We start from the raw sequence: 42,978 nt of genomic DNA on the forward strand, positions 1-42,978 counted from the left end.
ACCGCCTGCTGCGGTTGCTCTTACTTCCCACCTGGCCACTACTTCCTCTGGAACCTCACGTCCCAGTCTCCAGGTGTCCAACATCGAGGGGAAGCTTCACTCTTCCGGAGGAGCCCGAGGACCGTTGGCCGCACAGCGATGGCCGCGGTGATCTCGAACCTCCCTTCTGACCGATACGCGCACGGCACACCTGCAGACCATGGCAGCAGGTAAGAGACACACCAACCCAAGGTCTCGCGTGCCACATCCGTGCCAGAACGAGCGGGGTCCCACGAGGAATAGAAGTGCGCCAGGGTGCGCGCTGCCGGACTCCACCCAGGACATGGAACCCCAGATCAGGACAAGGGCCGCCCCACCTCGCTCCATAAAGCGGGTGTCAGGGGCGCCGGCGCTATCCCAAGGGGGCGCCCCGTGCGCTCCGCCGTCAGAGCCTGGTGAGACCGGTCCGCGAGAGTGGAAGTGCACCGAGCAGCCCCAACCCGTTGACCCCGGTCTCGTGCATGGCACGATGCCTGATCACGGACGAGCACAAGGAGATCCCATGAACGATCAAGGCACCCCTGTTTCGGCAGGTGGGTTCAGGGTCGTCGCTGTTGATGCCGACTGGCCAGAGTCACGGCAGTTCATGGGTGGCGGCGACAGCCGAGTCACCGGAGATATTCATGTGTCCCTGTGGTTCGGCTCTGCGTCCTATGACCCCCAGGTCGAGCACGTCATGGTTTTCAGCGCCTCCTCCGGCAGTGCAAAGGCCAGCGAGGCCCTGGAGGACGCTTTGGAGGACTACTGCCACCCCGGTGAGGGACTTCCGGCCAGCCTGCCGGTCTCCGAACCCATCACCATCACCGCAGACGGGAAACCCGTGACGTTCGAACTCTGGCGGAACAGCAGCAACCCTTACTGGGTCGCCCGGGGCCGTGTCGAGTACACCGAAGTGGTCCTGTCCGGCTACGAGATAGAACCCAGCGAGTTGCGCCTGGCCCTCGTGAACGACCTGGCCGCGTACTCGGCCCCGACCGCGTTCCTCCCGGCCCGGGAAGCGATCTCCGTTGCCGTGGGAAGCGATCTCCGGGCGGCGGGGCCCAGCCGACATTTGCAGGTGGACGAGGCGGACGCCGCGCTGCGGGCCCTGCGCGACATCGCCGCCCGGGGTGCCGCTCTCGGGGGACCCAGCCGGGAATTGCACGGCGAGGAGGCGGACACGGTGATGCGCGCCCTGCGCCACCTCACCCAGGGTGCCGGCCGTGCGGGAGAATTGGGAGCAGAGAGCTGATCAACTCCCGCTGCCCTGGCCCACTCCTCGAAGGCCGTCGGGCTCTCGTGGCCTGCGCTCCGCTGACAGTGTCTTCCCTGCACGCCGCCATGTTCCTCGAAGGCGGTGGCCATGTCCCACAGTGGAGCCGGAGTGCTCACGGCTCTCTGTCGAATCCGTGTTGAAGTTCGGCAACGCCCAATGTGGGACAGGGCCTTGACGCAGGGCACGCCAGGGATGCGCAAGGATCATCCAAGCGCCTTCTAAGCGCTCTATCACTCGGAACGTGCCGCAGCCGTGCCACTTTGTGCAGTCCACCGTGGTCAGCGGTCGTTCACCGCAGAGGAGACGTGTGAGTGACCTGGGCTGCCGCCAAGGGTTGCCGTCGAATCGTCACGGCCACATCAGGAGCGATCGAGGGTGGCGGCTTCTTCGTAGGCCTCAACTACGCCTCGCGCCGGAGAACCAACGCCCCCTCCCAGGAGCCGTAACTGTGCCAGCGCGCTCCGTAGCACGCAGTGCTACTGCGAGGTTGTTGCGACTGTGCCGGGTGTCGGGGTGGTCGGAGCCGAGGACGCGCTCGCGGGTGGTGAGAACCTGGCGGTGGAGGTCAGCCGCTTCCTGGTGCCGGCCGAAGTGGTTGAGCGCGTCGGCAAGGTTGTTGCGGCTGCGCAAAGTTTCGGGGTGTTCAGGGCCGAGGCAGCGGGCCGTGATCGAGTACGCCGCCTGATTCAGTTGTAGCGCGCTGCCGTAGTCGCCCAATTTTGTGAGGATCTGACTCATCTGGTCAACAGCGTCGGCAAGTTGACTGTTGTGTTGATTGGCGGTGTGCGTTGCGGCGCTGAGGATGTGAGGGGCGAGGAGGCGGACCGTGTCCCAGCCAGCGGCCCTAGCACTGATCACTTCTTGGGCTGCTTGGGTCAGCCGGTTGGTGAGGGCCTGGTGGTAGCGGTTGAAGTCAGTGGTTTCAGTGGTGTGGGTGTGGGCGGTGATCTCGCGTACGAGGGGGTGCAGGATGACATGTCCGAGAACGGGTTGTCCGTCTTGGCGCGTGGGTGTGTCGATGAGTCCGTAGGTGTGCAGGCCGTTGAGCGCAGCCTCCACTTCGATCTCGCCAGTCTGCTGCTCGGTGGCCTCAGTGACCAGTTCCTGGGTAAGGAGGGAGACGGGGATGGGGGCTGGCGCCATGAGGGACAGGAGCCGCAGTACTGGCCGTGCCAGCGGGGTGCCGTCGGCAGCGAGTTGGTCCAGTGACAGCTCCCATGTGCGGCGTATCAGGGTCCGTGCGACGGTCGGATCGCTCGCCTGGGGTTGTGTGGCCCCGAGCAATGTACCCAGCTGCGTGTCGATGGCGGTGGTGTACGCAGTGAAGGCGCGGTGGCGGCTACCGGGTGCGGCCAGATATCGGCCGACGGCGTGGAGCGCGAGCGGCAGGCCGCCGAGCCGGACCGCGAGTGCCCGCGCTTCTGCGGCGGTTCCTGCATGAGGCGCCGCGTCGCAGAGGACTTGGCCGCCGGCTGCGGGTCCCAGCGGGGCGACGCGGCGGAGGACGGCACGCGTGCCCCACACTGCGGGGTCGGTATTGCGGCTAGTGACCAGCAGCAAGCCCCTCCTGCCCGGCCGTATCCACCCCCGGTAAGACGCCACGTCCTCCCCGTCGGGACCGACGGCCTGCGGGTTATCGACGTTGTCGAGGATCAGGAGCCACCGACCAGTCTGCTCCAGCTGCTCCCACACCACATCTGGCAGTCCGGCCCGACCCGCGCGGGCCTCCTCGAGCCGGGCTTCAGGAAGGCCGCATGCCAGAGCGGTGCGGGTCATCTGCTCGGCCAGCTCCTCGGGGTTGCGCCAGCGGATCCAGAACACGTTCCGCCCTTCTGTGCGGGCGACGTCAGCCAGCGCCGTGGCCAGGGTGGTCTTTCCGATTCCACCCACCCCGCACACCACCACGTACTTCCCTTGCGGCCGGGGCAGCAGCCGCCTCAACACGTCGAGTTCGATGTCCCGGCCGCGGACGGGGGCAGAGCCGTGGGGTGCGCGCAGGGAGGTCATGCCGCCCCCCAGGACCCGCCCCAGCGGCACTAACCTCACCGGTCCGCTGACCCCCACGGAATCGGTAGCGTCCAAACGGCGGCTAACGAGCCCCAACACCAGCGCGGCAACCGCCAGTGCACCGAAGACCGACCACACCACCCATGGGCTCGAGGCCCAGTTAGGCACGACGTTCGTAACGTAGTTCGTCACCAGACCCAAAGCGCACGTCGCCGCCGCTCCAGACCCGCTGACGAAGAAGCCCACCCGCGCGCGCATGCCACTGCCCACACCGACCCCCCGCCACACGACTCCGCTAGCCCAAGGATGCGCCACCTCGCATCGTCCCCGGAACCACCACGCGCCCTTCAATTGGCGACCCTGGTACTACCGTTGGCGCCGCCTTAGGAGCTCTAAGGGCAAAGAATTCGGCATGGTTGGCAGGCGCATCTCAGCATCAAGCCCAGCGCGAACAATGGAAAATGCAGGGACGCCGGGAGGCTTACCTGGCGGCCATCCCGCTGGTGTTCATGGGCGCCGAGGCCATGGCGGCCCTCGGAGCCTACGAGGGACTGACGGGGATGCTCGGGGCAGCGGTGCGCCACACTAGTCGGGCCCTTCCCCACCACGCTGCCGGGAGCGCCGGCCCGGTCGCGGCTGACATCACCAGATGACATCAACGACGAGGGACAGCCGCGGAACGCGGCAGCCGAAGTTGGACAGGGGCCGCCTGTCGCGGGGTCTCCTGGCAGGCTGACTGAGGCCTGGCCCGAACTTACAAGGCAGGTGTCGGCGGTGCGAACCGTCCCCTGCTCACCAGCCCCAGCGCACGGCGAAGGCCCAGATCATCGGGCATGACTCCGGAAACCTGGGCCTTGATGGAGTTCATGGGACTCGATGTACATGGGGCCGCGGTCGTCGCGCGGGTGGCAGCGTTCGTCCCCGCTGCTTGTCACGGCGTCGCTCGGCCGGGTTTCCCGTGAACAGGGCGGCGTACTCCGACGGGTGTCGGTGTACGCCGCCCTGGGTGCGTCACGTTGCGGGAGACGGCCCGCGTTGCCATGGCGGTTGCTTCGCGTCCTGGTGGGAAGCGACTACAGGCTGCGGGCGGTGATGTCGCCGTAGGAGGTGGTCGCGTGGATGTCCAGGTCGGCGGCGGCACCGTCGGTGTTCTTGAGGGTGTTGTGGATCCGGCCGTAGGCGGTGCCGGCGTCCAGGGAGGCGGAGGCTCCGCGGGCGGCGCCCACCGAGATCTGGCCGTGCTCGGTCCGCAGTGTGACGGTGCCGCGTACGGCTTCGGTGATGAGGAGGTCGCCCTTCTGGGTGCTGATCTCGGCGGGGCCGCCCAGGCGTCCGACGGCGATGTCGCCGGCGAGGACGGAGATGCGGGCGCTCTCGGCCTCGTCGAGCTTGACCGTGGCCTGCTGGCCCTCGAAGGCGACGTCGCCGAGCCGTCCCACGCCGCGGAGTTCGGCGGCGGCCGCCTTCGCCTCGATGCGCGAGCCCGTGGGCAGTTGGACCGTCACGTCGATGGACCCGGATGCGCCGAGGACCCGGTTCTTCGCCGCCGGGAGCTCGATCCGCAGCACGCCGTCGCGGTAGGCCACCTCGGCCTGCTCCGCCGCCTTCACGTCACGGCTCTTCGCGGCGTCCGCGGGCAGGACCTCGACGGTGGCGTCGGCCCGGTCGGCGGCGATGAACCGGATGCGTCCGGCCGGGACGTCGAGGACGGCCAGGATCGGGGCGGGGGTGTCGAACTTCTGCATCGTGCTCTCCTTCGTCTCCATCGGGCGCCGATGCGTCCCGGTGTTTCTGACAAAAGAAACGCTACGTTGCGTTTGCTGATGTGGCAACAGACTTGTTGCGCAACTAATCTGTTCTTGCAGGTCATTGCGGAGAATTCATTGCAATGGTTGTGGACGCAACGCAATGCCTCACTCTTGAGGCATTGCAATGGATGAAAGGTGAACGCTACAGAGAAGACCCCGCGGGCCACGAAGTAGGCCGCGATGGCCGGGAGGCCGACCCGCCGCCCGGGAGCGGGCGGCACCGACGCGCCAGGCCCAGATCCCCGACGGACGGCCGGCGTTGATGGTCACACGGCCCACCCGTCGCCACGGCCTCAGCCCGTTGCGGCCCGCCGCCAGACGGAGGCGAGGGCGATGCGCTGGAGTTGCCGCGTGGTCAGGACGGGTTCGGCCCGGGACGCAGGCAGTTGGTAAGCGGGCGCCTTGACCGCGGTGATCACCACGCGCAGGCCGTCGGTGCGCAGCGTGTCGACGGTCCATTCGACGGCGCCTGCTCCACCGTGTGACGACGGAGCCGTGTGGATGCCGACGCGCGTGCCGTCCGCGAGCGTGCGGGCGGAGTGGAACAGCTCGCCGAGGGCGGGGCTCCCGGGCTTCCACTACTGGACGTTGACGGCGATGAGACTCTCGCCCCGGCCGTCGTCGACTGTGAGGTGGCCGAAGCCGAGCGACCCGTCCTGCTGTGCGGTGCGCAGTGCCGGGGGCAGCAGGTCGGCGATGGTGTCCGTGATCTGACGGCCGGTCATCCTGGGGACGAGCGACGTTCCGGGGGGAGCGGTCCGCGGGACGGGCGCGGCGGACAGGACGGGCTTCCGGGCGGGGGAACCGGCGATGGCCGCGAGATCCTTCGCCGTCAGGGGAAGCGGGGACTCCCCGGCCGTCGGGCCCCCGGTGGCACCAGGGGCCTGTGAGACGAACACCTTGGCGCCGTCCTTGTGGGTGAGCAGCGTGGTCAGCACGTCCGCCCCCGACGGTCGCTTCTCGTCCACCGGGGACCGGTCCTGCGTGAGCAGGGCTCCGTCGGACAGCCGGGCCTGCGTGCAGTGGCTGTACGGGTGGTAGGCCGAGTCGGGGCACGTCGAGAACTGCTCGGGCACCGGAAGCGGGTACCGGTTCACGGTGACCGTGAGCCGTGCCGCCCGTCCGCCCCTGGTGAAGACCACCTGGGCGGAGGGCGGCCGGCCGGTCTTGCCGTCCGGTTCCTAACCGTACTGCTCCGAGAGGGTGCCCTCGGGCAGCACGGTTCTCAGGATGTCCAGCATCTGCCGGGCCGACCCCTGGGTGGGCGCGGAAGCGTCGGGCTGCTTTCCCGTGTGCGGGGAGCCGCACCCGGCGAGCGCGAGGACTGCCAGGCCGGCGGCGAGGAGCGTCCTCGCGGCCGGTCCGTGCGATCCCCTTGCCGGGGTGCCGGCCGCCGGCGGCAGGTCGTGCCTACGGGGCGGCGGCCCCTGGCCGTCCGAGTCGCCCTTTCGTGACGGCGAGCCGGACGGTCGCACGGTGGGACGTTCGCGCTTCATGGGGTCGGTCGGCATCGCTTCAGGTCAGATTCCGGGGTGGGAGATCGAGCTGATGGCGTCGCTGTACGGGTAGCTCAGGTTGCTCCACTGCGAGTTGGGGGCCCAGTAGCCGTAGGTGCCCTGGAAGTTGTAGTCGTTCCAGGTCTCCATGGCCTGCGTGCCCGTCCGTAGCGACTGGATGTTGTCGTTGAGGTCGATGCCGATGGTGGTGATCTTGGCCAGGCGGGGTACGTCCTTGTAGCCCCGGCTCGGGCCGTTGGTGCAGTTCACGAAGCCGGGGTCCCTGCACAGGCTCCAGTTGCCCTCGCCGGCGGCCGGCGCGGCGGCGGCGGAGCCGGCGGCGGCACCGAGGACGCCGACGGTACTTCGCGGGCAGCTCGCCGGTGCCGCACATCGGGCGAGCGAAGCGGCTCCTCAAGGCCCGCGTTCGTTGCCGCAGGCGGGGCCCGGCGACGTCGCCCCGCGTCGGTGCGTCCGGCTCAGATCTTTCCCGTGAGCACGCGGATGCGGTGACCCAACACCCGTCCGAGGGCGGCAGTGAAGCGAGGGTGGAGGGGCGGCCAGTCGTCGAACTGGAAGCCCAGGTAGGCGAAGGCGAAGTGGTCGCCGGTCCACTCCCAGTCGGGGAGCGGTGTGGGGTGGGCGCACGCCGGGCAGTCGAGGTCGGCGGCGCCCGTGGTGTACGAGGTGTCGACGGTCTCGACGGTCTCGACGGGCCAGGCGGACGTAGCGCACTGGCAGCGGGGGCAGACGGCCGAAGGGATTTCGTCCGGGCCGGCGACGAAGACCGTACGGCCCCTGACCACCTGGACCTCGCCTCCGGGCTCCTCCTCCAACTCCCTGATCCGGGCACGCCAGTCCCAGGGGACCAGGTCGACCGTCTCCCGCCAGCGTGGACCGGCCAGGTGTGCCACGCCGTCCCGCCACGGCACCGGGCGGATGAAGCCTTCGGCCTCGAGCCAGCCCCTGCCCCGCAGGCCCCACACGTCCGCCTCCTCCGCCGAGGCGTCCAGGTCCACGACGGTCTGCCGGTAGGTACCCACAGCCCCCTCCCCCCTCGCGCCCTGCAGCCGAGCTTACGGACGGCGAAGGTCAGGTGATCCGGCGGTCATGACCGCGCCTCGACGCCGAGTTCGGTGAGCAGCCCCATGATGCGCTGCTCGATCTCGTCGCGGATCGGGCGGACGGCGTCGACGCCCTGGCCTGCGGGGTCGTCCAGCTGCCAGTCGAGGTAGCGCTTGCCGGGGAAGTACGGGCAGGCGTCCCCGCAGCCCATGGTGATGACCACGTCGGAGGACCGCACCGCTTCGGTGGTGAGGACCTTGGGGACCTCGGCGGAGATGTCGATCCCGGCTTCCTCCATGGCCTCCACCACGGCGGGGTTGACCGCGTCGGCGGGGGCGGAGCCGGCCGAGCGGACCTCGACCCGGTCCCCGGCGAGGTGGGTGAGGAAGGCGGCGGCCATCTGGGAACGGCCGGCGTTGTGGACGCAGACGAACAGCACGGACGGGACGGCGGGAGTGCTCACGAGGTTCCTTGATCAGAGGCTGGTGGCGGCGAGTCCGGGCTCGGCGACGGGCGTCGCGGCTTGGGCTGTGCGTCCGAAGAGGACGGCGACCAAGGCCATGCCGAGGGCGGCGCCGACGAGCTGGGCGGCGACGAAGGGCCCCACGGAGGCGGGGGCGATGCCGGCGAAGGTGTCGGAGAAGGCGCGGCCGATCGTCACGGCGGGGTTGGCGAAGCTGGTGGACGAGGTGAACCAGTAGGCGGCGCCGATGTAGCAGGCGACCGCTGCCGGGGCGAGGCGCTGCTGCCCGGTACGACCAAGGCCGAGGACGAGCAGGATCAGGCCCGCGGTCGCGACGACCTCGCCCAGCCACAGGTGGCCGGCGGACCGGTCGTGCGCGGACCAGGCCACCAGGGGTTCGGCGAACATCGCGTCGGCCAGGACGGCCCCACCGACGGCGCCGGCGACCTGCACGAACACGTAGGCAGCGGCCTCACGCGGAGAGGGCCCGCTTCCGGTGGCGCGGCCCGTCCACCAGGCGGCGACGGTGACGACGGGGTTGAAGTGCGCGCCGGAGACGGGTCCGAGCAGGACGATGAGCACGCCCAGGCCGAACACCGTCGCGAGGGAGTTGGCGAGCAGTTGAACGCCGACGTCCCGGGAGAGCTGGGTGGCCTGGATGCCCGAACCCACCACGACCGCGACCAGGGCGGCCGTGCCGACGAACTCGGCCGCGACCCGCCGGCCGAGGGAAGCGGTCATCCGAGGACCCCGGCGGCAGCCGGTTCGGCCGGCGCCTGAAGGAGCGCGGAGAGCCGCGCCAGCGCGGGCGGCAGCACCCAGTAGTAGACCCAGGTGCCGCGCCGCTCGGAGCCGACCAGCCCGGCTTCGCGGAGCACCTTCAGGTGGTGCGAGATCGTCGGCTGCGACACGTCGAACGGCCCGGTCAGGTCGCACACGCAGGCCTCGCCGCCCTCGTAGGAGGCGATCAGCGACAGCAGCCGCAGTCGCACGGGGTCCGACAGCGCCTTGAACATGCGCGCGAGGTCGACCGCGTCCGCCTCACCGAGGGGTTCGCGGACCATCGGCGAGCAGCACGCGACGGCCTGGTCGTCCTGCCCGAGGATCCGCAGCTCTGATTTCGACATGTGTCTATGTTGACGGATGTCGATCCAGCTGGCAACCTCGGGCTGGTCGAGCTGTATCGATGATTGTCGATACAGAAGCAGATGGCAGATAGCAGATGAGGGAGACCGTCATGTCCCGTGTTCAGCTCGCCCTGCGCGTCGCCGACCTCGAGGCGTCCATCGCGTTCTACTCCAGGCTCTTCGGCGTCGAGCCCGCCAAACTCCGCCCCGGCTACGCGAACTTCGCCATCGTCGAGCCCCCGCTCAAGCTCGTCCTGATCGAGGGCGAGGACGGTCAGGACACCCGCCTGGACCACCTCGGCGTCGAGGTCGCCTCCACCGAGCAGGTCGCCGCCGCCACCGGGCGGCTCCAGGACGCCGGTCTGGCCACCTTCGAGGAGAACGACACCTCCTGCTGTTACGCCCTCCAGGACAAGGTCTGGGTCACCGGCCCCGGCAGGGAGCCGTGGGAGGTCTACGTGGTCAAGGCCGACGCCGACACCCTCGGCAAGAGCGCCGAGGGCGTCCCGGCCGCCGAAGGCGCCGGCTGCGCCTGCGGCCACGGCACCACCGCTCATCGCGATCGCCCGACGATGACCGGCTGCTGCTGAACGTCACCGCTCCGCACGGCTTTTGGCCACGTCGTGGCGTCATGTGCACGACCCACGACGGCCGTACGGGGGCAGACGATCGACCTTACGATTGCACTTACGTGCGGGCGCTGATGCGTCACCTCGCCAACGTGGGGATAGGGCCTGTCCCGGAGGGATGTGATGACGTCACTCGGATTCCCAAGGCTGCGGGAACGCGTAAGGGAGTTGTCGGACGAGCAGCGGTACGCGGACGCGTACCGCCTCGTCACCGACGAGGGGCCGCAGTTCACCGAGAACGAATCGGATGTCTACTACCTGCGGTCGTGCGCGGCCGCACGGATGGGTGATGCCGAGCTTGCCGTGGCGCTCTTGCGGGAAGCCCTGGCGCGGGGCCACTGGTACGGCGAAGTGCTACTGCGTCAGTCGCCGTCCTGGGAGTTCTTGCAGGGTACGGCCGACTTCGAGGAGGCGGCGCGTGAAAGCACGGCTCGCCTGCGGGCCGCCTGCGGCCCGACACGCTCCCTCGCCATGGGCCACGAAACCGGGGCGGAGCCGTACCGCGCGGTCGTCGCTCTGCATGGCAACGGCGGGAACGCCCACGAATCGATGAGCGGCTGGCGAGGGGTCGTGGGCGCAGGCCGACTGCTCGTGGCCTTCCAGTCCTCGCAGTGGATCGCACGGAATCGCGCTGTCTGGGACGACGAGGCCGTGGCCTTGCGGGACGTCCGCGAACAGTACGCGGCGCTGACGACGGATCACCGGTTGGACCCGGATCACCTGGTCGTCGCGGGCTTCTCCATGGGCGCCGAGACCGCCTTGCGCACGGCGCTCGAAGGGAGCGTCCCGGCCCGTGGCTTCGTCCTGCTGGGGATGGCCGGGCCGCGTACGGCCCATCCCGCGTCCTGGTTGCCGTTCATCGAGAAGCGGCACCGGAGCGGCCTTCCGTTGCGCGGCTCTTTCTTCGTGGGCGCGGACGACGATGGCGGCGTGCGGTACGAGAAGCTGTCCGCACTCGCCGGTTTCCTCACCTCGCAGGGAGTCCCCTGCGAGGTGGAAGTGCTGCCGGGACTCGGGCACGAGTATCCGGGCGACCTTCTCCCCCACATCAGGCGGGCACTCGCCTTCATCCACTCGGACGACCGGGGACACACCATCGCCGACGTTCCTTAGTCCGCTTCGTAGGGCGCAGCAGGCGCCCAGGGGCGCCCGGCGTCACGGCCGGCCGGGCGCGCTGTTCCCCCACACGGCGCGCCCGGCCTGCCCTTGCGGGCGTGCGCCCGCACTCAGCCTTCCGTGACCCGGATGATCGTCTTGCCGGGGGTGCGGCGCCCCTTGTGGGTGAAGGCTGCGGGTGCCTCGGACAGGGGCAGCACATCCCCGACGATCGGCTTGAGTCGTCCGTCCCGGACCCGCTGGACGAGGTCCGCGAGACGTGCCCGGTCGGCCTCGACGACGAAGAAGACGGCCCGCCCGTCGTCGGGCTGGACGGCTGGTGGCTCCACGATGGTGACGAGCGTGCCGCCGGCGCGGACCAGCGCCGTCGAGCGTTCGAGGATGTCGCCGCCGAACACATCGAGTACCAGGTCGACCTTGCCGACGTCTTCGAGCCGGTCGTTCTCCAGGTCCACGTACGCGTCCGCGCCCAGATCGAGCGCGGTGCTCCTGCCCGCGGCCCGGCCGGTGCCGATCACCCGGGCGCCCGCCTCGCGTGCCAGCTGCACGGCGATCGACCCGACCCCGCCCGTGGCACCGTGGATCAAGACGGTCCGGCCCGTGGTGAGCTGTCCGTGGTCGAAGAGGCCCTGCCATGCGGTCAGCCCGGAGATCGGCAGCGCGGCGGCCACCGTGTGGTCGACGTCCGCCGGGAGCGGAGCGAGATTGCGGGCCTCCACCGCGACGTACTCGGCCAGTGAGCCGTTCCTGGTCCAGTCGGCCAGACCGAACACCCGCTGGCCCACGGTCAGGCCCGTGGTTCCGTAGCCCAGTTCGGCCACGACGCCCGACAGTTCGTGCCCGGGTACGGTCGGCGTCCGGTCACGGCCGGCCCGGTCGGACCAGGTTCCCGGCCACTCGAGCTCCCCCGGTGTGAAGCCCGCGGCGTGCACCCGCACGATGACGTCGTTCTCGGCGGCGTGCGGGTGGGGCATGTCCGTGAGCGAGAGCCCATCGGCTCCGGCGTTCCGGTCCCGAGCGGTGACGGCTTGCATGACAAGTCCTCTCTTAAGGAAATTTACACATCAGAATTTCGCCGACACGGAAAGACCATTCGCTGTTCGGCGCGCACGAGAATCCATGACCACACCAAGATATCGACACCATCGCAGAAAATTGTTCTGTGCTTTGTCATGAATTCCCTCTGCCATCAACAAACACTCAGTGAGCGATCCCTTCGCCATGAGGTCGGCTCCGACTCCCGGTCCGCGGGTGCGCGCGTATCCGGCCCCCGAGAGGCCTGTGAGCACGTGACCGGCCGGCGTGGAGGGCGGCACCCATGGAGAGCACCCCGACGAACCCGACGTACAGGTAGCCCGTGGTCTCCAGCCCCCAGACGGGAGCCGCGAACCCCGCCGCGAGGGCGGGGAGGCTGAGCGCCGCGTAGCTGATCACGTAGACGGCGGAGAAGACCTCCGACCGCGACTTCGCGCTCGTGACCTCGCTGATCGCGCGGAGGGTGCCGTTGAAGGTCAGGCCGACCCCGAGCCCCGCGACGACCGCTCCGATCGCAAAGGCGACCGCTGACGCGAGAGCCATCGCGACCGCCAGTCCGGCCGCGCCCAGGGCCAGGGCCACCGCTCCCAGCAGGGTGGCGAGCCGAGCCGTGTGCCGCACGGACCACAAGCCGCCCACGCTGTTGGCCAGGAACAGCACTGCGATGCTCACTCCGCCCGCGGCGCCGGACCGCACGTGCAGGACGTTGCCCACCAGCGATGGGGTGAGCGCGAGGAACAACCCCGTGACGGACCACCCTGCGACGAGGGCGGGGACGGAGGCGAGAAACGCCGGCCGGGCTTCCCGGGGGACCCGGACCCTGGGGCGCAGCAACGCCAGTCCGCCGGCGCGCGGGGCGCGCGTCTCGGGCATCGCGGGGACGACCGCGACCAGCACCACGAAAGTGCAGGTGAGGACGGGAAAGACGTACGCGTCGGGACGCGAGGTGAACGGGATCAGCAACCCCACCGTCGCCGCGCCGGCGGCCATGCCGAAACTCGTGCCCACCGCCGTCATCGTCGGCCCCAGATGCGGACGTCCCGTGGGCGAGAGCTCGACCAGACCGGCGGCGAGACCACCCGTGGCCGCCCCGGTGGCGATGCCCTGCACCACCCGCGCGACCAGGAGGGACACGACGCCATCGGCCGTCCAGAAGATCGCCGTGCTGACCGCCGCCACCAAGAGGGCGGCGGCCAGCACCGGACGGCGGCCCACGTGGTCGCTCAGCGATCCGACCGTGAGCAGGGCACCGAGCAGACCCACGACGTACACCGCGAAGACCACCGTCAGCATCGTGACCGACAATCCCCAACGCGCCCGGTACAGGGGGTAGATCGGTGAGGGTGCGCTCGCCGTGGCCATCATCACCACGTTCGCGGAGACGAGAACGGTGAAGGCGGCGCCTCGTCCGAGACGGACGCCGGCGCGACACCGATTCACGTGTTTCATCACGTTGTCTACTACGGCTCTCTGCTCAGCTCGACCAGGGCGCGCCCATGATGCGCTCGACCGTGGTCGTACGACGGAAGCCGGGGATGAAGTGCTCCAGAACGTCCGCGTTCACGGTCCCGTTCGTGGTCTCCGGGCGGTGCTGGAGTCCGTCGACGAAGGCCTGCAGGAACTCGTTCTTGAAGTCGCCCCGCGGATGGAGGGCGATCACCTCTTCCACCTGGGCGCGGTCCAACTCGTCCAGGCCCAGGCCGAGCACGTCGGTCAGCACGCCGAGATTTGTGATGGCGATCTCCGGGCCCATCCGGTCGGGAATTCCCGGTGTCGTGTGCAGCGCGATGGCCGTCCAGACCACGTCGGCGGCCGTGGCCGGGAAACCGCGTTCCAGCATGAACTTGCGCGCGTGGTCGGCTCCGTCGACCTCGAAGCGCTGCTCCACGTCGGAAAAGGGCGTCATGAGGCCGGTGTCGTGGAACATGGAGGACAGGTAGAGCAGCTCCGGGTCGGGGTCAAGTCCGAGCCTGCGGGCATGAATGGCGCCGAAGACGAAAACGCGCCGGGAGTGATGGTAGATGAGGGGGCTGGTCGTCTCCTGAATGAGTCGGGTGGCTTCGGCGACCGCGGCTGTTTCGGGAATCTCTACGCCGGCGATGATCTCGGTCATGACCTCTGCGCTTTCTGATATCGGTGTGTTATGAAGGAACGGTGCCTCCGACTTCCACACTGCCGACCACCGGGCGTCCGGCGCCACCGCAGTCCCGCCACGAGTCACCCGAATCCGGACGGGCGGAGAATGGGGTTGTGAAGCCTGCCGCGCATCAGGTCGTGATCCTCGTCTACGACGGGGTCACGTTGCTGGACGTCGCCGGCCCCGCGGAGGTGTTCGCGGAAGCGAACCGGTTCGGGGCCGACTACCAGGTCGTGCTGGTCTCACCGACCGGGGACGACGTCGCCTCGTCCATCGGGGTCAGGATCGCCGTCTCCGGCGCCGCCACGGAACGTGCCCCCCATACGTTCCTGGTGGCCGGCTCGGACCTCTACCCGCGCAACGCCGTCGCCCGTGACCTGCTCGAAGCGGCGCAGACACTGGCCGTCAAGGCCGACCGAGTCGCGTCGATCTGCACCGGGGCATTCGTCCTCGGCGCCGCCGGTCTCCTGGACGGCAAGCGTGCGACGACGCACTGGAAGGTCACGGACCAACTCGCGGCCCGGCACCGGGCCAGCCGCGTCGAGCCCGACGCGATCTACGTCCGTGACGGCACCACGTACACCTCGGCGGGCGTGACCGCCGGCATCGACCTCGCGCTGGCACTCGTCGAGGAGGACTACGGCCCTGATCTGACCCGCGACGTCGCCCGTTCCCTGGTGGTGTATTTGCAGCGTTCGGGAGGCCAGTCCCAATTCTCGGCCCCGCTGCAAGGACCACCGCCCCGCTCCCCTGCCATCCGCAGGATCACCGACCTGGTGACGGCCGATCCCGCGGGCAATTACTCGGTCGGCGAGCTCGCCAAGCACCTCAATTTGAGTCCTCGGCACCTCACCCGGCTCTTTCGCGACGAACTTTCCACCACGCCGGCCCGGTACGTGGAGACGGTCCGGTTCGACATGGCGAAGGCCCTGCTCGACCAAGGGCACACCGCGACCCAGGTGGCATCCCTCGCCGGATTTCCGAGTTACGAGAGCATGCGAAGGGTTTTCGTGAGGAAAATGGCGATAAGCCCCGCCGCGTATCAGCGCCGCTTCAGGACCGCGCACCGCGCCGAAACAGGGCAGCAGTGAGAATTCCTCGCATTTGCTGAATCGATGTGTCGGATCCGCACAAGCGGCACGGCAGACTCCTCGCACGCCAGGATCCGCGCCATCAGCGCCGGTCGGGCTCCGCTTCGTCATCCTGGCCCGGCTCGCGGGTGGCGAGGGGAAGGAGGCCGCCGACGCGGACGGCCTCCTCCTCGCCGAGCATGGCGCTCAGGACGACGCCGTCGTGCGGTGTTCGGTCCCCCCTTCGATGCGGCTCGAGCGCCAAGATACGAGCAATCCATGGCAGGCTCATGTCGCATGATCGATGAATTCGCGAAGGACAACCTGCACGGGAGACTGCGGCGGGACCGCAAGGCGCTGCTCTGGAAACTCGACGGCTTGTCCGAATACGACGCCCGCCGGCCTTTGACAGCGACCGGGACCAACCTCCTTGGCCTGGTCAAACACGTGGCCACCGTCGAGGCCAGGTACTTCGGCGAGGTCTTCGACCGCCCTTCCCCGGAACCGCTGCCCCGGTGGCAGGACTCCGACGGCAGCGATCTGTGGGCGACCGAGGACAAGACCCGCGATCAGATCACCGGGTTCTACCGGCGCACGTGGGAACACTCGGACGCGACGATCAACGAGCTTCCCCTCGACGCCCCCGGCCACGTGCCGTGGTGGCCGGAGCCTTATGCCGACACGAACCTGTTCGCCATCATGGTCCATGTCCTCGGCGAGTCCATCCGGCACGCCGGGCACGCCGACATCCTGCGCGAGGGCCTCGACGGCCGGACCGGGTTGCGCGCCGAACACGAGCAGCAGATCGACGAGGAAGCCCGTGCAGCCCACTGCGCGAAGATCGAGCAGGCCGCCAGGTCGGCCGCACGAGTCAAGGCGTAGAGGTTGTCCCCCGTGAAGTGATGTTCGTGCGGCATGACGCCGGTCATGGGTGCTGAGCTACCCGATCCGGCTTTCGGACGCACGCGCAGGGACGGCCCCCACGTCCGCAACCACGACGGCGAGCAGTTGAAGGAGTCCGTATGACACAGGCTGAGCAGAACAACCGCCCGCCACGGCGCATCGACGAACTTCAGGACGTCTACGACTTTCTGGACGAGGTGCGCCTTCGCCCTGGCATGTTCGTCCGCGGGGGCTCCCTGCAGCACCTCGACTCGACGCTGTACGGGTATCGCCTGGCCATGGGCATCCACGGCATCGAGGAGGACTTCCCCTTCTGCGAACCGGGTGCGGAACCCCCCTTCAGCCGGTGGCTTTGCCAACGCAACGGCGAGGAAAGCTCGCTGGGCTGGTCGACGCAGATCGAGCGCGAGGCCGAGGCCACCGGAACACCGGCGATCGAGCTGTTCTTCAGCCTGCTCGACCAGTTCCGAGCCGAGCACGATCAATCGGCGCGGTAGCTCTCTCCAGGGATGGCGTCGCTCCGCCGGTCGCCGGCGCCCACGCGGGGTCAGTCTTCGGCTCCGGCCGCCGGCTTTTGCCATGGCCACCGCCCGGTGATCTCGAGCTCGAGGGAAAAGCTGAGGAAGGTCCGGATGCCCACGATCACGGCCAGCACTCCGACGCTTGCGTACGTCGGTGCGACGGCGACCGTGCGGATGATGTCGCCGGCTACGAGGAACTCCAGACCCAGCAGGATCGAACGCCCGACGCGACGGCGATAGTCGCGGTACACGCCCGCCTGTCGGCGACCGAGCCGGACAGCCGCGAGAACGGTCGCCAAGAGCGTTCCCACGACGATGACGGCCACGCCCGCGGCGTCAACGGCTCGACCGGCCAGCTCCACGATGTGTTGGAGCTCCACGGAATCCCCTCTCGCACCGACCCGAATCCGCTCGCCTATGGTCCGCAATCTCTATTGCTACCGCACTGCACTCCCCGCGCAGTGGACCGGCGACCGTCGACGGCGCACTGTTTCCCGGCTGCGAGTTCCTCAGCGCATTCCATCGAGCACTTCGTCAGTCGACAGCAACGCATGGGCGAAGAAGCGGTAGTTGATGATCGCCGCCTGATAGCCGTCGCCCCATTCCGGGTGCCGGGGTCCGGCTGTCGCATCCCTGACCACGGCCACCTCAAATCCCTCCTCGATGAGGTGGCGCATGTGGGACTCGACGCACATGTTCGCCAGCATCCCGCCGAGAACGATCCTTTGCATTCCCCGCTTGCGCAGTTGCAGCACCAAGTCGTTGGATTCCGGGCCGAATACCTTGTGCGGGCTGGCGACCACCGTTCTGCCGTCTTCGATATAGGGCTTGAAGCGGTCCAGCCAGTCTGCCCCGGAGTTTCGGAACCCGGTCAGATCGAGCTGTCCCGCCCGTGCGAACGTGTGGGTCTCCAGCTCGCTCGTCTCGAGCGGCCCGTTCATTCGCCATCCGTTGTCGGTCGGGTAGAAGTAATGGGGCGAGATGAAGACCTCATAACCGCCCGCCTTGGCCGCCTCGAAGATTCTCTCCATATTCTCGACGGTTCTGTTCTCCGTGACACTCGCCCCCACCGCGTCCCAGTTCGCTCCGTTCTCGCTCAGCACGTCGTTCTGTGGGTCAATGAACACGACCGCCGTGTCGGTATTCCTGATTTCCACCTGGTGCTCCTCACGCGACAACAAACCACTGGCGTGATAAGTATCGGTACAGCGGATGTCCTTCCGAAGCACATTCCGGCCCGGAGCCGCGAGGCCCCTTCCTGCGGAGGGGCCGTCCCGGCCATTCGGCCCTCCGTTCCACCTTGCCCCATCGCGGGGCGTTCTGCATCGGTGAATTGCTGCACCTCGGTCGTCGTCCCTGCCCTCCCCGGCGAAGCTCGGGCGGCCGTGAATCCCGACATCACTTGATCAGCGGCTGGTCACATGTGACGGCCGCCGGTCACCTCGATGACCGTCCCCGTGAGGTACGACGCGAGGTCCGATGCGAGGAAGAGCGCCACCGAGGCCACCTCCGAGGCCTCGCCGGCGCGTCGCATCGGGATCTCGGCGAGTTTCGCGTCCCAGATGTGGGCCGGCATCGCCTCGGTCATCGGCGAGCGGATCAGACCCGGGGCGATGGCGTTCACCCGCACGCCGTGGTGGGCCATCTCCTTGGCGGCGGCCTTGGTGAGCCCGATGATTCCGGCCTTTGCCGCCGAGTAGTTGGTCTGGCCGACGAAGCCGACCTTGCCGGAGATCGAGGAGAGGTTCACGATCGCGCCGGAGCGCTGTTCGCGCATGACGGCGGCAGCCAGTCGGGTGCCGTTCCAGCAGCCCTTGAGGTGTACGGCGACGACCTGCTCGAACTGCTGCTCGGTCATCGTCCGCATGGTCGCGTCACGGGTGATGCCCGCATTGTTGACCATCACATCGAGTCCGCCGAACGTCGAGACGCACAGGTCCACGGCGCTCTGGATGTCCGCCGCGGCGGTGACGTCGCACGCCACCGTCACGACCCGGTCGCCTGCGTCGAGGCGCTCTGCGGCACTGTGGGCGGCGTCGGCGTCGCGGTCGGCGATGACGACCCGAGCGCCTTCGCGCAGGAACGTCTCGACCGTCGAGAGCCCGATGCCCTGGGCGCCTCCGGTGACGATGGCGGCGCGGTCCCTCAGCAGACCCATCGATGTCCTCCAGGAATGGTGTGTGCGGCCGGCGTGCGCCCGTACGTGTCCGGGTCGAGCCGGCCGAGCGCGTCGGAAAGGTGGGAGTCGGAGTGGTTCACGAGTGGTGCGACGAGCAGCAGATGGGCGAGGTGGTCGACGTCGAACCGCAATGACGCCAGGTCGGGTTCGGTCAGTTCGTGGGCGCCGGAGCCGCGGTGGGCCGCCCGTGATTCGGCGCCGTACGACGGTTGCAGGGCCTGTCCCGGGCCGGCCGTCAGCAGGGTGGTGCCGCGGCACTCCGCGTCGGCGACGAACGCCCTGTCACGGGTCCGGGCGTATGCGAGGGCACGCCCGAGGACCGCCGGTTCGAGGAAAGGGAGGTCCGCCGGGAGAGAGGCCACGGCGCACCGGGGGTGGATCGCCCGGGCCGTCCGCTCGCCCTGCCGGAGGGCCTCGTTGAGGCCGGGGCCGTCGGTCAGGACGGGGCGCACGTCGAGGTCGTCGACGGTGTCGAAGTCCTGGAGGCGGTCGAGTACGACGATGACCTCGCCGACCCCGGGTGCCGTCCGTGCGGCCGTCACGGTGTCGCGGAGCAGGGCGCGGGCGACGCTCCGCCGGTCCCGCGGGCCCAGTTCGAGGCGGCTCTTGGCCAGTCGGAGGTCCTTCTGGGGGATGACGATCACCCAGTTCGACCGCCTCATCGGAGGAACCCGACGCTCAGCGGCAGGGCGCGGTGCACCTCGGTGTCGAACCCGAGCGCGGCCTGAGCGCGCTCGGCGGTGACGTCGTCGTAGGTGGTGGTGCGCTGCCGTGTGGTCCGGCCCGCCGCGGCCGCCAGTTCCTCGATGCCGGCGATCGTCCGCATCGACCCGTTGGTCGATCCGGCCATGCGGCTGATGGTCTCCTCCATCAGCGTGCCGCCGAGGTCGTTGGCTCCGCCGCGCAGCATGTCGACGCAACTCTCCGGATCGAGCTTCACCCAGGAGCAGGCGATGTTGTCGATGTGGCCGTGCATGAGGAGCCGTGCCAGTGCGTGGACGGCACGGTTGTCGCGCCGCGTCGGGCCCGGACGGGCGATGCCCGCCAGGTAGATGGGCGAGTTCTGGTGCACGAAGGGCAGCGGTACGAACTCGGTGAATCCGCCGGTCTCCTGCTGCAGCTGGACCAAGGTCCTCATGTGGTCGACCCAGTGGCGCGGCTCGTCGACATGGCCGTACATCATGGTCGCGGTGGTCCTGATGCCGAGTTCGTGCGCGGTCCGGATGACCCGGATCCACTCCCCCGCCGGGAGTTTGCCCTTGGTGAGCACCCATCGGACCTCGTCGTCGAGGATCTCGGCGGCTGTGCCCGGGACCGAGTCGAGGCCCGCGGCCCGTGCTTCGCTGAGCCATTCGGAGACCGGGATCCCCATGCGGGAGGCGCCGCTGATGATCTCCATCGGTGAGAAGGCGTGAAGGTGGATCTCCGGGCAGCGCCGCTTCACCTCGCGGGCCAGGTCGAGGTGGACGGTGCTGGGCAGGCCGGGGTCGATGCCCCCTTGCATGCAGATCTCCGTGGCTCCCACCGTCCACGCCTGCTCGACGCGCTCCCCCACCTCGTCGAGCGAAAGGCGGTAGGCGTCCGCGTCGCTGGCCCGTTGTGCGAAGGCGCAGAACCGGCAGCCGACGTAGCAGACGTTGCTGAAGTTGACGTTCCGGTTGACCACGTAGGTGACGACGTCACCGACCGCCGTACGTCGGACCTGGTCGGCGAGCAGGCACAGCACGTCGAGCTCGGGGCCGTCGGCGTAGGCCAGCGCGAGCGCCTGGTCGCGGGTGAGACCCGCCGGGTCGCGTTCGGCGGCGCGCAGGGCCGCGGCGACGTCCGAGTCCAGCCGGTCGGGGGCGGTGGAACCGGGCGACGTCGACCTGTCCTTCAGCTCGTCCGCCAGCACCTGCCAGTCGCCGAAGGCTTGGTCGAAGTCGCCGCGCGCGGTCGTCCGCCGGCCTTCCCGGTCGATCGCGACGTGGAGGTCGGTGCGGCCGGAGGACACCGCTTCGGCCGCCTCCTGCCAGGGCAGGCCCGACGGGGTCACATCGGCCGCGAGGCCGGTGGCCGGGTCCGCCAGTGCCTGCAGGTGCGGTCGTACTCGGGCGTCCGCCCAGGGGCCGCCCGCGCGCAGGTACTCCGGCTGTACCGCCAGCCGCTCGCGGAGGTCGAACCCGGCCTCGGCGGTCAGTTCCGCCAGCCGCGCCAGCTGCGGCCAGGGCCGCTCCGGGTTCACATGGTCCGGTGTGAGGGGCGAGACCCCGCCCCAGTCGTCGACACCGGCCGCCAGCAGGAGGCGCAGTTCCTCGGGGTGGGAGAGGTTGGGAGGGGCCTGGACCCGCATCCGTGGGCCGAGCAGGATGCGTGCCACCGCGATCACGGCGAGGTACTCCTCGAAACCGGCGTCCGGGGCGGCGCGCATCGCCGTGCCGGGCTTGGCCCTGAAGTTCTGGACGATCACCTCCTGGACGGCGCCGTACTGCCGGGCGATCCGGCGGATCTCCAGGAGGGAGTCGACGCGGTCCTCGGGACCCTCCCCGATGCCGACCAGGATGCCGGTGGTGAAGGGGATGCTGGTCCGCGAGGCGTCCTCGATGACGCGCAGGCGCACCGCAGGTTCCTTGTCGGGCGAGCCGTGGTGGCACCCGCCCGGCTCGGCCCACAGCGAGCGGGCGGTGGTCTCGAGCATCAGGCCCATGGATCCGGCCACGGGCTTGAGCCTCTGCAGCTCCGCCCAGCTCATCACGCCGGGGTTGAGGTGCGGGATCAGCCCGGTCTCCTCGAGCACGAGGATCGCCATCGCGCGGACGTAGGACAGGGTGTCCTCGTAGCCGCGGGCCTCCAGCCAGGACCGCGCCGCCTTCCAGCGGTCCTCCGGCCGGTCGCCGAGGGTGAAGAGGGCTTCCTTGCAGCCCAGTCGGGCGCCCTCACGGGCGATGTCGAGCACCTGGTCCGGCGTGAGGTAGGGCTCGTCGAGCCGGCCCGGGGTGGTGGCGAAGGTGCAGTAGTGGCACCGGTCCCGGCACAGCCGGGTGAGCGGGACGAAGACCTTCTTGCTGTACGTCACGACGCCGGGGCGGCCCGCGTCCTCCAGGCCCGCCGAGCGGACGGAGGCAGCGATCTCGCACAGCCGGGTGAGGTCGTCTCCACGCGCTCCGAGCAGGGCGGTGGCCTCGTCGCGGTCGATGCTCTTGCCGGCGCGCGCTCGGGCCAGCGCACGGCGTACGGGTGCGGCGGTCATCGCGGCCCCCTCACGTGGAGATCGGCGCGCATCAGCCGGCTCGCAGACCCATGGAGCGGGCGATGACGTTGAGCTGAACGGCGGGCGGGCCGGCGACCACCCGGGCGATGATGCCGTCGCAGTGGTGCATCGGCAGGGTGTGGTCGCGGACGTACCCGTACGCGCCCTGGATCTGCATGGCCAGCGCGGACGCCTCGGCGTAGATCTGCCCGCTCAGGAACTTGGCCATGGTGCTCTCCACTTCGCAGGTCAGGCCCGCGTCGAAGAGGCCGGCCGAGCGCCGCACGGCGCATCGGGCGGCGTCCAGCCGGACGAACATCTCCGCCAGCGGGAGCGTCACGCCCTGGTAGGAGGAGATGGTGCGGCCGAACTGCGCTCGCTCGTTGGCGTAGGTGACGGTCATGTCCAGCACCGATCCGACACTGCCGAGGAAACCGGAACTGATCATGATCCGTTCCAGTACGAGTCGCTCCTTGAGGATCTGCCAGCCCTGTCCCGGCCGGCCGAGCAGTGCGGAGTCGGGCAGGTGGACGTCGTGCAGGAACACCTCGTAGATGCCGCTGATGTTGCGGCCCAGGGCCGGCAAGCGGCGGAGCTCGACCGACGGGTGGTCGGCGGGCACCAGGAAGACGGCCAGGTCGTCGCGCTTGCGTCCGCCGTCGCCGACCTTGACGAGCACCTCCATGACGGTGCCGGGGAGGCCCGCGCCCTCGCAGTAGGTCTTCTGGCCGTTGAGCACCCAGCCGCCGTCGACCCGCTCGGCCCTGGTGGAGACGCTCGCGGCGTCCGACCCGACGTCGGGCTCGCTCACCGCGATCGAGAACCGGCCGTCGCCGCTGAGCACCGGCGCGACGTAGGTCTGCCGCTGCTCCGGGGTGCCCCAGCGGACCAGGTCGCGGATCCCGCTGAAGTTGAGGTTCAGCAGGGCCACGAGATCGGAACTGGCACGGCCCATCTCCTCGCACAGGGCGACGAGCAGGCTAGCGGCGTCTTCTACGGGCTCGTCCGCGTCCGCGGCCATGTCGTACCAGCCGAGCTTCGCGATCTCGCGGTAGAGCTGTTCGGGATAGGAGCCCTCCTCGTCCCAGACGCGGACGTCGCGTTCCGGGGCGTGCCGTGAGAGGAACGCGCGGGCGGTCGCCCGCAGGGCTGCTTGTTCTTCGCTGTCGCTGAAGGGGCTTGGGTGCATGAGCGTCGTCTTTCGTCGGGTGTCACGTGGTGGTAACGGTGCGGCTGCCTCACGGCCCGTCAGCCGGTGAGCGTTGCCCGGAGCTTGTGCAGGAGGTCGGCCGGCGCGGCGGCGAACCGGTCGGCGAGGTCCCGCGCGTGCCGGTCGAGGTCCGGGGCGGCGACGACCTCGACGAGTCCGAGCCGGGCCAACTCGTCCGCGGTGAAGCGTTCGTCGGCGGCCAGCAGCCGGAACGCGAGGGCAGGGCCGACGGACGCGCGGAGCCGCCGGACGGTCGCCTCCGGGGGGAGGAAGCCCAGGCGGAGTTCCGGGAAGCGGAAGGCCGCCTCAGGAGCCGCCAGGGTGACCACCGCCGCCGCGGCCAGGGCCCATCCGCCGCCGACGGCCGGACCGTGCACGGCGGCGACCGATGCCGGGAAGGCCTCGATGAGAGCGCAGGCCTGCTCGATCAGTCGCCGACGCAGGCCCGGTTGCCCGATCGCGGTGCCGTCGTCGGCACGTACGTCCGCGCCCGCGCAGAACGCGGGTCCCGCTGCCCTCAGCACCAGGACGTCCGCGTGTCGCTCGCGGGCGTCTTCGAGCGCCTCGACCAGTTGCAGGAGCAGCGGGACGTTGAGCGCGTTGCGTGCGTCCGGACGGTTCAGGGTCACCGTCGCCACGGCGCCCTCGCGCTCCATCAGGCACAGCGTCGGGGCGTGCTCCGTTGCGGCGTTCACCGGACCTCCGGGAGCACCTGGGAGGTCAGCAACTCGACCGCCTCCGCCGGGTCGGGGCCCACGGGAGCCCCGACGTACGCCTCGGTGAAGCCGGCGCCGCGGGCGTACTCCAGCAGCTCCGTGAGCGCCTCGATGCAGTCACCGGGGGTTCCGGAGATGATCAGCTGGTCGGCGATCTCCTGGGGCAGCAGTTCCGCGGCGGCGTGGACGCCGTCGCCCGCCTGCACGGCCGCCCGGGTCGCCGCGTAGTCCGGCTGCTCGAAGCCGACCCGCTGCAGGTTCTCGTGCGGCTGCTGGCTGACGATCAGCGCGGCCTGTCTGCGCGCCGCGGCCTTGGCGCGGTCACGGTCCGCCGACACGGAGATGTTCACGCCGTAGATGCGGGTGAACTCGCGGCGGGTGCTGCGCTCCCGTCCGCGTTCGAGCCGGTCGAGGTTGCTCACCGAGTCGAACTGGCCGCTGCGGAAGGCGGCCAGGCTGTGTGCCGGGAAGTTGCTCGCGCAGATGACGCCGTCGGCGAGCTCACCGGCCATCTCGAGTATGCGGGGCCCCGCGCCGGCGACGACCACCCGCACGGCGGGGTCCTTCACCCAGTCAAGGGACGCGCGTGCGTCCTCGCGCAGACCGAGGTCCTCGCAGGTGAGCGGGAAGTCGCCCAACCGGATGATCTCGCCTTGCCACAGCGCCCGGCAGATCCCGATCAGCTCCGCGACCCGTCCCACCGGATTCGACCGGTCCATCAGCGCCATGACCAGGCCGCCACCGGTACCGATCCCCATGCTGACCTGGCGTCCCGCGGGCATGAACTCCGCCAGCGTGGCCATCGTCGAGGCCATCTCCAGGGGGTTGCGCCCGAAAGGGAAGGTGACCGCCGTGCCGACGCCGGCCCCGGTCCGGGCCGCGATCGCGCCCAGGACCGCGCTCACGCCTCGCGACTGCATCTGGTCGCTGACCCAGATCGTCTCGAAGGCGCGGGCAGCGACCTCGGCGACCTCGACCATGCTCGGTCCGGCCGCCCAGGCGTGCAGCTGAATGCCCTTGATCATCGACCCTCGATTCATTTTACTGAACTGCGTCCACGATATGGAACAAGCTAAGTATCGGAGTTGCTCCGGTCAAGACCCTGATTTCCGCCCGATTCGTGCTGCCGGACCGTGCGTGAGCACACCTGAGCAGCCCGAAGCTCCGCGACGGGCGACGACGTGACCCCGGCTCAGCCGGTGGCGTCGGCCCTGCCCGGGTCGTTCGGGTGCGACTGGAGGGCGGTGACGACGGAGGTCATCCACGGCCACAACGGCAGCGTGTCGAGGACCTTGTCGTACAGTTCGGCCTCGTCGGCGGCGCGCCACAGTGCGATGCTGCGCATCTCTCCCACCGGGCGCCAGATCCGGACCAGGTGGCCGGCGGCGATGAGCTCCGCGGCCCGAACGGCCTCCGCGGCGCGACGGCGGTCGACCTCGGCCGGATCGGTACCGTCAGGAATGTTGGTGGTGACCTCCACCAGGAACTCTTTCACAGGCCTGCCTCTCTGTGATGCTCGGAAAGTACGGTGCTGCGGCTCCCTGTTGGACGGCGCGATGTCAAGACTTCGGGTCGCCCCTAGGGGGTGGTGGGTGCGGTGCGGTAGAAGTCGGCCGCGGTGAAGGTCGCGGGGACGCCGAGTTCGGCGGCGACCGCGGTGATGGCGGTGGCGCCGGCGGCGGGGTCGGCTTGGCCGTCGGTGGTGAAGTGCGGCGCGATGAACTTCCCGTAGTGCGCCCGGACTTCCTCCGCGGTGTGTCCGTTGAGGAAGGTCTGCAGGTATCGCACCGTGGTGTCGGGGTCGTTCCGGATCACCTGCAGGGCGCGCCGGTGGGCTCGCACGACGGCCTGGACCGCGGGGTCGTCCGGGTGGATGTGGGTGGGGTCGACGGCCACGCCCACGGTCGGGATCTGGAAGTGGTCGCCGACGAAGGCCAGCACCTGCCAGCCGTTCTCGGCGGCCACCGCCTCCGGTGCCATGGTGTCGCCGACCACGGCGGCGTCGATCGTGCCCTCGCGCAGCCGGCGCAGGTCCATGCTGTAGTCGCCGGGCGAACGGACGAGGGTGTGGACGTCGCGGTCCGGGTCGAGGCCGGCCCGCCGCAGGACGATGCGGGTGAAGCAGCCGGGTCCGGTGTGCGGCGGATGTACCGCCAGTCGTCGGCCGGCCAGGTCGGCCAGGGAGTTCAGGCCGGGGCGGGCGAGGAACCAGAACTGCGGGCGTTGCGTGTTGACGTTGAGCGCGACCCAGGGGATGCCACCGACGAGCCGGGACAGCAGCGTCCGGCCGAGCCCGATGACGGCGCCGCGGCGCAGCCGCTCCGGGTCCCAGACGGAGCCGTCCCGCAGTGCGACGTGGACACCCTCGTCGGCGTAGTGGTCCTGCTGGTCGGCGATGTAGGTGACCAGTTCCTCGTGCGGGCCGCGCCCCACGTAGGCCAGATCGATCGTGTGCATGAACGTCTTCCTCCGGAGATCGTTGCGCATCGGCCGGCTCGCAGCCCCAGGGAGCGGGCGACGACGTTGAGCTGGACCGGCCGACGGGCCGGCGACCACCTGGGTGATGGCGCCGGGGGAATTGCTCGGGTCAAGAGCCCCCGTGCCCTCCGGCCGGCCGTCTGAGGTCGCGGTCAGAAGAGGGCCGGACCCGCCGAAGGCGCACGGCGGGACGCCGCGTAATCGGGCTCGACGAGGTAGGTGCTCACGATGTCCTCGATCAACGGCCCTGCCGCTTCGGTACGTTCCTTCAGCGCGATCCACCGCGGATCGGCCCGGAAGGCCTCCCAGTGCGCGACCGCCGCGGCGACGTCGTCGAACGCGCAGGCGTAGACGATCCGCCGCCGCTCGCCGACGACCTGCCAGAAGCCCCGGAGATCCAGACCGACCTCCTCGAAGAGGTCGAGGGTCTCCTCGGCGAAACGGCGGTGCAGCTCTTCCTCCCGCCCGGGCAGCGCGAGGTACTCGCGCAGTTCGAGGATCATGCCGGGATCCCCGAAATCGCGAGGCCGGAGCGCGTCTTGTAGCGACGGTTGATGCCGATGAGCACTGCGGTGAGCGGCTCGAGCTGGCGTGCGTTGCGGAGGGCGCCGGCTTCGATGCCGGGTCGTCCGGTGATCGTCGCGGCCAGGTCGGCCACCTCGGCCTTCGCGGCCAGGTCGTCACCGCACACGAGCACGTCCTCGTGGTCGAGCAACCCGTCCTCCTCCCACAGCGTCACCGCGGACAGGTGGTGGAAGGCGCCCACGACGACCGCGTCGGGGACCAGTTGCTGTGCCTGTTCGGCGGCGCTGCCCTCCTTGACGGCCAACCCGTAGGGGCCGTGCTTGTCGAAGCCCAGCGGGTTGACGCAGCTGATCAGCAGCTTCCCGGCGAGGTCCGGCGCCAAGTCCGTGACCAGCTCGCCGTGGCCGGCCCACGGCACGGCGAGCAGGACGACGTCGGCGGCCACGACGGCGGCGCGGTTGTCGAGACCGCACACGTCGACGGTCGTCCCGGCACGGTGCCGGATCAGGGACGCGGTCTCCTCCGCACGCTCCGCCGAACGGGATCCGACGACGACCCGGTGCCCGGCGCGGGCGAAGCGCAGGGCCAGGCCCTTGCCCTGCGGGCCGGTCCCTCCCACGACGGCGATGGTGTGGTTCCCCACGGTTTTGTACTCCTCTCGGGTGAAAAGGCACCCCAGCCCGGCACCGAACGATCGGCATGCGGGCAGGGTCGGACGGCCCGGCGGTGCGGCTGCGCCGGGCAAGTGAGGTCGAACGGGGTTCAGCCGGGCTTCAGTCGGCGACTTCCTCCGGACCGACGACGGGGTAGTCGGCCGGGACCTGTCCACCGCTGCGGGCGGTGATGGCCCGGGCGGCCGCCACCAGGTCCGGGGCCAGCTCCTCGACGTCGTGCGGTGTGAGGTCCGCGCCGATGCCGAGCAGGGTGATCAGCAGACAGGGGTATCCGTCACGGTCGAAGACCGGGAATCCCACGACGTTGAGCTCGGGCCGGTACTCACCGAAGACGGCACCGAAGCCACGGGCACGGATCTCCTCGCGCCCCGGGCCACCGGCCGGCTCGACAGCGTGCATGTCGTCACGCCACGCGGCGGTGATCCGGCGGAGCAGCGGCGCGTCCCGGCCGAAGCGGGAGCCGATCTCGATGGTGGTCTTGATGGCCTTGCGGCTCTCCATCTTGGCGATCGCGGTGAAGTGCCCGTCGGGCATCGGCTGGATCGCGAGGCAGGCCAGGCGGGTCCGCTCGGCCAGCCGCTCCATGTACGGCCGCGCCTCGGTGACCGGCGTGGTGCGGGTGACCGCCGCGATCCCGTACTCCACCAGCAACGGCCCGAGGTTGTAGCGCCGGGTCTCGGGGTCGTAGCTGATCAGGCCCTCGGTCACCATCGTCCGGATCAGGTTCGACGCCGTGCTCTTGGCGAGCCCGCAGCGGTTGGCGAGCTCGGTGAGCGTGGCGCCGCCGGCGCTCTGGACCAGGGTGTCCAGCACACGAACGGTGCGCGAGACCGCCGGCACGAGGACTCCGCCGCCCTGGTCACCCGCATCGTCGTCCCGGGGCGCGCCATGCTGCTGGGAAGGGCCGATCGCCACGTCTTCCTACCTTCCGGTCAGGGTGTTTCACCTGACCGTAGCGGCATCCCCCACCAGCTCGACGAAGTGGAACAGGGTGCCGTCGGGGTCGCGGGCGAACAGCAGCTTCCAGCCGTTGACACCGTCCGGGCCCATCACGGTCTGCGGCGTGTGCAGGAACTCGACGCCCTCCGCGCTCAGCCGGTCGTACTCGGCCTGGATGTCGTCGGTCAGGATCGAGAAGCGGCACAGGCCGGGGTGGACGAGGTCGCTGGTCGCGCGACCGCCCGCCTCGATGTCGCGCCATTCGATGACGTCCAGCAGCGCCTCGTCCGGAGAGTCGTTCAGCCGCAGGTGCGCGAAACGCAGCTTGCCGGCGCCCTCGACCATGAAGGCCCGCGCGAGGTTGGCGTCCTCGACCTCCTTGTCCTGCACGACCTGGAAGCCGATGCGCCGGTAGAAGTCGATCGTTCGGTCCATGTCGGTGACGTTGATGCCGACGTGCCAGAACCTTCGCATGATGGTTCCTCTCATGAGTGTGTGACGGTGGTTGTCGTGTGTCAGTGGGTGGGTGAGGTGAGGCGGCGTCTGAGCAGCTTCCCGGTCTCGGTCCTCGGCAGGGCCGCCACCACCTCGAACTCTCGGGGTCTGGCATGCGGCCCGACCGACGCCGCCACCAGCTCGCACAGCTCCGCGCGGAGCGAGTCGCCGAGCTCGCCGACGGCAAGGCGAAGGAACACCTTCACGTGCTGGCCGAGCTTGTCGTCCGGCACTCCGACCGCGGCGGCTTCGGCGACGAGCGCGTGCTTCAGGAGGGCGTCCTCGATCTCCGAGGGTCCGATCCGGTAGCCGCGGCTCTTGATGACGTCGTCGGCGCGGCCGAGGTACTCCAGTCGCCGCCCGTACGCACCCCGTGCCAGATCGCCCGTACGGTGCCAGGGGCCCGCGTGCGGCAGCGCACGCTCCGACTCCGCGTCCCACACCCCCAGCATGGCGACGGGATCCGGCAGTGCCACGGCGATCTCACCGGCCTCGCCGTGGCCCACCTCCTCGCCGCTTTCGTCGAGGAGCGCGATCCGGTGGCCGGGATAGGGGGCTCCCATGGTGTCGTCGTCGACCGAGCCGAGGACCCCCGAGTCACCGATGAGCGCGTTCGCCTCGGTCTGCCCGTACGCCTTGTTGACCGCCCGGGCCAGATGCCGCCGGGCCCAGTCCATCTCGGAGCGCCCGGCCGGCTCCCCGCCGGTGACGACGGCACGCAACCTGTGTTCCGGCGCCCGGTCGTTGGCCTGGAGCAGGCGCAGGACCGACGGTGGCAGGAAGGCGGTGGTGACGCCGCAGCGCGCGAAGAGGTCGAGGGTGGCATCCGGGTCGAAGCGCGCCTGACGGTGCGCGACCACCGGGACCCCGAAGGACCAGGGGACCAGGAGCCCGAGCAGGAGGCCGCCGATCCATCCCCAGTCGGCCGTCCCGTAGTAGACGTCCCCCGCCTCGAAGTACTCGAACGCGCAGTCCACTCCGGCGTGGCCGAGCAGGACCTGGTGACCGTGGACGATGCCCTTGGGCGGACCGCTGGTCCCGGAGGTGTACAGCAGGAGCGCGGGTCGGGACGGGCCTCCGGGGTGTGGGGCGTCGAAGTCCGCGTCGACCGGCTGTTCGGCGATTCCCCGGCCCTCGGCGCCGTCGACGGTCAGCACGACGCGGTCCTCGACCCGGCATCCGGTCGCCCTCAGCCGGTCGAGCCCCGCCCCGTCGGAGACGAATACCTTCGCACCCGAGTCGCCGAGGCGATGCGCCACTGAGGTGCCGGTCAGGAGCCGGGGGATCGTAAGCAGTACGGCCCCTGCGGCCAGCACCCCGAAGACCACCTCCGCGGCGGCGGGCGAGGGATCGAGGTAGAGGGCGACGCGGTCGCCCGGCCGTACGCCGTGTGCACGCAGGACACCGCCGATCCGCAGCGCGGCGCGCTGGACCTCGCCGAAGGTGATCGGCAGTGGCGCGTCCGCTCCGGCCGTGAGGAGGGCCACGGCGTCCGGATCCTGTGCGAAGAGCGCGTCGTGCGTGATCGAGTAGTCCTGCGCCGGCGACCACCGGGGCACGCCTCGCAGTTCCCGCAGTCGTGAGACGGTCGGGACGCTCGCGCGGTCCTGCGCTAGTCGAGACGCGCCCATACGCTCTTCTCCTTCGTGAAGCTCTCGATCGCGCTCTGGCCGAGATCGCTGCCGTATCCGCTGTCCCGGAAGCCGCGGTACGGGGAGGCGGGGTTGAGCACGCCCCAGCTGTTGATCCAGACGTTCCCGGCGTCCAGGGACCCGGCGAAGCGCAGCGCCCGTCCGACGTCGCGGGTGAAGATCCCGGCGGCGAGGCCGTAGACCGTGTCGTTCGCCATCGCGAGCGCCTGGTCCTCGCCCTCGAAGGGCAGCACCGCCAGCACGGGTCCGAAGATCTCCTCGCGGGCTATCCGCATGTCCGGCGTCACGTCCGTGAACAGCGCGGGCTGGTAGAAGAAGCCGCGGCCGGGCTCGTCCTCGGGATGTTCCGCGCTCCCCGCCAGCAGGACCGCGCCCTCCTCGACGCCGGACGTGACGTAGGAGTGGACCGAGCGGCGCTGCTGGGCGCTGATGAGGGGACCGATCTCCGTCTCCGGGTCGAGCGGGTCGCCGACCTTGGCCGACTCGACCCGCGTTCTGACCAGTTCGACGACCTCGTCGTAGATCGGCCGCTCGACCAGCAGTCGGCTGGGAGCGGTGCACGTCTGGCCCTGATTGCCGTACATGGCCTGGAAGACCAGGTCGGCGATCGCCTTCGGGGAGGCGTCGGCGAAGGCGACCATCGCCGACTTCCCGCCGAGCTCCAGCGAGGTGGTGACGAGCCGTTCGGCAGCCATGCGGCCGATCTCCAGGCCGACCTCGGTCGATCCGGTGAAGGTGATCTTGCCGACGAGCGGGTGCTGGACGAGCGCGTTCCCGGCCACCGTGCCCCGGCCGGGCAGGACGTTGACCACCCCGGGCGGGATCCCGGCCTCCAGCGCCAGCTCGCCCAGGGCCACCGACACCAGGGGCGCCAGCTGCGCCGGCTTGAGGACGATGGCGTTGCCCGTCGCCAGTGCCGGTGCGATCTTCCAGATGGACTGCACGGCCGGGAAGTTCCACGGCGTGACGGCGCCGACCACGCCGATCGGCTCCCGCACGGTGTAGTTGAGGAAGCGGCCGGGCGCCGGGGTGGTCCTCCCCTCGATCTTCGTGACCAGACCGGCGAAGTACTCCAGGGTCTCGATCATGACGGGCAGGTCGATCGAGCGCGACTCGCGGATCGGCTTGCCCATGTCCCGGGTCTGCAGTTCGGCGAGCTGGTCCTTGTTCGTCTCGATCAGCGCCGCGAAGCGCAGCATCAGACGGGTGCGCTGGGACGGCCGGAGGCGCTGCCACGCCTTGGCGCCTTTCCGCGCGGTCTCGACGGCACGGCCGACGTCGTCGACGGTGGCCTCGGCGACGGCCGCGATGCGGCTGCCGTCGGCGGGGTTGACGGTGTCGAAGGTCGCCCCGGTCGAGGCGTCTGTGAGCTGGTCACCGATGACCAGCGGAACACTGGAGGTCAGGGCACGCATGATCGATGTCGCTTTCGCTCGGGCGTCAGGGAAGGCGGTGAGCGGTCGGCAGGACCGCCTCGGCGAGGGCCTGGAGCTCCTCCATCGCGGACTCGAGCGTGGCGTGCTCGAACGAGGTGTCGCACACGAAGTGGGTGACACCGAGATCGGCGTAGGCCTCGATGGTCTCGGCGTTGTAGGGCGCCTTGCGCAGCGGCCGCGCCGTCAGGGTGATCTCGCTCATGTCGCGGCCGGCCGCCTCGACGTGCGTACGGAGGGTGGCGAGGTGGCCCGCGTACTCCTCGGGACCGATCGCCAGCGGGTGCCAGCCGTCGCCGATGGCGGCGATCCGCCGGAACGACGCCTCGCTGTAACCGGCGAACCAGATCGGGATGGTGCCACGCACGGGCTTCGGGTACATCTTGAAGTCGTGCAGGTCGTAGAACTCGCCGTCGAAGTCCACTTCGTCGTCGGACCACATCTGCCGCATCGCGTTGACCATCTCCGTCACGCGACGCCCCCGGTCCTTGAAGGGCGCGCCCAGGGCCGCGAACTGCTCCTTCATCCACCCGACACCGACCGCGATGGACAGCCGGCCCTTCGACAGGACGTCGATGCTCACCAGCGTCTTCGACGTCTGCACCAGCGGCCGCCAGGGGAGGATCAGGCAGGACGTGCCGAGCTCGACGGTCTCCGTCGCCGCCGCCGCCCAGGTCAGTGCCGTCAGGCAGTCCAAGTAGGGCGTCTCGGGCTCCCAGAGGAACTTGCCGTCTTCGGTGTAGGGGTACGGCGTGTCCACCTTCGTGGGCAGGGCCACGTGATCGGTCATGAACAGCGAGTCGAACCCGATCTTCTCCGCGTACCGCGAGACCTCGCTGATCGCGTCCGGTCCGGCCCAGGGACCGGCGCCGGGGATCCTGATGCCAACCTTCATGTGATGCTCCTTTGCGGAAGTGGCTGAATCAGCGGACGATCAACGGACGACGCGGGCGGCCAGCAGCCGCGCGATGTCCTCGTCGTCGTGTCCGAGCTCCTTGAGGAGCTCGGCGGTGTGTTCACCCAGCGATGTCGGCGGCCGCTCCACCCGACCGGGGGTCGCCGACAGCTTGATGGGGACGCCCGGCACCCGGAGCGGGCCGAGCGTGTCGTGCGCGATGTCGACCACCAGGTCCAGCGCACGGATCTGGGGATGGACCACGGCCTCGTCGTACGCCAGGACCGGGGCGCAGATGACGTCCTGCTCGGTGAGGAGTTCGACGACGTCGTCCCGGTCGCGCCCGGCGAACCAGGGGGCCAGCGCGTCGTCGAGCTCCTCGCGGTGGGCGAGCCGGCTCGCTGCATCGGCGAACCGCGCGTCGTCGAGCAACCGCTCGGCGCCCACGGCCCGCGCCAGCCTGTCGAAGTGGCGGTCGTTGAAGGCCACCACGTGCACGGCTCCGCCGTCCCGGGTCGGGTAGGCGTTGTACGGCGCGTAGAAGTTGCTCGCGTTGCCGACGCGCGACTGCACGTGGCCGGCCAGCAGGTACTGCCCCAGCCAAGGCGTCTGCAGGTGGAACAGTGAGCCGACGAGCGACACCGAACCGTGCTGGCCGGCTCCGGTGCGCTGCTTCGCCAGGAGCGCGACCAGCGCCGCGACGGCGACCAGGTAGCCGGAGGCGCTGTCGGCGATCGGCGGCCCGGCCTTGACCGCGGGCCCCTGGGGTTCACCCGTGGCCTGCATCAGCCCGGTGAGCGCCTGGGCCACGGGATCCAGCGCCGGCCGCCCGGCCAGCGGCCCGCTCTCGCCGTAACCGCTGACGCTGAGGCAGATCAGGTGGGGGTGACGCTCCCGGAGGTCCTCGGGAGTCAGGCCGAACCGCTCGCGCACGCCGGGCAGCATGTTCTCGATCAGTACGTCCGCGCCTGCGCACAGCTCGTGGAAGAGCTCCCGGCCCTCCTCGGTCCGCAGGTCGAGCGCGATCGCCCGCTTGTTGCGGTTGACCCCGGAGTACACCCCGCTCATGCCGTCGCGGCCGGGCCCGAAGGTCCGGGACTCGTCCCCCGCGATGGGCTCCACCTTGACGACGTCGGCGCCGAAGTCCGCCAGGATCGACGCCCCCAGCGGGCCCGCCACCATCGTGGCCGCGTCGATCACCCGCGTCCCCGCCAAAGCCTGAGTCTGAACCATCACACGACCGTTTCTGTTCATTATTTCGAACTCGCATCGGGATTGTGAACGACTGTAGGCACGGGTCGAACCTCCGTCAAGACCCGCTCACCGGCGTTGGTGAGCTGCGGGCCTTACGGGTGGTGGGTGATGGTGGGGCGATACCGGATGGATGGGCACATGAGGCAGGACATCCGGCGGATGGGATGAACCGGCCGCGCCGACCTGCACGTTCGGGCCCTGTTCGGCTGGCGGCGCGACCGCGCGAGCTCGACGGAGGGTGCCCTCCCGGTCCGAGCCGACGGGTACGTCGGTACGTCGGTGCGTCGTTCCCGCCCGACGACGAACCCCCGCCCTTCCGGCTGGGAAGGACGGGGGTTCGTCGTCGGGAGGTCACGTACGCGGGTCGCGCGTGCTCCACGTGCCGCGTCACGGGCCGGCGGTACCACGCGTTCTCACGCCCGGCCCCGGGCACTTCATGCGCCCGCGGCGTCCTCCGCCTCCCAGCGCAGCAGGTCGCCCGGCTGGCACTCCAGCACCTCGCAGAGCGCGGCGAGCGTCGCGAAGCGCACCGCCTTGGCGCGGCCGTTCTTGAGCACGGCAAGGTTGGCTGGCGTGATCCCCACGCGGTCCGCGAGCTCGCCCACGGACATCTTCCGCCTGGCCAGCATCACGTCGATGTCGACGGAGATCGGCATCAGATCACCTCGTCCAACTCGGCCCGCATCTGCGTCGCCTCGACGTCGCGCGCGACGGCCTGGGCGAGCAGCATCCGCAGTACGAGCACCATCAGCGCGACCCCCAGGATGGCCACGCCGACCCCGCCCATGATGACGGTGACTCCCGGGTCCTCCCGCTGGCCCGGCGCATTGATGGCCGTGACCGCGAACCACACGAGGGCCGCCGCCACGATCGCGCCGATCATGACGTCCACGTACCGGAAGGCGGCGTGGGAGAACACGGTTCCGCGTTGCACCATCCCCACCAGCCGCCATACGCAGACCAGGGCGACCTGGGCCGACAGCATCCCCAGGACCGTGATCAGGCGCAGCGGGGTCAGCGGGAGCGACCCGTCCTCCGGGTCGTTGCCCGACACCAATGCCCACACCATCCCTGCCTGTACGAACACGGTGCCGGCGAACACCACCACCAGCACGGCGCGCAGCGCACGCACGGTCAGCTTTCCCATGACCCACCCTTCCATCGAGTTACGATGGAAACCTATCGAATCTCGATAGGTGAAGCAAGTGCGGGGACGGAGGGTGGGCAGCGCCCTTCACACCGCGGCGGAACGCCGGCGGCGGTTCCCCGAACCCCGGAAGAACCGGTTGATTTCCTATGAATGCGTGTCACGCCGGTAGGTGTAGAGGATGAAGCCCTCGTGGAACCTGCCCACCTTGTCGTACAGCGCGCGAGCCGGGGCGTCTTCCAGGGTGTTCCAGTAGAGGCCCGGGGCGCCGTGTTCCTCCGCGTCGCGTGCGACCCATTCGATCAGCGCGGTCGCGACACCCTGCCGCCGCACCTCCGCGTCCACGAACAGGTCCGCCAGGTAGCACTTCCCTGCGTACCAGACGCTGGCGTGGAACAGGTAGTGCGCGATGCCGACCATCCTGCCGTCCAGCCGGGCGGCGATCCCGCGTATCCGCTCGTCGCCGAGCAGGCGTCGCCAGGTCCGTTCGTAGCTGTCGTCGTGCCGTTCGACGTCGAAGTACGTGTCCTTGCCGCGGGCCAGCACTTCCCAGCAGGCGCGGTCGGACTCGGTCAGGAAGCTGATCTCCACCATGGTGCCCATCCTGCCGCGCCGCCGGATCGGCGGTGGGCGTCCGGCGGCAAGCCGGCGTCCGGCCGTCACCGGGGCGGGACGTGCCCCGGGGTGTGACGCCGGGGCTGATCCGGGGCCGCCGAAGGCCTTGAACCCCCGTCGCATCCACCCTCCGCCCGCGTCGGCAAAACAACGCGACAGCCTGCGGGCGGAGTCCGTACTGTCGCCGCCATGGACGCAGAATCCACCACCCTGGCGTGGCGACCGCTCACCACAGGCGACGCGAAGACGTCGGCCGACCTCCTCAACGCCATGGAGGCCAAGGACAAGATCGGCGAGAACTACGAGGAGGCGGACACCCTCCAGGAACTGGTGGATCCCTACGCGGACTTGGAACGCGCGAGCCTCGCCGCCTTCGACGGCGACGTGATGGTCGGCTACATGAAGGCCACCTACAAACCGACCGCCGAGGACGTGCACCGGATCATGGTCGACGGCGGCGTGCACCCGCACTACCGTCGCCAGGGTGTCGGCACCGTGCTGCTGAAGGCCGGGATAGCGGGCGCGAAGGCGTTGCACGCACTGCACCAGCCGACACTGAAACTCGAGGTCCAGGTCCAGAACTGCGAGCGCATCGCCGGTGCGGCCGAGCTCTACCGCTCCCAGGGTTTCGCACCCGCCCGCTACTACCACTTCATGGAGCATCCGCTCGGTGACGCGATCCCGGACGCGGCGATCCCCGACGGGCTGCGGGTCGAGCCGTGGTCGGAGCAGAACGACGAGGAGTTCCGGATGATCCGGAACGAGGCGTTCAAGGACCACTGGGGTACCGTGCCGGTGCCCGTGGACGCCTGGAAGAACAAGATCACCAATCACACCTTCCGGCCCGAGGTCAGCTTCCTGCTCCGGGACGTGGCGAACGGGGCCCCGGCAGGCATGCTGGTGACCATGTCGTGGGAGGCCGACACGGTGGCCACCGGCGTGCGCGAGGCACACTTCATGCTCATCGGGACGCTGCGCGACTACCGCAAGCGCGGCGTCGCCGGCGGCCTGATCCGGCACGCGCTGCGCAGCGCCGCCGACCGGGGCTACGGGAAGGCCAGCCTGAGCGTGGACTCGACCAACCCCAGCGGGGCGTTCGGGATCTACGAGAAGGCCGGCTTCACACCCAAGGAGCGGTACGTACGGTGGGCGCTCGACGTCTGACGGCTTCGGTCCCCGGGGACTCAGCTCGATGGAGTGAAGTGAGCCGGTGGGGCATCGACCACTGCGAAAACCGATGGACACGTTCCAGGGCGCTCCGCAATCATCCGGCGCTGTGACAGATGAACCCACCCGCCGTTCCCCGGCCCCGACCGGCCTCAGGTCAGTGAGATTCGTCGATCTCACGAGCACGGCCATGACCGCCTTGCTGGACGACGACCTCGCCCGGGCCAGTGCCGAAGCAGGGGTCGAGCTCACGGACTACTTCCTCACCGGTCAGGCGAAGTGGGTGTGGCGGTATCGGCTCGACCAGCTGGCCTCGGACCCGGACAGCGCGGGGTGGCTGACCCGAGCCGTGGTGGCCGAGCCCGAACGCGTCGTCGTGGGGTATGCCGGGTTCCACGGACCTCCCGATGGGGCGGGCATGGTGGAGATCGGCTATTCGGTGGCCCCCGGTTACCGTCGCCAGGGATACGCCAGGACGATGCTGACCGAGTTGCTGCGTCGCGCCGCCGCCGACTCCGCGGTCAAGACCGCGCGGGTGACGATCAGTCCCGAGAACACCGCATCCCTGGCCACGATTTCCGGATTCGGCTTCGTGGAGGTCGGAGAGCAGTGGGACGAGGTGGACGGCCTCGAGCTCGTCTTTGAAGTCCCGGTCTGAATAGGCTGCTGCCAGAAGGCGGCTCTCCGTCCGGAAAAGCCCTACGCGCCAACCTGGTTGCCGTCTCCGGTCACAACACCGGTGTGGTCTCCTCAGCGTCGAGCTGGTGGTCCGCCCAGACGTAGCTTTCGGGAAGTCGGCATGGCGGTTTCGCCAGATGATGTAGCGGCGGCGGAACATGCTGCCCTGTTCCTCGTGGCCGGCGTGGGCGGTGCCATCGAGGGTGAAGCACTCGTTCTGGCCACCCGGACAGGGGGGCGGCCACGCGCCGCCCGGCACAACACCGGGGCGGCGCGTCACATCACGACAGAGCAACCGACCAAGCACTCCAGGGTGCGAGGATCAGAACTGAGTGATCGTCACTACCTGTCGGCGCGCAGGTTTTTCCACGCGGACCACGTGAGGGCGATGGCGAGGTACGTGGCTATCAGTCCCAGGGCGAACAAGAGCCAGAAGACGGTCACACTGAGTACCGGCACATTGTGCGTCAACATGTTCAGGATCGCCGCCAGGCCGCCCCCGAAAGTCCACAACCCCCAGATGATGCCGATGTCATTGCTGGAACTGCTGCTCATTGCCCCACCCCTCCACGCCGGGCCCGGTGTTGGGCCCGGGTCGGCAGGCTACCGACCTTGGCACCCCGTTCAACGGGGGCATGACCTGCACGCTTGCGTTCCAGCAGGGTGACCGTGACGCCGGGCGCGACATGGCGCTCACCGACAGGTGTGAATCCGCGCCGACGGTAGAGCGCGAGTGCGGGCAGGTTGGCGGTCGCCGTGGAGACGACGGTCAGCTCCGCGGGCTCGATCGAATCCAGTGCGTCGAGTAGTGCCGTTGCGACGCCGCGGCGATGTGCGTCGGGATGGACCACGAGGCGGCAGAGGTCCAGAACGCCGTTCGGCAAGCGGGTCCAGGCGACCGCTCCGACGAGGCTCGACCCGTCGCGAACGCCGAGGAAGGACTCGTCGCACGTGCGCAGTTGGTCAAGGGACTCGTGCAGGGGCGGGATGCCGTCGAATCCGATAAGGCGGGCTTCGACGGCGTAGGAGGTCCGCTGAAGGTCCCACAGATGACGCAGGGTGCCGGGATCGGCGAGGTCGAGCCGGACCGGTTCCGCGAATGGCCGGTGGAGTGCGGGGGCGGGGTGGGGGTGGCCGGTCATGCTGCGATCCTCTCAGAATTGGTCCGCCGACACATCCGCGAAATGGATCCGGCTCCGGTACCACTCACCGCCTAGCGTTGCGGGTACGACCAGGGACCGTCCGCCCCGATGGGACGGTTCCGCCTGATCACAGGAGAGTGGACCATGCATGTCTTCGTTGCCGGTGCCACCGGCGCTGTCGGCCGTCAGCTCGTTCCGCTGCTGCTCGCCGAGGGGCACCGCGTCACGGGAATCTCGCGCAGCTCGGCGGGTGTCGAGCGCATTCGGCAGCAGGGGGCGACCGCCGTCCAGGCGGACGTGTTCGACCGGGAGGCGCTGCACCGGGTCCTGGCGGACGCCGCGCCGGACGCGGTGATCCACCAGCTCACCGACCTGTCGGACGCGGACGGGGAGGCGACCAACCGGCTGCGGCGCGAGGGGACGGGCAATCTGGTGGACGCGGCGGTGTCCGCCGGCGTGACCAGGATCGTCGCCCAGTCGATCGCCTGGGCGTACGCGCCCGGGGAGGGGCCGGCCGACGAGGGCACACCGCTGGACGTCGGGGCGGCGGCGCCGCGCGGGGGGATGGTGGAGGGCGTCCGGGCGCTGGAGGAGAAGGCCGCCGAGGTGGAGACGGCGGTGCAGCTGCGGTACGGCATCCTGTACGGCCCGGGCACCTGGTACGCACCCGGGGGGCCCGTCGCCGCGGCGCTGGCCGGGGATCCGTCCGCCCGCTTCCTCGGGAGCACCGAGGCGGACCTTTCGGTGATGTCGTTCCTCCATGTCACCGACGCCGCCCGGGCCGCCGTCGCCGCGCTCGCCTGGCCCTCGGGTCCCGTCAACATCGTCGACGACGAACCCGCGCAGGCCCGCGAGTGGCTGCCGGCGCTGGCCCGCGCCTTGGGCGTTCCGGCCCCCGAGCCCGTACCCGGTCGCCTGGACTGGGCGCGGGGCGCGTCAAACGGGCTGGCCCGGTCGCGCGGGTGGCGACCCGGGCATGCCTCGTGGCGCACCGGCTTCGCGGCGCAGATGGCCTGACGCAGGTCGCGGGCCGGCGGCCCGCCACGGGTCGCGGCCGCGGAATTGGTCCGGTGTTCCGCGCGGGGAATGGTCCGCGTGTGAGGGTGCAGGCCCGCGTACGTTCGGGCCATGACCGCTGAAGCGCCCGCGCCCATGAAGATCTGTGTCTTCCTCTCCGCCGCCGACCTCGATGAGCGCTACACGCGGCCGGCCCGCGCATTCGGCGAGCTCGTCGGCGCAGGGGGCCACACGCTGGTGTGGGGCGGGTCGGACACCGGGTTGATGAAGGTCGTCGCCGACGCCGTACGGGAGTCGGGCGGGCGGCTCGCCGGGGTCTCGGTCGGCTTCCTGAAGGAGTGGGCCAGGCGGGACGCCGACGCGATGGTCTTCGCCGAGGACCTCGCCTCGCGGAAGGCCCGGCTGCTCGCCGCGTCCGACGCGGTCGTGGTGATGGCCGGCGGCTTGGGAACCCTGGACGAGGCGACCGAGGTCCTGGAACTGAGGAAGCACGGTCTGCACGACAAGCCCGTCGTGCTGCTGAACACGGCGGGCTTCTACGACGGGTTGATCCTCCAGCTCCGGCGGATGGACGAGGAGGGATTCCTGCCGGTGCCCCTGGCGGAACTGGTCCTCGTCGCCGACACCGGTGCCGCCGCATTCGCGCAGCTGGAGGCCTCCCTCGGGGCGGCCGGGCAGGTCGCCCTCACGGAACGCACCCTCAACTGAGCGCCTGGGGCAGCACGCTGCACAGGGTGTCGAGTGCGCCCATCCACGCGCTGTCCGAGGGGGCCGCGTAGTTGACCACCAGGGCGTCCCGCTCGGGCAGCTGCCAGCCGGAGTCCTGCGCTTCGTGGCCGAATTCCCTGAGGCCGCTCACCGCGAGACCCTCCCGGGCCGCCGCCTGGACGACCGAGTTCTCGGTTCCCGCAGGGAGTTCGAGGACGACCTGGAGCCCTGCCTCCATGCCGGCCGCCCGGACGCCGGGCGCCCGCTCCGCCAAGGCTGCGACCAGTTGGTCGCGGCGTCTCCGGTAGCGCTGTCGCATCGACCGCACATGCTGGTCGTAGGCGCCCGAGGTGATGAACTCCGCCAGCGTGAGCTGCTCCAGGGTGCTGGACATGTAGTCGCCGTACCCCTTTGCCTCCACGACCTCGGGGACCAGCTCGTCCGGGAGCACCATCCAGCCGAGCCGTACCCCCGGGGCGAGCGACTTGCTCGCCGAGCCGCAGTACACCACGCGCTGGGGGTCGAGGCCCTGCAGGGCGCCCACGGGCCGGCGGTCGTACCGGAACTCCCCGTCGTAGTCGTCCTCCAGGATCAGGCCGCCCGTGTCCCGCGCCCAGGCGACGGCCGCGGTGCGCCGCTCCGGGCACAGGGCGACTCCCGTCGGGTACTGGTGCGCCGGGGTCATCAGCACCGCTCCCACTCCCGGCAGGCGTGCCAGGTCGTCGGTGCGTGCGCCGTGCTCGTCGACGTACACGGGCGGGGTCCGCAGGCCGGCGTTGGTCAGCAGGTCGCGGTAGAGGTCCAGGCCGTACGCCTCGACGGCGACCGCTCGCGCCTCACGGACCCTGAGGACCTGCGCCATCAGTGCCAGTGCGTGGTGGAAGCCGGAGCAGACGACGATCCGCTCCGGCTCGGCGTACACCCCGCGGGCCCGTGCCAGGTAGTCCGCGAGCGCGGCGCGCAGTTCCGGACGGCCGCGGGGGTCGCCGTAGCCCAGGGCGTCGTTCGGCGCGGCGGTCAGGGCGCGGCGTGCGGCGGCGAGCCACTGGGTGCGGGGGAACCTCGCGAGGTCCGGCGAACCGGGCTGCATGGCGTACCTGGGGCGGGTCCGGACGGGCCTGGTGTGGGGAGCGCCGGTCGGAGGGCTGTGCGGCTCGGCCCTGGGGGCCACCCGGGTCCCGGAGCCCTGCTGGGCGGTGAGCCAGCCCTCGGCGACGAGCTCCGCGTACGCCTCCACGACGGTGTTGCGGGAGACGCCCAGGTCCGCGGCGAGCGAGCGGGACGGCGGCAGCCGGGTACCGGGCGCGAGGCGCCCCGTGCGCACGGCTTCCCGCAGCGCGTCGGTGAGCCCGGTGCGCAGTTTGGTCCCGCGCAGTTCCAGATGGAGGTCGGCGCCGATCGCGGACGCAGGCGGTTCGGCGGCGGAATTGGTCCGGGAATCCATCATGTAATTGGACCATACTCCGGTACCACCGGATCCGTAGCGTTGCCGGCATGACGATGAACGAAGCACATGAGCACACCACCCGTCTTCCGGAGCACACGGCGCGCATGGACTGGGCCAAGCTCGCCCCCGAGGCCTTCAAGGCGCTGGTCCGACTGGACTCGGCCGCGGGCCGCGGTGTCGACGCCGGCCTGCTGCACCTGGTGAAGGTCCGCGCGTCACAGATCAACCACTGCGCCTTCTGCCTGGACATGCACAGCAAGGACGCCATGGCCGCCGGCGTATCCGCGGAGCGCGTGATCCAGCTCGGCGCCTGGACGGAGGCGAAGCACTTCTACACGGCACGGGAGATCGCGGCGATCGAGCTCACCGAGGCGATCACCGTCGTGACGGACGGCTTCGTCCCGGACGAGGTGTACGCCAGGGCCGCCGCGCAGTTCGACGAGACCGAACTGGCCCACCTCATCGCCGCGATCGTGGCGATCAACGCCTTCAACCGCATCGGCGTCTCGACCCGCATGGTCCCCGGCCACCACACGCCGAACGCCTGACACGCCCGCCCGGCCGGGCCTTCGACCCACCCCGCGCACGCTGGGGCCGGGTCCCCGCCCCGCCGGGCAGGCCCGGCGGGGCGGGGACCCGGCCCCAGCGTGCGCGGGTCTGTTATATACATCTGACGATGCGGACGATAATAAACAAAAAAACGACAG

The 42,978-nt window shown here is 70.0% G+C and carries 48 protein-coding genes and 2 pseudogenes; 11 read left to right on the top strand and 39 right to left on the bottom strand.

The features are described from left to right. Positions 1-541: 541 nt before the first annotated feature. Positions 542-1,270, top strand: a complete 729-nt coding sequence (locus PV350_RS16685) for a hypothetical protein (RefSeq protein ID WP_499509878.1) — start codon at positions 542-544, stop codon at positions 1,268-1,270. Positions 1,271-1,690: 420 nt separating this feature from the next. On the opposite strand, the gene PV350_RS16690 is transcribed toward PV350_RS16685, so the two are convergent. The 10 genes from PV350_RS16690 to PV350_RS16735 all read right to left on the bottom strand — a co-directional run bounded on the left by PV350_RS16690 (position 1,691) and on the right by PV350_RS16735 (position 9,260). Next, positions 1,691-3,301 carry a tetratricopeptide repeat protein gene (locus PV350_RS16690; RefSeq protein ID WP_500334559.1) on the bottom strand — a complete coding sequence of 537 codons (1,611 nt, stop codon included), beginning with the start codon at positions 3,299-3,301 and terminating at the stop codon, positions 1,691-1,693. 1,073 nt (positions 3,302-4,374) lie between these two features. Further along, on the bottom strand, positions 4,375-5,046 hold the full coding sequence (locus PV350_RS16695) for a DUF4097 family beta strand repeat-containing protein (RefSeq protein ID WP_500334561.1): 672 nt from the start codon (positions 5,044-5,046) through the stop codon (positions 4,375-4,377). 356 nt (positions 5,047-5,402) lie between these two features. After that, complete coding sequence (locus PV350_RS16700; RefSeq protein ID WP_500334563.1) at positions 5,403-5,531, bottom strand: hypothetical protein; 129 nt, start codon at positions 5,529-5,531, stop codon at positions 5,403-5,405. Positions 5,532-5,687: 156 nt separating this feature from the next. After that, positions 5,688-6,185 carry a hypothetical protein gene (locus tag PV350_RS16705; protein WP_500334565.1) on the bottom strand — a complete coding sequence of 166 codons (498 nt, stop codon included), beginning with the start codon at positions 6,183-6,185 and terminating at the stop codon, positions 5,688-5,690. 105 nt (positions 6,186-6,290) lie between these two features. Further along, positions 6,291-6,620: a hypothetical protein gene (locus PV350_RS16710; RefSeq protein ID WP_500334567.1), complete on the bottom strand. Its 330-nt coding sequence runs from the start codon at positions 6,618-6,620 to the stop codon at positions 6,291-6,293. Between the two features lie 9 nt (positions 6,621-6,629). Continuing rightward, on the bottom strand, positions 6,630-6,875 hold the full coding sequence (locus PV350_RS16715) for a hypothetical protein (protein WP_499509883.1): 246 nt from the start codon (positions 6,873-6,875) through the stop codon (positions 6,630-6,632). A gap of 209 nt (positions 6,876-7,084) precedes the next feature. Beyond that, a complete protein-coding gene (locus PV350_RS16720; RefSeq protein WP_500334569.1) occupies positions 7,085-7,648 on the bottom strand; it encodes a hypothetical protein in 564 nt (187 codons plus the stop codon). Positions 7,649-7,713: 65 nt separating this feature from the next. Next, positions 7,714-8,133 carry an arsenate reductase ArsC gene (locus tag PV350_RS16725; protein WP_499509885.1) on the bottom strand — a complete coding sequence of 140 codons (420 nt, stop codon included), beginning with the start codon at positions 8,131-8,133 and terminating at the stop codon, positions 7,714-7,716. A gap of 12 nt (positions 8,134-8,145) precedes the next feature. Beyond that, positions 8,146-8,874 carry an aquaporin gene (locus tag PV350_RS16730; protein WP_500334570.1) on the bottom strand — a complete coding sequence of 243 codons (729 nt, stop codon included), beginning with the start codon at positions 8,872-8,874 and terminating at the stop codon, positions 8,146-8,148. Next, complete coding sequence (locus PV350_RS16735; RefSeq protein ID WP_499509887.1) at positions 8,871-9,260, bottom strand: ArsR/SmtB family transcription factor; 390 nt, start codon at positions 9,258-9,260, stop codon at positions 8,871-8,873. The genes PV350_RS16730 and PV350_RS16735 overlap by 4 nt, the downstream gene beginning before the upstream one ends. A gap of 110 nt (positions 9,261-9,370) precedes the next feature. Between PV350_RS16735 and PV350_RS16740 the strand changes: the two genes are divergently transcribed. Both PV350_RS16740 and PV350_RS16745 read left to right on the top strand, forming a co-directional pair. Further along, a complete protein-coding gene (locus PV350_RS16740; RefSeq protein WP_500334573.1) occupies positions 9,371-9,850 on the top strand; it encodes an ArsI/CadI family heavy metal resistance metalloenzyme in 480 nt (159 codons plus the stop codon). A gap of 207 nt (positions 9,851-10,057) precedes the next feature. Further along, on the top strand, positions 10,058-11,002 hold the full coding sequence (locus PV350_RS16745) for an alpha/beta hydrolase (RefSeq protein ID WP_500334574.1): 945 nt from the start codon (positions 10,058-10,060) through the stop codon (positions 11,000-11,002). Between the two features lie 113 nt (positions 11,003-11,115). Here the strand turns inward: PV350_RS16745 and PV350_RS16750 are convergent, their stop codons facing one another. The 3 genes from PV350_RS16750 to PV350_RS16760 all read right to left on the bottom strand — a co-directional run bounded on the left by PV350_RS16750 (position 11,116) and on the right by PV350_RS16760 (position 14,153). After that, on the bottom strand, positions 11,116-12,039 hold the full coding sequence (locus tag PV350_RS16750; RefSeq protein WP_499509890.1) for an NADP-dependent oxidoreductase: 924 nt from the start codon (positions 12,037-12,039) through the stop codon (positions 11,116-11,118). Positions 12,040-12,205: 166 nt separating this feature from the next. After that, positions 12,206-13,489 (bottom strand): MFS transporter, encoded by a 1,284-nt coding sequence (locus PV350_RS16755; RefSeq protein ID WP_500334575.1) that lies wholly within the window; start codon positions 13,487-13,489, stop codon positions 12,206-12,208. 25 nt (positions 13,490-13,514) lie between these two features. Next, positions 13,515-14,153 carry an HD domain-containing protein gene (locus PV350_RS16760; protein WP_499509892.1) on the bottom strand — a complete coding sequence of 213 codons (639 nt, stop codon included), beginning with the start codon at positions 14,151-14,153 and terminating at the stop codon, positions 13,515-13,517. A gap of 137 nt (positions 14,154-14,290) precedes the next feature. Here PV350_RS16760 and PV350_RS16765 point away from each other — a divergent pair, with 137 nt between their 5' ends. Then, positions 14,291-15,268 (top strand): GlxA family transcriptional regulator, encoded by a 978-nt coding sequence (locus tag PV350_RS16765; protein WP_499509893.1) that lies wholly within the window; start codon positions 14,291-14,293, stop codon positions 15,266-15,268. An 82-nt stretch (positions 15,269-15,350) separates the two neighbouring features. Here the strand turns inward: PV350_RS16765 and PV350_RS16770 are convergent, their stop codons facing one another. Next, positions 15,351-15,512 (bottom strand): hypothetical protein, encoded by a 162-nt coding sequence (locus PV350_RS16770; protein WP_499509894.1) that lies wholly within the window; start codon positions 15,510-15,512, stop codon positions 15,351-15,353. Between the two features lie 32 nt (positions 15,513-15,544). Here PV350_RS16770 and PV350_RS16775 point away from each other — a divergent pair, with 32 nt between their 5' ends. Together PV350_RS16775 and PV350_RS16780 are read left to right on the top strand one after the other, a co-directional pair. After that, a complete protein-coding gene (locus PV350_RS16775) occupies positions 15,545-16,129 on the top strand; it encodes a DinB family protein (protein ID WP_500334576.1) in 585 nt (194 codons plus the stop codon). A gap of 140 nt (positions 16,130-16,269) precedes the next feature. Next, complete coding sequence (locus PV350_RS16780; RefSeq protein WP_500334577.1) at positions 16,270-16,647, top strand: hypothetical protein; 378 nt, start codon at positions 16,270-16,272, stop codon at positions 16,645-16,647. A 50-nt stretch (positions 16,648-16,697) separates the two neighbouring features. On the opposite strand, the gene PV350_RS16785 is transcribed toward PV350_RS16780, so the two are convergent. The 21 genes and pseudogenes from PV350_RS16785 to PV350_RS16885 all read right to left on the bottom strand — a co-directional run bounded on the left by PV350_RS16785 (position 16,698) and on the right by PV350_RS16885 (position 36,091). Then, complete coding sequence (locus PV350_RS16785; RefSeq protein WP_499509897.1) at positions 16,698-17,051, bottom strand: DUF1622 domain-containing protein; 354 nt, start codon at positions 17,049-17,051, stop codon at positions 16,698-16,700. A 129-nt stretch (positions 17,052-17,180) separates the two neighbouring features. Continuing rightward, a complete protein-coding gene (locus PV350_RS16790) occupies positions 17,181-17,828 on the bottom strand; it encodes a cysteine hydrolase family protein (RefSeq protein WP_499509898.1) in 648 nt (215 codons plus the stop codon). A gap of 260 nt (positions 17,829-18,088) precedes the next feature. Continuing rightward, complete coding sequence (fabG, locus tag PV350_RS16795; protein ID WP_500334578.1) at positions 18,089-18,829, bottom strand: 3-oxoacyl-ACP reductase FabG; 741 nt, start codon at positions 18,827-18,829, stop codon at positions 18,089-18,091. Beyond that, positions 18,817-19,512: a 2-phospho-L-lactate guanylyltransferase gene (gene cofC / locus PV350_RS16800; RefSeq protein WP_499509900.1), complete on the bottom strand. Its 696-nt coding sequence runs from the start codon at positions 19,510-19,512 to the stop codon at positions 18,817-18,819. Before cofC ends, fabG begins: the two co-directional genes overlap by 13 nt. Continuing rightward, positions 19,509-22,112 (bottom strand): annotated as a pseudogene (locus PV350_RS16805) (bifunctional FO biosynthesis protein CofGH); the annotation flags it as partial. The gene cofC and the pseudogene PV350_RS16805, both read right to left, overlap by 4 nt. Next, entirely contained in the window at positions 22,111-23,268 is a 1,158-nt protein-coding gene (locus PV350_RS16810) for an acyl-CoA dehydrogenase family protein (RefSeq protein WP_500334580.1), read from the bottom strand. The gene PV350_RS16810 and the pseudogene PV350_RS16805, both read right to left, overlap by 2 nt. 59 nt (positions 23,269-23,327) lie before the next feature. Beyond that, the gene (locus tag PV350_RS16815) at positions 23,328-23,984 is read right to left on the bottom strand and encodes an enoyl-CoA hydratase/isomerase family protein (protein ID WP_499509902.1); all 657 of its coding nucleotides are present in this window, start codon (positions 23,982-23,984) and stop codon (positions 23,328-23,330) included. Further along, positions 23,981-25,030 carry an LLM class flavin-dependent oxidoreductase gene (locus tag PV350_RS16820; protein ID WP_500334582.1) on the bottom strand — a complete coding sequence of 350 codons (1,050 nt, stop codon included), beginning with the start codon at positions 25,028-25,030 and terminating at the stop codon, positions 23,981-23,983. The genes PV350_RS16815 and PV350_RS16820 overlap by 4 nt, the downstream gene beginning before the upstream one ends. A 167-nt stretch (positions 25,031-25,197) precedes the next feature. Further along, positions 25,198-25,500, bottom strand: a complete 303-nt coding sequence (locus PV350_RS16825) for a muconolactone Delta-isomerase family protein (protein WP_499509904.1) — start codon at positions 25,498-25,500, stop codon at positions 25,198-25,200. Positions 25,501-25,583: 83 nt separating this feature from the next. Beyond that, on the bottom strand, positions 25,584-26,462 hold the full coding sequence (locus tag PV350_RS16830) for an ABC transporter substrate-binding protein (protein ID WP_500334584.1): 879 nt from the start codon (positions 26,460-26,462) through the stop codon (positions 25,584-25,586). Positions 26,463-26,635: 173 nt separating this feature from the next. Next, positions 26,636-26,986 (bottom strand): NIPSNAP family protein, encoded by a 351-nt coding sequence (locus PV350_RS16835; RefSeq protein ID WP_499509906.1) that lies wholly within the window; start codon positions 26,984-26,986, stop codon positions 26,636-26,638. Beyond that, positions 26,983-27,651 carry an NADPH-dependent F420 reductase gene (gene npdG / locus PV350_RS16840; protein WP_499509907.1) on the bottom strand — a complete coding sequence of 223 codons (669 nt, stop codon included), beginning with the start codon at positions 27,649-27,651 and terminating at the stop codon, positions 26,983-26,985. Before npdG ends, PV350_RS16835 begins: the two co-directional genes overlap by 4 nt. A gap of 130 nt (positions 27,652-27,781) precedes the next feature. Beyond that, positions 27,782-28,597, bottom strand: coding sequence for an IclR family transcriptional regulator (locus PV350_RS16845; RefSeq protein ID WP_499509908.1), 816 nt, complete (start codon positions 28,595-28,597; stop codon positions 27,782-27,784). A gap of 27 nt (positions 28,598-28,624) precedes the next feature. After that, positions 28,625-29,095 carry a VOC family protein gene (locus PV350_RS16850; protein ID WP_499509909.1) on the bottom strand — a complete coding sequence of 157 codons (471 nt, stop codon included), beginning with the start codon at positions 29,093-29,095 and terminating at the stop codon, positions 28,625-28,627. Between the two features lie 41 nt (positions 29,096-29,136). Beyond that, positions 29,137-30,747, bottom strand: coding sequence for an AMP-binding protein (locus tag PV350_RS16855; protein WP_500334586.1), 1,611 nt, complete (start codon positions 30,745-30,747; stop codon positions 29,137-29,139). Next, the gene (locus PV350_RS16860; RefSeq protein WP_500334588.1) at positions 30,729-32,183 is read right to left on the bottom strand and encodes an aldehyde dehydrogenase family protein; all 1,455 of its coding nucleotides are present in this window, start codon (positions 32,181-32,183) and stop codon (positions 30,729-30,731) included. The genes PV350_RS16855 and PV350_RS16860 overlap by 19 nt, the downstream gene beginning before the upstream one ends. A 25-nt stretch (positions 32,184-32,208) precedes the next feature. Continuing rightward, entirely contained in the window at positions 32,209-33,096 is an 888-nt protein-coding gene (locus tag PV350_RS16865; protein WP_499509912.1) for a TIGR03619 family F420-dependent LLM class oxidoreductase, read from the bottom strand. A gap of 39 nt (positions 33,097-33,135) precedes the next feature. Continuing rightward, positions 33,136-34,329, bottom strand: a complete 1,194-nt coding sequence (locus tag PV350_RS16870) for a CaiB/BaiF CoA transferase family protein (protein ID WP_499509913.1) — start codon at positions 34,327-34,329, stop codon at positions 33,136-33,138. Positions 34,330-34,784: 455 nt separating this feature from the next. Beyond that, positions 34,785-35,006 carry a helix-turn-helix domain-containing protein gene (locus PV350_RS16875; RefSeq protein WP_499509914.1) on the bottom strand — a complete coding sequence of 74 codons (222 nt, stop codon included), beginning with the start codon at positions 35,004-35,006 and terminating at the stop codon, positions 34,785-34,787. Further along, a complete protein-coding gene (locus PV350_RS16880; RefSeq protein WP_499509915.1) occupies positions 35,006-35,497 on the bottom strand; it encodes a DUF2975 domain-containing protein in 492 nt (163 codons plus the stop codon). The genes PV350_RS16875 and PV350_RS16880 overlap by 1 nt, the downstream gene beginning before the upstream one ends. A 147-nt stretch (positions 35,498-35,644) precedes the next feature. Next, positions 35,645-36,091 (bottom strand): GNAT family N-acetyltransferase, encoded by a 447-nt coding sequence (locus PV350_RS16885; RefSeq protein WP_500334591.1) that lies wholly within the window; start codon positions 36,089-36,091, stop codon positions 35,645-35,647. 210 nt (positions 36,092-36,301) lie between these two features. On the opposite strand from PV350_RS16885, the gene PV350_RS16890 reads away from it, so the two are divergent. Together PV350_RS16890 and PV350_RS16895 are read left to right on the top strand one after the other, a co-directional pair. Further along, a complete protein-coding gene (locus tag PV350_RS16890) occupies positions 36,302-37,276 on the top strand; it encodes a GNAT family N-acetyltransferase (protein WP_500334593.1) in 975 nt (324 codons plus the stop codon). 193 nt (positions 37,277-37,469) lie between these two features. Continuing rightward, positions 37,470-37,937: a GNAT family N-acetyltransferase gene (locus PV350_RS16895; protein WP_500334594.1), complete on the top strand. Its 468-nt coding sequence runs from the start codon at positions 37,470-37,472 to the stop codon at positions 37,935-37,937. A 135-nt stretch (positions 37,938-38,072) separates the two neighbouring features. Here PV350_RS16895 and PV350_RS16900 read toward each other — a convergent pair. The 3 genes and pseudogenes from PV350_RS16900 to PV350_RS16910 all read right to left on the bottom strand — a co-directional run. Then, positions 38,073-38,165 (bottom strand): annotated as a pseudogene (locus PV350_RS16900) (transposase); the annotation flags it as partial. A 134-nt stretch (positions 38,166-38,299) separates the two neighbouring features. Beyond that, positions 38,300-38,512, bottom strand: a complete 213-nt coding sequence (locus PV350_RS16905) for a hypothetical protein (protein ID WP_500334596.1) — start codon at positions 38,510-38,512, stop codon at positions 38,300-38,302. Beyond that, complete coding sequence (locus PV350_RS16910) at positions 38,509-39,099, bottom strand: GNAT family N-acetyltransferase (protein ID WP_500334598.1); 591 nt, start codon at positions 39,097-39,099, stop codon at positions 38,509-38,511. Before PV350_RS16910 ends, PV350_RS16905 begins: the two co-directional genes overlap by 4 nt. A gap of 144 nt (positions 39,100-39,243) precedes the next feature. Here PV350_RS16910 and PV350_RS16915 point away from each other — a divergent pair, with 144 nt between their 5' ends. Continuing rightward, positions 39,244-40,116 carry an NAD-dependent epimerase/dehydratase family protein gene (locus PV350_RS16915; RefSeq protein WP_500334600.1) on the top strand — a complete coding sequence of 291 codons (873 nt, stop codon included), beginning with the start codon at positions 39,244-39,246 and terminating at the stop codon, positions 40,114-40,116. Between the two features lie 135 nt (positions 40,117-40,251). Then, a complete protein-coding gene (locus PV350_RS16920; RefSeq protein ID WP_500334605.1) occupies positions 40,252-40,824 on the top strand; it encodes an LOG family protein in 573 nt (190 codons plus the stop codon). On the opposite strand, the gene pdxR is transcribed toward PV350_RS16920, so the two are convergent. Beyond that, the gene (pdxR, locus tag PV350_RS16925; protein ID WP_500334602.1) at positions 40,817-42,271 is read right to left on the bottom strand and encodes a MocR-like pyridoxine biosynthesis transcription factor PdxR; all 1,455 of its coding nucleotides are present in this window, start codon (positions 42,269-42,271) and stop codon (positions 40,817-40,819) included. The two genes, PV350_RS16920 and pdxR, sit on opposite strands and share 8 nt — an antisense overlap. A gap of 47 nt (positions 42,272-42,318) precedes the next feature. Between pdxR and PV350_RS16930 the strand changes: the two genes are divergently transcribed. Then, on the top strand, positions 42,319-42,819 hold the full coding sequence (locus PV350_RS16930; RefSeq protein ID WP_499509923.1) for a carboxymuconolactone decarboxylase family protein: 501 nt from the start codon (positions 42,319-42,321) through the stop codon (positions 42,817-42,819). The last annotated feature ends 159 nt before the right edge of the window (positions 42,820-42,978 follow it).

This window comes from Streptomyces sp. PA03-6a (assembly GCF_033792765.1).
Lineage (GTDB): Bacteria > Actinomycetota > Actinomycetes > Streptomycetales > Streptomycetaceae > Actinacidiphila.

Bases quoted from the DNA above. Each gene is read 5' to 3' on its own strand.
- PV350_RS16685 (WP_499509878.1), top strand. From the start codon at position 542: ATGAACGATCAAGGCACCCCTGTTTCGGCAGGTGGGTTCAGGGTCGTC.
- PV350_RS16690 (WP_500334559.1), bottom strand. From the start codon at position 3,301: ATGACCTCCCTGCGCGCACCCCACGGCTCTGCCCCCGTCCGCGGCCGG.
- PV350_RS16695 (WP_500334561.1), bottom strand. From the start codon at position 5,046: ATGCAGAAGTTCGACACCCCCGCCCCGATCCTGGCCGTCCTCGACGTC.
- PV350_RS16710 (WP_500334567.1), bottom strand. From the start codon at position 6,620: ATGCCGACCGACCCCATGAAGCGCGAACGTCCCACCGTGCGACCGTCC.
- PV350_RS16730 (WP_500334570.1), bottom strand. From the start codon at position 8,874: ATGACCGCTTCCCTCGGCCGGCGGGTCGCGGCCGAGTTCGTCGGCACG.
- PV350_RS16735 (WP_499509887.1), bottom strand. From the start codon at position 9,260: ATGTCGAAATCAGAGCTGCGGATCCTCGGGCAGGACGACCAGGCCGTC.
- PV350_RS16740 (WP_500334573.1), top strand. From the start codon at position 9,371: ATGTCCCGTGTTCAGCTCGCCCTGCGCGTCGCCGACCTCGAGGCGTCC.
- PV350_RS16750 (WP_499509890.1), bottom strand. From the start codon at position 12,039: ATGCAAGCCGTCACCGCTCGGGACCGGAACGCCGGAGCCGATGGGCTC.
- PV350_RS16755 (WP_500334575.1), bottom strand. From the start codon at position 13,489: ATGAAACACGTGAATCGGTGTCGCGCCGGCGTCCGTCTCGGACGAGGC.
- PV350_RS16760 (WP_499509892.1), bottom strand. From the start codon at position 14,153: ATGACCGAGATCATCGCCGGCGTAGAGATTCCCGAAACAGCCGCGGTC.
- PV350_RS16775 (WP_500334576.1), top strand. From the start codon at position 15,545: ATGATCGATGAATTCGCGAAGGACAACCTGCACGGGAGACTGCGGCGG.
- PV350_RS16780 (WP_500334577.1), top strand. From the start codon at position 16,270: ATGACACAGGCTGAGCAGAACAACCGCCCGCCACGGCGCATCGACGAA.
- fabG (WP_500334578.1), bottom strand. From the start codon at position 18,829: ATGGGTCTGCTGAGGGACCGCGCCGCCATCGTCACCGGAGGCGCCCAG.
- cofC (WP_499509900.1), bottom strand. From the start codon at position 19,512: ATGAGGCGGTCGAACTGGGTGATCGTCATCCCCCAGAAGGACCTCCGA.
- PV350_RS16810 (WP_500334580.1), bottom strand. From the start codon at position 23,268: ATGCACCCAAGCCCCTTCAGCGACAGCGAAGAACAAGCAGCCCTGCGG.
- PV350_RS16820 (WP_500334582.1), bottom strand. From the start codon at position 25,030: ATGATCAAGGGCATTCAGCTGCACGCCTGGGCGGCCGGACCGAGCATG.
- PV350_RS16830 (WP_500334584.1), bottom strand. From the start codon at position 26,462: ATGCACACGATCGATCTGGCCTACGTGGGGCGCGGCCCGCACGAGGAA.
- PV350_RS16835 (WP_499509906.1), bottom strand. From the start codon at position 26,986: ATGATCCTCGAACTGCGCGAGTACCTCGCGCTGCCCGGGCGGGAGGAA.
- PV350_RS16850 (WP_499509909.1), bottom strand. From the start codon at position 29,095: ATGCGAAGGTTCTGGCACGTCGGCATCAACGTCACCGACATGGACCGA.
- PV350_RS16855 (WP_500334586.1), bottom strand. From the start codon at position 30,747: ATGGGCGCGTCTCGACTAGCGCAGGACCGCGCGAGCGTCCCGACCGTC.
- PV350_RS16860 (WP_500334588.1), bottom strand. From the start codon at position 32,183: ATGCGTGCCCTGACCTCCAGTGTTCCGCTGGTCATCGGTGACCAGCTC.
- PV350_RS16865 (WP_499509912.1), bottom strand. From the start codon at position 33,096: ATGAAGGTTGGCATCAGGATCCCCGGCGCCGGTCCCTGGGCCGGACCG.
- PV350_RS16870 (WP_499509913.1), bottom strand. From the start codon at position 34,329: ATGGTTCAGACTCAGGCTTTGGCGGGGACGCGGGTGATCGACGCGGCC.
- PV350_RS16875 (WP_499509914.1), bottom strand. From the start codon at position 35,006: ATGCCGATCTCCGTCGACATCGACGTGATGCTGGCCAGGCGGAAGATG.
- PV350_RS16880 (WP_499509915.1), bottom strand. From the start codon at position 35,497: ATGGGAAAGCTGACCGTGCGTGCGCTGCGCGCCGTGCTGGTGGTGGTG.
- PV350_RS16885 (WP_500334591.1), bottom strand. From the start codon at position 36,091: ATGGTGGAGATCAGCTTCCTGACCGAGTCCGACCGCGCCTGCTGGGAA.
- PV350_RS16890 (WP_500334593.1), top strand. From the start codon at position 36,302: ATGGACGCAGAATCCACCACCCTGGCGTGGCGACCGCTCACCACAGGC.
- PV350_RS16895 (WP_500334594.1), top strand. From the start codon at position 37,470: ATGACCGCCTTGCTGGACGACGACCTCGCCCGGGCCAGTGCCGAAGCA.
- PV350_RS16905 (WP_500334596.1), bottom strand. From the start codon at position 38,512: ATGAGCAGCAGTTCCAGCAATGACATCGGCATCATCTGGGGGTTGTGG.
- PV350_RS16910 (WP_500334598.1), bottom strand. From the start codon at position 39,099: ATGACCGGCCACCCCCACCCCGCCCCCGCACTCCACCGGCCATTCGCG.
- PV350_RS16915 (WP_500334600.1), top strand. From the start codon at position 39,244: ATGCATGTCTTCGTTGCCGGTGCCACCGGCGCTGTCGGCCGTCAGCTC.
- PV350_RS16920 (WP_500334605.1), top strand. From the start codon at position 40,252: ATGAAGATCTGTGTCTTCCTCTCCGCCGCCGACCTCGATGAGCGCTAC.
- pdxR (WP_500334602.1), bottom strand. From the start codon at position 42,271: ATGATGGATTCCCGGACCAATTCCGCCGCCGAACCGCCTGCGTCCGCG.
- PV350_RS16930 (WP_499509923.1), top strand. From the start codon at position 42,319: ATGACGATGAACGAAGCACATGAGCACACCACCCGTCTTCCGGAGCAC.